Source organism: Pseudomonas sp. 9.2(2024) (assembly GCF_039695385.1).
GTDB lineage: Bacteria > Pseudomonadota > Gammaproteobacteria > Pseudomonadales > Pseudomonadaceae > Aquipseudomonas > Aquipseudomonas paraglycinae.
Genome location: NZ_CP155585.1, coordinates 3155463 through 3213133, shown reverse-complemented (window position 1 = coordinate 3213133; position 57671 = coordinate 3155463). Strand labels below are relative to the sequence as shown.

The 57671-nt window shown below is 61.7% G+C and carries 50 protein-coding genes (2 of these 50 cut by a window edge); 34 read left to right on the top strand and 16 right to left on the bottom strand.

Features of this window, described 5'->3' with window-relative positions:
• Positions 1-120, top strand: the 3' portion of a protein-coding gene (locus ABFB52_RS14385) for a hypothetical protein (protein WP_085603949.1). Its footprint begins 87 nt before the window's first position; the window shows 120 of its 207 coding nt (coding positions 88-207); the start codon falls outside the window, past its left edge; it ends in the stop codon at positions 118-120.
• 83 nt (positions 121-203) lie between these two features.
• On the opposite strand, the gene ABFB52_RS14380 is transcribed toward ABFB52_RS14385, so the two are convergent.
• From ABFB52_RS14380 to ABFB52_RS14350, 7 genes are all read right to left on the bottom strand, one after another.
• Positions 204-701, bottom strand: a complete 498-nt coding sequence (locus ABFB52_RS14380) for a GNAT family N-acetyltransferase (protein ID WP_085745791.1) — start codon at positions 699-701, stop codon at positions 204-206.
• 98 nt (positions 702-799) lie between these two features.
• Positions 800-1381 carry a DinB family protein gene (locus tag ABFB52_RS14375; RefSeq protein ID WP_129972770.1) on the bottom strand — a complete coding sequence of 194 codons (582 nt, stop codon included), beginning with the start codon at positions 1379-1381 and terminating at the stop codon, positions 800-802.
• 17 nt (positions 1382-1398) lie between these two features.
• Entirely contained in the window at positions 1399-2517 is a 1119-nt protein-coding gene (zapE, locus tag ABFB52_RS14370) for a cell division protein ZapE (RefSeq protein WP_129972771.1), read from the bottom strand.
• Between the two features lie 22 nt (positions 2518-2539).
• Positions 2540-2881 carry a nuclear transport factor 2 family protein gene (locus tag ABFB52_RS14365; protein WP_064596354.1) on the bottom strand — a complete coding sequence of 114 codons (342 nt, stop codon included), beginning with the start codon at positions 2879-2881 and terminating at the stop codon, positions 2540-2542.
• A 51-nt stretch (positions 2882-2932) separates the two neighbouring features.
• Positions 2933-3649 carry a YafY family protein gene (locus tag ABFB52_RS14360; protein ID WP_102718022.1) on the bottom strand — a complete coding sequence of 239 codons (717 nt, stop codon included), beginning with the start codon at positions 3647-3649 and terminating at the stop codon, positions 2933-2935.
• Between the two features lie 88 nt (positions 3650-3737).
• A complete protein-coding gene (speB, locus tag ABFB52_RS14355; RefSeq protein WP_064381781.1) occupies positions 3738-4697 on the bottom strand; it encodes an agmatinase in 960 nt (319 codons plus the stop codon).
• A gap of 26 nt (positions 4698-4723) precedes the next feature.
• Complete coding sequence (locus ABFB52_RS14350; protein WP_129972772.1) at positions 4724-5815, bottom strand: polyamine ABC transporter substrate-binding protein; 1092 nt, start codon at positions 5813-5815, stop codon at positions 4724-4726.
• A 99-nt stretch (positions 5816-5914) separates the two neighbouring features.
• On the opposite strand from ABFB52_RS14350, the gene ABFB52_RS14345 reads away from it, so the two are divergent.
• The 4 genes from ABFB52_RS14345 to ABFB52_RS14330 all read left to right on the top strand — a co-directional run bounded on the left by ABFB52_RS14345 (position 5915) and on the right by ABFB52_RS14330 (position 9577).
• Positions 5915-6814, top strand: coding sequence for a LysR family transcriptional regulator (locus tag ABFB52_RS14345; RefSeq protein ID WP_129972773.1), 900 nt, complete (start codon positions 5915-5917; stop codon positions 6812-6814).
• A 142-nt stretch (positions 6815-6956) separates the two neighbouring features.
• Entirely contained in the window at positions 6957-8423 is a 1467-nt protein-coding gene (locus ABFB52_RS14340) for a nucleobase:cation symporter-2 family protein (RefSeq protein WP_129972774.1), read from the top strand.
• Between the two features lie 70 nt (positions 8424-8493).
• Positions 8494-8967 (top strand): LEA type 2 family protein, encoded by a 474-nt coding sequence (locus tag ABFB52_RS14335; protein WP_129972775.1) that lies wholly within the window; start codon positions 8494-8496, stop codon positions 8965-8967.
• A 52-nt stretch (positions 8968-9019) separates the two neighbouring features.
• On the top strand, positions 9020-9577 hold the full coding sequence (locus ABFB52_RS14330; protein ID WP_129972776.1) for a GNAT family N-acetyltransferase: 558 nt from the start codon (positions 9020-9022) through the stop codon (positions 9575-9577).
• Here ABFB52_RS14330 and ABFB52_RS14325 read toward each other — a convergent pair.
• On the bottom strand, positions 9567-10490 hold the full coding sequence (locus ABFB52_RS14325; protein ID WP_129972777.1) for a carbon-nitrogen hydrolase family protein: 924 nt from the start codon (positions 10488-10490) through the stop codon (positions 9567-9569). The two genes, ABFB52_RS14330 and ABFB52_RS14325, sit on opposite strands and share 11 nt — an antisense overlap.
• Positions 10491-10574: 84 nt before the next feature.
• Here ABFB52_RS14325 and ABFB52_RS14320 point away from each other — a divergent pair, with 84 nt between their 5' ends.
• Positions 10575-11489, top strand: a complete 915-nt coding sequence (locus tag ABFB52_RS14320) for a LysR family transcriptional regulator (protein WP_129972778.1) — start codon at positions 10575-10577, stop codon at positions 11487-11489.
• On the opposite strand, the gene ABFB52_RS14315 is transcribed toward ABFB52_RS14320, so the two are convergent.
• Positions 11490-11744 (bottom strand): hypothetical protein, encoded by a 255-nt coding sequence (locus ABFB52_RS14315; RefSeq protein WP_007957535.1) that lies wholly within the window; start codon positions 11742-11744, stop codon positions 11490-11492. It lies immediately after the preceding gene.
• 153 nt (positions 11745-11897) lie between these two features.
• On the opposite strand from ABFB52_RS14315, the gene ABFB52_RS14310 reads away from it, so the two are divergent.
• A complete protein-coding gene (locus tag ABFB52_RS14310; protein WP_016982860.1) occupies positions 11898-12215 on the top strand; it encodes a DUF883 family protein in 318 nt (105 codons plus the stop codon).
• A 55-nt stretch (positions 12216-12270) separates the two neighbouring features.
• On the opposite strand, the gene ABFB52_RS14305 is transcribed toward ABFB52_RS14310, so the two are convergent.
• Positions 12271-13302 (bottom strand): Ldh family oxidoreductase, encoded by a 1032-nt coding sequence (locus ABFB52_RS14305; RefSeq protein ID WP_085745801.1) that lies wholly within the window; start codon positions 13300-13302, stop codon positions 12271-12273.
• A 189-nt stretch (positions 13303-13491) separates the two neighbouring features.
• On the opposite strand from ABFB52_RS14305, the gene ABFB52_RS14300 reads away from it, so the two are divergent.
• Positions 13492-18312: a DUF6543 domain-containing protein gene (locus ABFB52_RS14300; RefSeq protein WP_129972779.1), complete on the top strand. Its 4821-nt coding sequence runs from the start codon at positions 13492-13494 to the stop codon at positions 18310-18312.
• Between the two features lie 56 nt (positions 18313-18368).
• Here ABFB52_RS14300 and ABFB52_RS14295 read toward each other — a convergent pair whose 3' ends face one another.
• Positions 18369-18638, bottom strand: coding sequence for a PepSY domain-containing protein (locus ABFB52_RS14295; protein ID WP_085745803.1), 270 nt, complete (start codon positions 18636-18638; stop codon positions 18369-18371).
• Positions 18639-18791: 153 nt separating this feature from the next.
• Between ABFB52_RS14295 and ABFB52_RS14290 the strand changes: the two genes are divergently transcribed.
• On the top strand, positions 18792-19793 hold the full coding sequence (locus ABFB52_RS14290; protein WP_129972780.1) for a FecR family protein: 1002 nt from the start codon (positions 18792-18794) through the stop codon (positions 19791-19793).
• Between the two features lie 62 nt (positions 19794-19855).
• Here the strand turns inward: ABFB52_RS14290 and ABFB52_RS14285 are convergent, their stop codons facing one another.
• Positions 19856-22192, bottom strand: coding sequence for an acylase (locus ABFB52_RS14285; RefSeq protein ID WP_129972781.1), 2337 nt, complete (start codon positions 22190-22192; stop codon positions 19856-19858).
• A 294-nt stretch (positions 22193-22486) separates the two neighbouring features.
• Between ABFB52_RS14285 and ABFB52_RS14280 the strand changes: the two genes are divergently transcribed.
• On the top strand, positions 22487-22864 hold the full coding sequence (locus ABFB52_RS14280; protein ID WP_085745805.1) for a fe2+ zn2+ uptake regulation protein: 378 nt from the start codon (positions 22487-22489) through the stop codon (positions 22862-22864).
• Positions 22865-22882: 18 nt separating this feature from the next.
• On the opposite strand, the gene ABFB52_RS14275 is transcribed toward ABFB52_RS14280, so the two are convergent.
• Complete coding sequence (locus ABFB52_RS14275) at positions 22883-23071, bottom strand: hypothetical protein (RefSeq protein ID WP_007957552.1); 189 nt, start codon at positions 23069-23071, stop codon at positions 22883-22885.
• A gap of 157 nt (positions 23072-23228) precedes the next feature.
• Between ABFB52_RS14275 and ABFB52_RS14270 the strand changes: the two genes are divergently transcribed.
• The 6 genes from ABFB52_RS14270 to ABFB52_RS14245 all read left to right on the top strand — a co-directional run bounded on the left by ABFB52_RS14270 (position 23229) and on the right by ABFB52_RS14245 (position 30690).
• The gene (locus ABFB52_RS14270) at positions 23229-23366 is read left to right on the top strand and encodes a hypothetical protein (protein ID WP_007957554.1); all 138 of its coding nucleotides are present in this window, start codon (positions 23229-23231) and stop codon (positions 23364-23366) included.
• A gap of 261 nt (positions 23367-23627) precedes the next feature.
• Entirely contained in the window at positions 23628-24875 is a 1248-nt protein-coding gene (locus ABFB52_RS14265) for an MFS transporter (RefSeq protein ID WP_129972782.1), read from the top strand.
• A gap of 15 nt (positions 24876-24890) precedes the next feature.
• Entirely contained in the window at positions 24891-26021 is a 1131-nt protein-coding gene (locus ABFB52_RS14260; protein ID WP_129972783.1) for an acyl-protein synthase, read from the top strand.
• Position 26022: 1 nt separating this feature from the next.
• Positions 26023-28473 carry an aldehyde dehydrogenase family protein gene (locus ABFB52_RS14255; protein ID WP_129972784.1) on the top strand — a complete coding sequence of 817 codons (2451 nt, stop codon included), beginning with the start codon at positions 26023-26025 and terminating at the stop codon, positions 28471-28473.
• Complete coding sequence (locus ABFB52_RS14250; RefSeq protein WP_129972785.1) at positions 28457-29746, top strand: AMP-binding protein; 1290 nt, start codon at positions 28457-28459, stop codon at positions 29744-29746. Before ABFB52_RS14255 ends, ABFB52_RS14250 begins: the two co-directional genes overlap by 17 nt.
• Positions 29746-30690: a GNAT family N-acetyltransferase gene (locus ABFB52_RS14245; protein ID WP_129972786.1), complete on the top strand. Its 945-nt coding sequence runs from the start codon at positions 29746-29748 to the stop codon at positions 30688-30690. The genes ABFB52_RS14250 and ABFB52_RS14245 overlap by 1 nt, the downstream gene beginning before the upstream one ends.
• 40 nt (positions 30691-30730) lie before the next feature.
• Here ABFB52_RS14245 and ABFB52_RS14240 read toward each other — a convergent pair whose 3' ends face one another.
• The gene (locus ABFB52_RS14240; protein ID WP_085745811.1) at positions 30731-31264 is read right to left on the bottom strand and encodes a hypothetical protein; all 534 of its coding nucleotides are present in this window, start codon (positions 31262-31264) and stop codon (positions 30731-30733) included.
• A 384-nt stretch (positions 31265-31648) separates the two neighbouring features.
• On the opposite strand from ABFB52_RS14240, the gene ABFB52_RS14235 reads away from it, so the two are divergent.
• The 18 genes from ABFB52_RS14235 (at position 31649) to ABFB52_RS14150 (ending at position 54588) form a co-directional block, all read left to right on the top strand.
• Complete coding sequence (locus ABFB52_RS14235; protein WP_085745812.1) at positions 31649-33640, top strand: methyl-accepting chemotaxis protein; 1992 nt, start codon at positions 31649-31651, stop codon at positions 33638-33640.
• 164 nt (positions 33641-33804) lie between these two features.
• Positions 33805-34251 (top strand): DUF411 domain-containing protein, encoded by a 447-nt coding sequence (locus ABFB52_RS14230; protein ID WP_007957572.1) that lies wholly within the window; start codon positions 33805-33807, stop codon positions 34249-34251.
• Entirely contained in the window at positions 34251-34685 is a 435-nt protein-coding gene (locus tag ABFB52_RS14225; RefSeq protein ID WP_129972787.1) for a YqaA family protein, read from the top strand. The genes ABFB52_RS14230 and ABFB52_RS14225 overlap by 1 nt, the downstream gene beginning before the upstream one ends.
• An 85-nt stretch (positions 34686-34770) precedes the next feature.
• Positions 34771-35796, top strand: a complete 1026-nt coding sequence (locus ABFB52_RS14220) for an alpha/beta hydrolase (protein ID WP_102686261.1) — start codon at positions 34771-34773, stop codon at positions 35794-35796.
• Between the two features lie 13 nt (positions 35797-35809).
• Positions 35810-36763, top strand: coding sequence for a D-2-hydroxyacid dehydrogenase family protein (locus ABFB52_RS14215; RefSeq protein WP_129972788.1), 954 nt, complete (start codon positions 35810-35812; stop codon positions 36761-36763).
• Positions 36764-37292: 529 nt separating this feature from the next.
• On the top strand, positions 37293-38879 hold the full coding sequence (gene glgA / locus ABFB52_RS14210) for a glycogen synthase GlgA (RefSeq protein ID WP_085745816.1): 1587 nt from the start codon (positions 37293-37295) through the stop codon (positions 38877-38879).
• An 18-nt stretch (positions 38880-38897) separates the two neighbouring features.
• A complete protein-coding gene (gene treZ / locus ABFB52_RS14205) occupies positions 38898-40700 on the top strand; it encodes a malto-oligosyltrehalose trehalohydrolase (RefSeq protein ID WP_129972789.1) in 1803 nt (600 codons plus the stop codon).
• A complete protein-coding gene (gene malQ, locus ABFB52_RS14200) occupies positions 40697-42775 on the top strand; it encodes a 4-alpha-glucanotransferase (protein WP_129972790.1) in 2079 nt (692 codons plus the stop codon). Before treZ ends, malQ begins: the two co-directional genes overlap by 4 nt.
• The gene (locus ABFB52_RS14195) at positions 42772-45549 is read left to right on the top strand and encodes a malto-oligosyltrehalose synthase (RefSeq protein ID WP_129972791.1); all 2778 of its coding nucleotides are present in this window, start codon (positions 42772-42774) and stop codon (positions 45547-45549) included. The genes malQ and ABFB52_RS14195 overlap by 4 nt, the downstream gene beginning before the upstream one ends.
• Positions 45550-45578: 29 nt before the next feature.
• A complete protein-coding gene (locus ABFB52_RS14190) occupies positions 45579-45911 on the top strand; it encodes a DUF2934 domain-containing protein (protein WP_085745820.1) in 333 nt (110 codons plus the stop codon).
• Between the two features lie 221 nt (positions 45912-46132).
• Positions 46133-48292, top strand: a complete 2160-nt coding sequence (glgX, locus tag ABFB52_RS14185; protein WP_129972792.1) for a glycogen debranching protein GlgX — start codon at positions 46133-46135, stop codon at positions 48290-48292.
• Between the two features lies 1 nt (position 48293).
• Positions 48294-49292 carry an acyl-CoA dehydrogenase gene (locus ABFB52_RS14180; protein WP_085745822.1) on the top strand — a complete coding sequence of 333 codons (999 nt, stop codon included), beginning with the start codon at positions 48294-48296 and terminating at the stop codon, positions 49290-49292.
• On the top strand, positions 49289-50047 hold the full coding sequence (locus ABFB52_RS14175) for a PIG-L family deacetylase (protein WP_102686267.1): 759 nt from the start codon (positions 49289-49291) through the stop codon (positions 50045-50047). The genes ABFB52_RS14180 and ABFB52_RS14175 overlap by 4 nt, the downstream gene beginning before the upstream one ends.
• Positions 50044-50643 carry an SAM-dependent methyltransferase gene (locus ABFB52_RS14170; RefSeq protein ID WP_085745824.1) on the top strand — a complete coding sequence of 200 codons (600 nt, stop codon included), beginning with the start codon at positions 50044-50046 and terminating at the stop codon, positions 50641-50643. Before ABFB52_RS14175 ends, ABFB52_RS14170 begins: the two co-directional genes overlap by 4 nt.
• Complete coding sequence (locus ABFB52_RS14165; RefSeq protein WP_085745825.1) at positions 50640-51299, top strand: glycosyltransferase; 660 nt, start codon at positions 50640-50642, stop codon at positions 51297-51299. Before ABFB52_RS14170 ends, ABFB52_RS14165 begins: the two co-directional genes overlap by 4 nt.
• A 177-nt stretch (positions 51300-51476) precedes the next feature.
• Positions 51477-52238 carry a PIG-L family deacetylase gene (locus ABFB52_RS14160; protein ID WP_085745826.1) on the top strand — a complete coding sequence of 254 codons (762 nt, stop codon included), beginning with the start codon at positions 51477-51479 and terminating at the stop codon, positions 52236-52238.
• Between the two features lie 91 nt (positions 52239-52329).
• A complete protein-coding gene (locus tag ABFB52_RS14155) occupies positions 52330-53127 on the top strand; it encodes an endonuclease/exonuclease/phosphatase family protein (RefSeq protein WP_085605158.1) in 798 nt (265 codons plus the stop codon).
• A 390-nt stretch (positions 53128-53517) separates the two neighbouring features.
• Positions 53518-54588, top strand: coding sequence for an autotransporter outer membrane beta-barrel domain-containing protein (locus tag ABFB52_RS14150; RefSeq protein WP_346836080.1), 1071 nt, complete (start codon positions 53518-53520; stop codon positions 54586-54588).
• A 52-nt stretch (positions 54589-54640) separates the two neighbouring features.
• On the opposite strand, the gene glgB is transcribed toward ABFB52_RS14150, so the two are convergent.
• Together glgB and treS are read right to left on the bottom strand one after the other, a co-directional pair.
• Positions 54641-56872 carry a 1,4-alpha-glucan branching protein GlgB gene (glgB, locus tag ABFB52_RS14145; protein ID WP_102686269.1) on the bottom strand — a complete coding sequence of 744 codons (2232 nt, stop codon included), beginning with the start codon at positions 56870-56872 and terminating at the stop codon, positions 54641-54643.
• A gap of 2 nt (positions 56873-56874) precedes the next feature.
• Positions 56875-57671 carry the 3' end of a maltose alpha-D-glucosyltransferase gene (gene treS / locus ABFB52_RS14140; RefSeq protein WP_129974288.1) on the bottom strand. The gene runs 2545 nt beyond the window's last position, so the window shows 797 of its 3342 coding nt (coding positions 2546-3342); its start codon lies off the right edge, out of view; the stop codon is at positions 56875-56877.

The window sequence follows — 57671 nt, the reverse complement described above, 5'->3', positions numbered from 1 at the left end:
CATTACTGGGCCAATTTCCCGGTTCATTCCGCACAGAGCCAGCAGGCTGAGGCGAAGACCAATGAACTCAAGGTTCCGGACGACCAGACGGCCCAGGTCACCGAGTCCTATCGCCCTTGAGCGAACGCTTTACCGATGGACCTGCGATGGCTCCGCTCTGGCCCCGCAGATGACAGTTGGGCGCCCTCTCCGGGCGCCTTTTTTTATGCCTGCAGATCCTTGATCCAGAACAGCATGCGCCCGTGACTGGGGTCGAACATGCCCGGCGCGAAGCCGAACTTGGCGTAGGAGTTTTGCGCCACGGCATTGCCTTCAAGTACTTCCAGAGTGATCTTGCAGCAACCGCGCTGACGGGCTATTTCCTCGACCTTGCGCAGCATTTTCTGGCTCAACCCCAGACCGCGAAACTTGGTCACCACCGACACATCGTGCACGTTGACCAATGGTTTACAGGCAAACGTGGAAAACCCTTCAAAGCAGTTCACCAGCCCCGCCGGCTCGCCACCGACGAACGCCAGGACGCTGAACGCGTGGGGCCGCTTGGCCAGTTCGGCGGGCAGTTGCTGCAACAGTTCGGGGGCAATGGGATGGCCGCCGCCCATCGGGTCTTCGGCGTAATGATTGAGCACCACACCGATGGCCTCGGCATGCACCGGGTTGGTGTAACTGGCTTGAAGCACAAGAATTTCTGCGGAATCCATTTCCTTCCTCGATCGCACGGGGCCCCGGCGCGTTTGATACACACTGATAGGCTCGGCGACCTTAGCGCGAGGCAGGCCCCGGCCACAACCCGACGTAATCAGTGGCCCCAGATGAGTTCTTCAGTCCAGCCCAGCTCGGCGAAATCCTCGGCTCGCAGACCGGATTCGCCGGCACAGAAAAACTCGTCCAGTTGCGGCGGTTTCACCGAGGTGCCGCTGAGCATCGCGTGGACCTGGCCACGATGATGGATCTGATGCTCGAAAAGGTGGGAAATCATCCGCAGACGACTGTCGTGTTGCGGCGTGTCGCGGGCGATGGTGACGATGCGCCCCAGATCGGCATCGCGCAGTTGCTCGCAGTAGGCGATCAGCCGACGGTCGACATGCGCCTGCTCATGCCGCAAGGCCTGCGCATCGGTGAAGGGTTCGTCAGCGTTGAAGAACACGTAGCAATCGGGATGCGGTTCGTCACCGCGCAACTCGCGCTCCAGCGCATCGACGTAGAACCAGTCGCAGGTCAGGATGTGATTGAGGGTCAGGCGGATGCTCGGGAAGAAACTGACCCGTGGCGCCGCCAGCTCCGTGTCGTCGAGCTGGCTCCAGGCCTTGGCCAGTCGATGGTTGGCCCAGGCGTTCTGATAAGCCATGGTCAGCAAATGGTGGGACAGTGGCTGAGTCATGTCGCGCCCTCCGTGTTTCAGGTTTCGGCGAAGCGTTGCAGCTGCATCTCCTGCAAGCGGCTGAGGGTCCGGCGGAACGGGAATTCCAGGTAGCCCTCGGTGTACAGCGCGTCCATCGGCACTTCGGCCTCAATGTACAGCGGCACCTTGCGGTCGTAGCACTCGTCGACCAGCGCGATGAACCGGCGCACGCCGTCGTCGTGCACCGACAACTGCGGCAATTCGCGATCGCCGGCCACTACCCGTTCCGCGCCGTCCTCGGTGCCACGGGCAATCCGCCCTTCGCGCTTTTTCGCGCTGAGGTTCGGCACCTCGCTCAACAGGATAGCCCGGTAGGTGTCGCACAGCGCGATGAAGTCCATGGCGGCGAACGGTTGCTCGCACAGATCGGCATAGCGGCACCACAGCACCGAATCGCCGGCCTGTACCACGTTCAAAGCACGGTAACCGACCGGCACCGGTTCGGCACTGACGGTCTGCCCGGCGGCCAATGCGTCGAACACCTGACTTAGCTCGCTACCCTGCCCTGCAGAGGCGACCCAATAGCGTTGTTCGACAGCGCCGGGATGCAAGCGGTGATCGTCGGCGCCATTCACCGCGACCACTTGCATGTGCTGCTTGATCGCGGTGATTGCCGGCAGGAAGCGATCGCGGTTGAAGCCGTCGGCATACAGCTGATCCGGCGGCAGGTTGGAGGTGCAGACCACCACCACACCTTCATCGAACATCACCTGAAACAGTCGTCCGAGAATGATCGCGTCACCGATGTCATTGACGAACAGTTCATCGAAACACAACACCCGCACCTCGGCCGCCAACTCACGGGCCAGGGCCCGCAATGGGTCGGCGATCCCGGTCAACTGAAAGGAACGCTGGTGCACCCAGCCCATGAAGTGATGAAAGTGCTGCCGCCGCGCCGGCACCCGCAAGCTCTGATGAAACTGGTCCATCAGCCAGGTCTTGCCGCGTCCGACCGGGCCCCACAGGTAAACGCCGGTGACCGAACGGGCACCGGCGTGCAGGGCTTCATGGCATTTTTGCAAGGCCCAGACCGCGTGTTCCTGGGCTTCATCCTGGATGAAGCCCTTGTGGTCGACGGCGTATTGCCAGGCGCTCAAAGGGGAGTCGAAAGTCATGCGCGGCAGTATGCCACGATGGCTACAGGGAAATATCCAGCCGAGCGATTTTGCCCTGTTCGTTGAGCCGGAACGTGTAGCGCAGCTCCAGCGGACTGCCGGGGAACGTTCCGGAGATCAGCCCTTGCACCAGCACCTTGCCGGTGCGCTGCTGGACGCCGAGTACTTCGACCCGTGGCTGATAGCGCTGGGCGGTGTCTTGCATCCAGTCGGCGATGGCCTGCGGGCCGACCTGATGATGGCCTTCATCGAACACATGGGCATCCTCGGCAAAAAAACTGCCGACCCGGGACGTATCGCGAGCATTGGCGGCGTTGATGTATTCAACGATGGCCGGGGCGAGGATCGAGGTGGGGTGGAACATGATTACAGCTCCTTTTTTCGGGTTCTGTCGCCATCCTAGAACAGCCCTGCGTCAATTCCTGTCAGGAGTGAAACGGCCATTTTCGTCCAGTTGCATCTGCCGCTGCCAGGTGCGCAACAGGTCGCTGCGCCGCCCCGGATAGCGCTCGCCCTGCAGGCTCGCCGCGGCAATCCGGTCGGTGCGAAAGGTGCGATAGGCGCCGCGCAATTCACACCACGCCACGATGATCCGCACCTCATTGAGAAAACCCAGCGCCAGTGGCCAGATCAAGCGCTGGCTCTGCACCTGCTGCGCATCGGCGTAATCGATGTGCAGCTTGGACTGATCGCGGATCGCGTGACGGAAAACGTTCAACGGCACCGCGTTTTGCGGAAAACCGTAACCCGGCGGCCCGGGCATGACGGTCGGGTTGCGCAGCGCTTCCTGGGCCTGCGGGTCCAGCACCGCAGCGATTTTCGCCAGCGCATCCGCCGCAGCCTTGCTCAGCACCTCGTCGCCACGCTGATCGACATAACGCAGGCCCAGCACGATGGCTTCGGTCTCGTCGGCGTTGAGCATCAGCGGCGGCAGAAACAGACCGCTGCGCAATACGTAACCGATGCCCGCCTCGCCATGGATCGGCGCGCCGAGTGCGGTCAGTTCGGCGATGTCGCGATAGAGCGTGCGTTCGGAGATTTCCAGCTCGCAGGCCAGCGTTGCCGCGGTCACCGGGCGCTTCTTGCCACGCAGCACTTGCAACAGGGTCAACAGGCGTGTGGTTCGCGACACGGTGTGAGGCTCCGGGCAAAAATTTGCCGGAGCTTAGCAGAGCCTAGTGTCAGAAATTGTCAGGAGCTTTCACCAGACTCGGAGGGGATCACGCGTCGACTTTGTGCCGGGCCGCATACAGGCAAAGCATCTCCATGGCCAGGGTTGCCGCCGCCAGCGACGTCACGTCCGCGTGGTCATAGGCCGGGGCCACTTCCACCACGTCCATGCCCACCAGATTGATCCCGCGCAGGCCGCCAAGGATCTCCAGCGCCTGCACCGTGCTCAGGCCGCCGCAAACCGGCGTACCGGTGCCCGGTGCAAAGGCCGGATCCAGGCAATCGATGTCGAACGTCAGGTACACCGGGTTATCCCCGACTCGCGCACGAATGGCCTCGACGATCGCCTCACAACCACGGCGATGCACCTGCCGCGCGTCCAGCACCTGAAAACCCTGATGATCGTCGTTGGTGGTGCGCAAACCGATCTGCACCGAACGCGCCGGATCCACCAGCCCTTCCCGCGCGGCGTGCCAGAACATGGTGCCGTGATCGACCCGCTTGCCACCCTCGTCCGGCCAGGTGTCGCTGTGTGCATCGAAGTGGATCAGCGACAGCGTGCCGTGCTTGCGCGCATGGGCCTTGAGCAGCGGGTAACTGATGAAGTGGTCGCCACCAAAGGTGAGCATGGCGCTGCCAGAGCTGAGGATGTGCTCGGCGTGGGCCTCGATGCTTTCCGGAATGGTGTGCGGCGAGCCGTAATCGAAGTCGCAATCGCCGTAATCGATCACCGCCAGATGATCGAACGGGTCGAACGCCCACGGCCAGTGCCGTTCCCAGGCAATCCCGGTGGAAGCCGCACGAATTCCGCGCGGCCCGAAACGCGCGCCGGGACGGTTGCTGGTGGCGGTGTCGAACGGCACACCGCTGACCGCCACGTCCACGCCGCGCAGGTCACGGCTGTAGCGCCGGCGCATGAAACTGGTGATCCCGGCGTAGGTGCTTTCGGCAGCAGTGCCGTAAAGGCTGTCACGGGTCAGGGCCTGATCGTTTTGCATGGGCACGTCCATCGGTGTGTTCCTGTTGTTATGAAGGGCTATTGGCGGCTACGGAAGGTGGTCCACAGGCGTGTGCGCTGGCGCATGTCCTTGAGGCTCATGCTGTGGTCGGCGTACAGCCGCTCGCGCACTTCGGGTTTCGGGAAAATGTCCGGATCGTTGCGCACCGCTTCGTCCACAAGCGGCGTGGCGGCCTGGTTGGCGGTGGCGAAGAACAGCGTATTGGTCAGCGCCGCCACGGATTCGGGGCGCAACATGAATTCGATGAAGGTGCGTGCGGCTTCGGGGTGCGGCGCGTCTTTGGGGATGGCGAGGTTGTCCTGCCACACCAGCGTGCCTTCCTTGGGAATCCGGTAAGCGACCTCAAACGGCTTGTTGGCCTTGCGCGCCTGATCGGCGGCCATGCTCGCGTCACCGTTGTAGGTCAGCGCCAGGCAGACGCTGCCGTTGGCCAGATCGTTGATCTGCCGGCCGGTGGCGACGTACAGCACCGAGGGCTGCAACTTCTGCAACAAGGCTTCGGCGGCGGCCAGATCGGTCTTGTCGGTGCTGTAGGGATCTTTACCGAGATAGTGCAGCGCCAGGCCGATCACTTCCTGAGGCGAGTCGAGAATCGCAATCCCGCAATCCTTGAGTTTGCTGGCATATTCCGGCTTGAACAGCAGATCGAGGCTGTTGAGCGGCACGTCCGGCAGCCGCTGTTGGACTGCCTCGACGTTCATGCCCAGGCCGAGGGTGCCCCAGGTGTAAGGCACGCCGTAGCGGTTGCCGGGATCGACCGCCGCCAGTTTTTCCAGCAGATCCGGATCGAGATTGGCGTAACCCTTAAGCCCTTCGTGAGGGATTTCCTTCAGCGCGCCGGCGGCCAAACCACGGGCCAACACGCTGGACGATGGCACCACCACGTCATAGCCACTGCCGCCCGTAAGCAGCTTGGTTTCCAGCACCTCGGAGGTATCAAAAGTGTCGTAGCGCACGTGGATGCCGGTTTCCTTTTCGAAGCGCTGCAAGGTTTCAGGCGCCACGTAATCGGCCCAGCTGTAGAGATTGAGGGTTTTCTCTTCGGCCTGGGCGGCGATGGAGACGGTAAGCAACAAAGCGGGCAAACACAGCTTGAAGACGGGAGCCATGACGAACACCTGACCGAAGGAAGTGGTGGCAGGATGCGCCGTCGGATACATTCGAGAAATATCAAGTTTGTTAACCTGACTTTATCCCGGAGTAATGTGATGCTCGGTCAGCTCCACGATGTCGATCTTCAGCTTCTGCGGCTGTTTCTCGGCGTGGTCGAATCCAATGGTTTCAGTGCTGCTCAAGGTGAACTGGGCCTGAGCCAGTCGAGCATCAGCCAGCAAATGGCCAAGCTTGAAACCCGTCTCGGCTATCGGGTGTGCAACCGTGGCAAGGCCGGTTTCAGCCTGACGCCCAAGGGCGAACAGCTGTTGATTGCCGCCCGGGCGCTGTTCGATTCGATCGAAACCTTCCGCCATCAATCCAACGGCGTCGCCGGACGATTGATCGGTGAAGTGCGGCTGGGTCTGTCGGAAGCGGTCGATCAGTCGGTGCTGCAACGAGTGGCGGATGCGATCCGGCGGTTTCGCGAGCGGGACGAATCAGTGCGTATCGAGCTGATCAGCGCCATGCCCGGCGAAATGGAGCGCCTGCTGCTGCAACAGCGGCTGGATTTGGCCATCGGTTACTTCTCCCAGGTGCAGAGCGCGTTCGACTACCGTGAACTGTTCAGCGAAACCCAGCATCTGTACTGCGCGCCCGGCCATCCGCTGTTTACCGACGAGGCGCCCGATGACGCCGCGTTGCAGGCCTGCGACCGGGTCGATCATCCCTACCGGTTCCTGCGCAGTGACGAGCCGTTTCAGGGCAAGGTCTGCTCGGCGCGCTCGGAACAGGTCGAAGGCACCCTCGCCTTCATTCTCTCCGGCAAGCACGTCGGTTATCTGCCCAACCATTACGCCCGCCAATGGCAGGACAAGGGCCTGCTGCGACCGGTGCGCGAAGGCGAGTTGAGCTTTGACGTGGCGTTCCACTTGGCCCGCCATCGGGCGCAGGTGCCCGGCGATGCACAGAAGGCTTTTGAAGAAGATCTGCTGTCAGCCTTTGGTCGAACCTGATCATTTTTTGGAACGCGGAGCGTCCCCGGCTGCATTCCCACGCAGAGCGTGGGAACGATCATGCGTTGCCCTCGCCTCCCGCTTACGGCATCCTGCGCACCCATTTTCCGACCCGGCCCCGCATTGCGGCACGCAAACCACCATGACCGTCTCTGAAAAAGCCCCGCGCAACAACGATCTGATCTACGGCCTCAACGACCGTCCGCACTTCACCGCAACGGTGTTTGCCGCCCTGCAACACGTGCTGGCCAGCTTCGTCGGCATCATCACCCCGACCCTGATCATGGGCGGTGCCCTCGGCCTGCAAAGTGAAATCCCGTACCTGATCAGCATGGCGCTGTTCGTCTCGGGCCTCGGCACCTTCGTTCAGGCCAAGCGCTTCGGCCCGGTCGGTTCGGGGCTGCTGTGCCTGCAAGGCACCAGTTTTTCCTTTATCAGCGTGATTCTCAGCGCCGGTTTCATGGTCAAGGCCCGGGGCGGCGGCACCGATGAAATCCTCTCGACGATCTTCGGCGTGTGCTTCTTCGCCGCATTCATCGAAGTGGTGCTGAGCCAGTTTATCGGCAAGTTGCGCATGCTGATCACCCCGGTGGTTACCGGCACCATCATCACCCTGATGGGCCTGTCGCTGATCAAAGTGGCGATGACCGACATTGCCGGCGGCTTCGGCGCGGCGGACCTGGGCGCGGCCAGCCATGTATTCCTGGCAGCGCTGGTGCTGGGCACCATCGTGGTGTTGAACCGGGTTGATGTGCCATTCCTGCGCCTGGGGGCGATTGTCATCGGCCTGACCCTCGGCTACGTGGTGGCGTGGCTGATGGGCACCGTGGATTTCGCCAATCTGCCGCAAGTGCCGGTGGTCAGCGTGCCGGTGCCGTTCAAATACGGTTTCAACTTCGACTGGGTGGCGTTCGTGCCGGTGGCGGTGATTTTCCTGGTGTCGCCGCTGGAAGCGGCCGGTGACCTGACTGCCAACTCGATGATTTCCCGGCAACCGGTCAAGGGCCCGCTGTACATCCGCCGAATCAAGTCCGGGCTGCTCGCCGATGGCCTCAACTCGGCCATGGCGGCGGTTTTCAACAGCATGCCGATGGTGACTTTCGCCCAGAACAACGGGGTGATCCAGCTCACCGGCGTCGCCAGCCGTTACGTGGCGTTCTTCATCGCCGGCCTGCTGGTGTTGCTGGGGCTATTCCCGATGATCGGCGCGGTGCTGCAACTGATGCCGAAACCGGTGCTCGGCGGCGCAGAGCTGGTGATGTTCGGCACCGTAGCCGTGGCCGGGATCAAGATCCTCGCCGAGGCCGGCCTGCATCGGCGCAACATGCTGATCGTGGCGATTTCAGTCGGCATGGGCCTGGGCATCGCCGCCGTGCCGGAAGTGCTGCGCGAACTGCCGCAGGCGCTGCGCAACATCTTCGAATCGCCGATTACCGTCGGTGCACTGTGTGCCATCGTGCTGAATATCTTCCTGCCGGAAGAATTCATCGAACTGGAAGAAGATGACTTCGACCCGGAAGCCTCTATCCTTCAGGTCATGGAAAACCCCGACCTGCCGGCCAAAGCTGAACCCGCATCAACGGTCGCTGTCGCACAGTTGAACCGTTGATCCTGTCCGCTCGATGAAAAAAGGGCTGATACCGGCGACGGTTCAGCCCTTTTTCAATGAGAGAGCATCAATGCGCCGCCTCCATGCCGTCATCCTGTCCCTGCTTCTGCTCTCCCTCAGCGCCTGCGCGCTGTTTCCCAACCGCGACCCGGTGAACATCAACGTGGTCGGCCTCGAACCGCTGCCGAGCCAGGATCTGGAAGTGCGCTTCGCGATCAAGCTGCGGGTGCAGAACCCCAACGAAACGCCCATCGACTACAACGGCATCGCGCTGGATCTGGAGGTCAACGGCCACTCCCTGGCGTCGGGGGTTAGCGATCAGAGCGGCTCGATTCCACGGTTCTCCGAAACCATCGTCAGCGTCCCGGTGAGCATTTCCGCGTTCTCGGTGCTGCGCCAGACCTTGGGCCTGAGCCAGACGCAAACCCTCGACAACCTGCCCTATGTGCTGCGCGGCAAACTTGCGGGCGGGTTGTTTGGCACGATGCGTTTTGTCGACACCGGCAAGCTGCGTCTGCCTCGAGCCAGTGCCGCAACCTGGTAAAGATGCGGTAGCCTGCAGCGTTTACTATCAGAAACATGGAAGCCGCAGGTTTATGGAAGACATCCCCACGCTGTACACCGAACGACTGATCTTGCGTCCACTTGAACTGGCGGACGCCGAGGCCATCCAGCAGCAATTCCCCCACTGGGAAGTGGTGCGTTATCTGAACGTCTTCGTGCCCTGGCCTTATCCGGACGACGGCGCCCTCACCTACCTGCGTGACATTGCGCTGCCTGCCATTGCAGCGGGCAAAGAGTGGCACTGGACGATTCGCCTAAAATCGGCGCCAGAGCAATTGATCGGCAACATCAGCCTGATGGACGAGCCGGACAACCACCGTGGGTTCTGGCTCGCCCCGGCCTGGCAGGGTCAGGGCTTCATGACCGAAGCCAGCGAAGCCGTGACCCGGTACTGGTTCGAAACCCTCGATCAACCGTTGATGCGCGTGCCGAAAGCCGCACCGAACCTTGGTTCGCGAAAGCTCTCGGAACGCGCTGGCATGCGCTTGATTCGCACCGATGAGGACGACTTCGTCGGCGGCCGCTTCCCACGGGAAATCTGGGAAATCACCCGCGAAGAATGGCGGCGCCGACAATCCGTCAAACCGTGAAACGCACGCCTGGCTTGGCCCGCTCATCGACGCTCAACTCGAACACATCCGGCCGCGCGTAGTGGCCGACCACGTCGTAGTCGTAGCGGGCGCGCACCAGTTCTGCGGTATCGATTTCGGCGGTGAGCAGCCCGGCCTCGCCGCGCAACGGCCCGGCCAGCACGTCGCCCATCGGCCCGACGATCACGCTGCCACCGGCAATCAGCGGCCGGTCCGCCGGCCAATTGGCGATCTCTACGCCCAGTTCATTCGGTGAGGCCTGCACCTGACAGGCGCTGACCACAAAGCAGCGCCCTTCGTGGGCGATGTGGCGCATGCTCACCTGCCACATCTCGCGCTCGTCCACGGTCGGCGCGCACCAGACCTCGATGCCTTTGGCGTACATCGCCGTGCGCAGCAGCGGCATCATGTTTTCCCAGCAGATCACGGCGCCGAGTTTGCCGACCTGAGTGTCGAGCACCGGCAGTGTCGAACCGTCGCCCTTGCCCCAGATCAGCCGTTCGGTGCCGGTAGGCATCAGCTTGCGGTGTTTGGCCACGAGTCCTGCCTGCGGGTCGAAATACAGCGCGGTGCAGTGCAAGGTGCTGCCGGCCCGTTCGATCACGCCTATCACCAGATTGGCCCCGGTGCGTGCCGACAGACCGGCCAGCGCTTCGGTTTCCGCACCGGGCACATCGATAGCGTTGGCGAAGTAACGGGCGTAGGCCTCGCGGCCTTCCGGCAAGCGGTAACCCAATTGCGTGCCGAAGCCCTCGCCCTTCGGGTAACCGCCGAGCAACGCTTCGGGCATCACCACCAACGCGGCGCCGGATTCGATGATCGCGGTTTCCCAGCTCAGGATCTGTTCCAGGGTCTCAGCCTTGCCACCGGGCAAGGCGCCGATCTGCAGGGCGGCAACGATTGATTTGGGCATGGCGGTCACTCCGTGAAGTTCAGGTGTTGCTCATTCTCCGGCGCCACGGGATCATGAATAAAGACCGATCCACTGCTGAATGATATGAGCCAGATGAATATCGCAACCGTCGACCTCAACCTGCTGAAAGTCTTTGAAGCCCTGCATGAAGAGTCCAGCGCCAGCCGCGCGGCGTTGCGCCTGGGCGTGACCCAGTCAGCGGTCAGCGCGGCCTTACGGCGGTTGCGCGAGGTGTATGGCGATCAATTGTTCGTGCGCACCGGCCGGGGACTGGCGCCGACGCTCAAGGCCAATCAGTTGAAACCGGTGGTCAGCGATGCGCTGAACAAGTGTCGGCAAAGCCTGGCCATGGTCGACCCGACGGCCAATCACTACGAAGGACGCTCGGTCACCGTGGGCCTCTCGGACGATTTCGAAATCGCCTATGGCCGCCGGCTGATCGAGGAAATCGCCCGCCGCGCACCGAAGCTGCGGTTGATTTTCCGCCAGACCCACAGCCAGATCGTCGCCCGGGCGCTGATGGAGCGCAGCATCGACCTGGCGATCACCGCCGGCGGGTTCGCCGAACGGCTGCTCAGCCGTCAGGTGTTGGGTGAAGGGGGTTACGCGTGTCTGGTGGATCCGGCGAGCCTGGCGCCGGGTCAGCAGCAGATCGATCTGGAGGAGTTCGTCACCCGCGAGCACCTTCTGGTGTCGTCGGGCGGTTTTATCGGGATCACCGATGAAGGGCTGGCGGCGCTGGGCCGCAGTCGCCGGGTCTGCGCCTCGACCACGCATTTTGCGGCGTTGCCCCATCTGCTCAAGGGCAGCGATGCGGTGGCGACCATTCCGACCCACGCCGCGCAGGCCATTGCTTCAATGAGCGGGCTGGCCCTGCTGCCCTGCCCGCTGGCGCTGCCGCGCTACCCGATCGAACTGGGCTGGCGCACCAGCACCCAGATCGATCCGGTGGTGCTGACGGTGCGCGAAGCGATTGGCGCCAGTTTCAGGGCCAAGTGATTACTTGTTGGCCGCCATCAGGCGATTGACTTCACTGCGTACCATGTTGGCGAACTCCGGTGGCGACATGCCGTCCAGTTCGGCGCGCACGAACTCGGCCCATTTGCCCTTGCGCTTGGAGCGCTCGCCGAACAACCGCGCGGCTTCGCCCTTGGCTTTGCCCAGATTGTTCTGCCAGAGTTCGAACAGTCGGGATTTTTCATCTTCCAGCGCGGCGCGCTCTGCGAGGGATTTGTCGGCCAGATTGAAACTCATCGGGAATTACCTGCTGCATGAAATGGCGACATCTTACACTCTGGACGGAAACCTCTGACGCTGGTTTTTGCTCCGGATGGAAAATCGCTGCAACTTTTCAAGTCGCGCCACACTCCATTGTTCACTGTCCATTCACCTGCAAGGAGTCACCCAATGGCCCGCAAAAGCGCCGTTCAAGCCGCTGAAGACCAAATCAAGGATCAAGCGTTCAGCGAACTTCAGGCTCTGATCGAAGAGTCGGACAAACTGCTCAAGAGCAGTGCTTCACTGGTCGGCGAGGAAGCGGAAACCCTGCGCGGACAAATCGCCCTGAAATTGCAGCAGGCACTGGATTCGGTATCCAGCGTGCGCGACCGCACCAAACCGGCGGTGGACGCCACCGAGAGCTACATCGGCGGTCATCCGTGGCAGACCGTGGCGATTTCCGCCGGGTTCGGTCTGGTGGTCGGATTGCTGCTCGGTCGCCGCTGAGCGCGAACAAAAAAGGCGAGCCCTCGGGCTCGCCTTTTTCATGCCCGGCACACACTCATTCGCCGGCCAGTTCACGCAACTGCGACAGGGTCTGTTGATCCAGTTCGATTCCTTTGGCCAGTGACTTGGCCCGCTGCAAATGCCGCCGATCACCCGGCAAGCGCTTGAGCCCCACGCTGTGCATCTGCCGCACAAGTTCCTGACTGCGTTCGGCAAAGCTTTGCCCGGCAGTCTTGCTTGGGTCGATCACGATCAGCAACTGACCGGTCCACGGGGTCTTGGCCCCCGGATGGTTCTTCCAGTCGAACTCGAACGAGAAATTGCCGCCGGTCAGCGCGGCGGCCAGCAGCTCGACCATCATCGACAGCGCCGAGCCTTTGTGCCCGCCAAACGGCAGCAATGCGCCGCCTTCCAGAATCGCTTTCGGGTCGCAGGTCGGCTGGCCGAGGCTGTCGACACCCATGCCCGCCGGCAGCTTCTCGCCCTTGCGCGCGGCGATCTGCACGTCGCCATGGGCGATGGCGCTGGTGGCCAGGTCGAACACGATCGGCGCACCGTCAGCCCGTGGCGCGGCAAAGGCAATCGGGTTGGTGCCGAACAATGGCCGGTCGGCACCGTGGGGCACCACGCAGGTCATGCTGTTGACGACGCTCAACGCTACCAGGCCTTCATCGGCGAAAGGCTCGACGTCCGGCCACAGCGCGGCAAAGTGATGGGAATTGCGGATCGCCAACACCGCGATCCCGGCACTGCGGGCCTTTTCCACCAGCAGCGCACGTGCCGCCGCCAGCGCAGGCTGGGCAAAACCGTTGCCGGCATCGACGCTGACGAATCCTGAAGCCACATCCTCGACTTTCGGAACAGCCTTGCCGTTGACCCAGCCGCTGTTGAGCGTCGAGACATAACCGGGGATCCGGAATACGCCGTGACTGTGCGCACCGTCCCGCTCGGCATTCGCGCAATTGGCGGCCAGCGTTCTGGCGACTTCGGCGGAGGTGCCGTGACGGGTGAAAATCCTTTCCAGCAATTGAGTCAGCTCGTCCAGAGATACCGTGGACGAGACCGCATGATCGTGTGGCGCAGACATCTGAAGCTCCAGAGTAATTATTGGAGGGAACAACAGCGAACGAACAACCCGCCTGAGGATTAACCATGGCCGGCCGGTTACCTGTCAACCCCGCAATATTTATCTACCACCTTCGGCCTCTTCAGCCGCCCTAGCCTTGCGTCTCGACCCACCCGCGTGCGCCAGCGCACGCTCCCGAGAGACTCGACAATGTCTGCCCCCATCAAACCCTTGTTGTTCCCCGAAGTCCTTGACTCCCCCGGTCTCTGGACCGAGCTGGGCAAGGCCCATGGCCTGTCGGAGCACGAATTCAGATGGCTCGCCCATGCAAAGCTGTCCACCCATGCCTTGCGCAGCCAGCAGACCCCGGCCATGCGCGCCGAGCACATCCTGCTCAATGTTGGCAAGGGAATGCCGCTGCCGTTGCCGGGTGCGTTCGTTCTCGGCGAGACGCCCGTCAATAAAGCCCAGATCCTGTACACCGTGTATGACGGCCTCAAGAAGTACCCTGACCGCGCCGACTTGAAACAACAGTTGGAGCGGCGACTGAACAATCCTGACGACCAGGCCAATCTGTTTGCGTTCCTGTCGTTGCCGCAACGCAAGCGGCTGTTCGATGCCGAAAACATAACGGTGTCGTTCAGCCTCATCGAAGGTGATGTATTCGATGAAAACACCGCGGCCATCCAACAGGGGCAAGTTCTGAATGCGCAGGCCATGCGTGCGGAGCTGGAGCAGTTGCCGACGCTCAATCACCTGCTGGAAAGCATTCTGGATGAATTGCTCAAGTCGCATTTCGGCAGCTTGCAGCAAAACCGTACTCGTGTCGGTTTCTACACCCTGGACGATGCCACCGGCGCCGATGCCGCGACGCCGACCAGACACTGGCTCGACTCCATGAGCCTGAGCGATGCGGTGCTGTTGCATTACCGGCATCAACAGTGGCCGACCGCCGCACTGCGGGAGTTCAGCAACCCAGGCAGATCGGTCACCAAAGGCGATCAAGCGCAATGGGAAGAGGCTGTCAAAAGCGCGTCCGGCATGTTGCCAGCGCTGCTTTTCCGGCAACTGGAACACTATTGGAATGCGGCATCTGCAGACGGCGCGCCGCGCCGCACGTTCTTCGCCGACGTGCTGCAAGACCAGGCACGCAGCGAATGGATGATCAAACGCGAAAGCGGCATTCTCGATGCAACACAGTTCAACGCACTGCATCAGCTGATAACGCACGACGCGCAAGGCCCGCAACGCCCTCTCACCGAAACCGTGCGGCTCTGGGAGCACGAAGCCAACTACGTCGAACTGGCGGGGTCGCTGATGATCAGCGCCAGCCAGGCATTTCTTTACACGCCGGTGCAGGGCCTGCAAGTTCTCACCGACTACAAAGACCTGAAACAGACGTTGCAGAGCAAGTTCATTGCCAAGGGCCACGAAGACGAACTCTACGGCCTGCTCAGCCTTGACGAGCGCAACCGGTTTCTGGGTTTCGACCAGCCGCAGGTGTCGGGAGACCGGATCATCGGAGAAATCTTCAAGATCCTCTTCGAATTGATCATCACCAAGCAGCGGCAAAACATCGAATACGCCTTGCAAGTGTTTCGCCACAGCGATGGCGCGGTGAATCTGCACGCCCTGTTCGACAAGAGCCTGGACATCCGCTCGATGATTCATGAGCGTTTGCTGGCGCTGGACAGTGCAGGTCGATGGAGCACGCATCCGGTGCTGGCAGGCAACCAGCAACCCTCTCAGGTACTGGCAGACAAGGCGCGCGCGGCGATCAAGACATTCAGCAGCGTCGAGGGCCCGCTTGTCGCGATGCTCGAAACACAACCCATGGCGCATCAGGAGGCCCAACGGCCGTTTCTCGAAAGCCTGAAGTCAACGCTTGCTCATGCATGGTTTATCGGTGTCACCGGCGAAGCCCGGTTGCGGGTGCTGGGCGACAGCCTGTCGGCCTCCGTACAGGCAATTGTCAACACCGTGATCAACGCTGATCAGCCGACCCGTGCGTTGCGGCACTCCCTCGAGGGCTTTCGCCCCGATGCCTATACACTCAGCCTTGAGTCTTCCGGTCAGCAGGATCTGCTGCCGCTCGCCCACTGCCTGCTGATGACCGAGCGCGGCGGCCTGGACGCCAGTCACTCCGGGCGGGCAGTGATCTGGACGCCCGCGCTGGGCATTGAAGTGTTCGACACTGTCGCCGCTGCACGGCGCATGCTCGATCAGCGGCTGCTGCACAGCGTGCAACGTCTGTCGTTACTGGAAAACCTGCTGCCCGCGCAGTTTCAGCCCCACCAGCGCTACACCCTTGGGGCATTTCAAATCATCGAACACAACGTGCTGCACAATCGCGTGCAATCGGCCATCGAGCATTTTCTCGGGCGCTGCGAGCAGGTGCGCACCCGCGTGAAAGATCCCGTCAGGCGCAACAATGCTCTGACGAAACTGCGCAATCAGGCTTTTCACACCAACCTCAAACTGGCGACCGCCCATGCCCGGGCCATTGCCACACAACAGACCTACCCGGCGTGGCTGGGCATGGCAGCGAACGCGGAACAGAAACTGCACGTCGAACTCATGGAGCAGTGGCGCCAGAGTGTCGTCGACGACAAGGACTACCTGACAGGCGTGCCGACGCTGGTCAGCCATGTCGAGCAGACCTTGAAATCACTGCTCGACAGTCGATTCCCCAAGAGCGGGCTCAATCCCCGGCACATTCAGATAACGCCCAATCTGGCGCTGGCCGGGCCCGCCAGAAACCTGGTCGAGTTTGCCCTCAATCACATCAACATCGCCCAGGGCACCGGTTTCAAGGTCACCTCGAGAACCACCCAGGCGCTTCCAGACGGGCTGAACCAAAGCGCCGTGACACAACTACTGCTGTCCCTGGCGATACCGACCACCTACAGCGACAAGGTCCGTGACGCGCTATCGACGACATCAGTGGCGGGTATGGGCCGACAGCAGGTTTTTTTCCGCCAGGCGCCCTGGCAATTGCTGCAACACGCTCATGCACTGAAACTTCAGCAGCATTTGTCCGAGAAAGCCTTCAGTTACATCCGCCAGGTACTGGACATGCCGGATGCCATCGCCCGCGCCGCCGTCGCCGGGACACACGCGATCGTGTGTCCGCTGTCATTGATCAAGACGGAAAAGGCCAACGCCGTCGAAACATGTGGACTGTATGTGCTGGCTCCCGGTACCGGGCACAAAGGCCCGTTAGTGCTTTATACCCCGTATGCGGAGCAGGCCTTTCACGAATTCCCCGATGAACAGGGTCTGATCGCCGCCCTGAATATTCCGGGGCTGCTGCAGAACCTGTTGTTCCGTCGTCTGCCACCCACACAACGCGCAACATTTCGCAGCCTGTTCGCCGACACCCTCGGCCAGACCAGTGAAATAACGCTCGATTACCGCCCGATCGGGGGCAACCTGCTGGAGCGGCTGTTTCAGGACAACCTCGATGTGTTGAAACAAATGCTCGGGTCGCAGAAAGACAGCGACGGGCAATCCGACTGGGACAACGCCAAAGTCCTGTTCAGTGACGAGATCAAACAGGTTACGGACATGTTGCAAGGCAAACTCGCCTATGGGCGCTTTCTCTGGCAAGCCTACGACGAATTCAAGGACTCGGCCGAAGCCCTGCAGAATCATCATTGGAAAAGAGCACTGAAATCTTTTATCGACGGCGCGGAGCAGATGGTGCTTGTCGGCCTTTTGCCGGAAATGTCGGCTGAACGCACGAGCGCCGAGGTCGGCGAACAGACGCTCGCAACCGGCACTGGAAAAGTCGAAAAACCGATTGCACCGACCTTGGCCGAGATCGAAACCACCTCGCCACAACGCACACGCCTGCAGCCTTTCGAGGCGACGGATGTCGCGCTCAAGGACCTCACGTACAGCGCGGCTCAGGGCGTCTATCAGAACGCCGCGAACAACCGCAGCTATGCGGCCGTTGATGGCAAGGTCTACCGGGTCGTCAAGCAGGGTTCGGCTTGGCAATTGGCCAAAGCTGAGGAACGCGGCCCGTTGCTGTTGAAAAACGGTTCGCGGATGGTACAGATCGCGCACGGCCAGACCGTTCATTTCGGCAAAGCCTTCTCCAGAATGCTGGAGCACAACAAATACACGCGCCTGCGCCGCACGATGCTCAACATCGAAGCGCACGGCATGGAAGAAATTACTCGACGCTACCCTGAAAAAGCGCGGGTACTCGGGCACGCAGTGGGGCTGGCCCGGGATTATGCGTTCAACTGCCTGCACAACCTGGCGATTCTGGACATAACCGCTGTGCCCGGTGGACGGGTCAACCGGTTTCTAATGGAGTTTTTTGATGTCCCGCGTCTCACAACGCAGATCCTGGCCAGGATAAAAACCGCGATCTTGCCGATCTGCAACGCCCTGGTAGATCCCGCTGATGATTTGCTCAACACCGACCGGTTCATCGTCGGTTCGACCAACTGGTTCCACGACGTGATTGCGTTTGTCCTCGATGGCGATCTGCAGAACAAGGTCCATTTCACCCAGCACTTTTTTGACCAGGACCTGGGTGACTACGTCCCGGTCGTTGCTCAAGGGTTTGATATTGACGGTCATGCGCAAGCCGAAACCCTGATCCACGAACTCGCCCATCAACTGAGCAACGCCTGGGATATCGCAACCGTACGCGGGCGTGAGCCTTTCTGTGACCTGATATCGGCGGTGACACCCGACGGTGCGAAGTTGCTCCGGTCGTTGCAGGACGAACGGAGAATGGCGCTGTCACTGGCCACACCCCGGGCACAACTGTTCGCGGAATGGAATCCGGATCGCGCGATCTGGATCGACTTTGACAGGATTCCCGAAAAAGAGACCACGGCTGCGGAAATTTTCAAGCAAACGAACAGTACGACAATGAACGAGGCGCGCAATGCGTTCATGGATCAGCAGTCATCGGATGCCCGGGTGGGTGTCATCCTGCACAACGCGGACTCGATCGCCCTGCTGATCTGCGAAGTCGGCCGCCAGCTGGATCCTGTCCCGACCGTCTGACCCCAAAAAAAAATGCGCAGGTTCGACACCTGCGCATTGCTCGACAACCGTGAGACTCAGTCCTTCTGGTCACGCAGGACGTTGCCCGAAGCGCCGTCGATGCGGAATTCGTACACCACACCGTCAGCCTTGCGCCCTTCCCCTTTCCAATAGCCGTCATTGTCGGCCTCGATCTCGTAGACCTCGACATAACCGGCCTTGGTCTTGACGATCTCGATGGCCTTCTCGATGGTGATCCATCCTGCGCCAGGACGGTCAGCCAGTGCCGCGCCTGCACTCAGAAGACTGGCGGTGGCGACGAAAGCGGCCAAGGTTCTTTTGATCATTTTTTCACTCCATTTGTGGTTAATGTTCACGAAACGTCCTGGTTTTTGGGGCGTCTGAGCGAAAAAAGTTCCACGTTTGATGGGTAATTGCCATGACGGTTGTTCTCGGCACCTCCCCCCCGAGGTTAGAATGCGGGAAATCAGGATGAGTCAATGACCCAGAACACCCTCTCGGAAGCCGAATACGATGCGATCACCGATGCCGCCGCGCATTGGTGCATGCGTCTGCACGCCGTCGATTGCACCGCTGAAGAGCGGCAGGCGTTCGACCAGTGGTGCGATGCGCACCCGCTTCACGCGTTCGAATATGAGGCGATGCTGGAGATCTGGGATGTCGCCGAACATTTGCCACGCCCGGAACCTGCGGTAGTCATACCGATCACTCCGCCGGCCCGGACGTGGCGCCAATACGCGGTGGCCGCCTCCGTTTGCGCGCTGGCGCTCCCGCTGGCGGCCTGGACCGGGTGGAATCTGGGGTGGCTGCCCAACAGCTATCAGCACTTCGCCGCCACCGACAATGTGCGCCACGTCACTTTGGGCGACGGCAGTCAGGTCGAGCTGAACCTCAACACCGAACTGACCTACAGCAATTACAAGGACGAGCGTCGCGTCACCCTGAAAAAGGGTGAGGCCTTCTTTGAAGTCAGCCATGACCTGAGCCACCCTTTCGTCGTCAGGGCTGCAGAAGGCAGGATTCGCGTCACTGGCACCCGTTTCAACGTCTGGATGTATGAGGATCAGGTGAAGGTCAACTTGATCGAAGGTTCGGTACTGGTCACCAGCAACGCTCAGCTGCCAGGCGATGGCTTGCGCCTCGGCCCTTCGATGCAGGCTCGCTACCGACACGGCGACTTCATGCCGCAAATCAGCCAGACCTATGCCAGCGACACTTCGCTGGCCTGGCGCAACGGCAAACTGGTACTCGACAACCTGGCTCTGAACGACGCGCTGCCGTTGATCAACCGTTACCTGGACAAACCTCTGATGCTTGCCGATAGCGCGACCGGATCGATCCGGGTTGGCGGCATCTACAACATCAAAGAGTTGAACAGCTTCGCAAGCTCACTGCCCAAAGTCCTGCCGGTGTTCCTGACCCGCAACAAGGACGGCAACCCGGTGATCAACCCGATGCCGCAGCAACCGCCAAAAAACTGAAGGCCGGTCCCGTGAGGGAGCGGCCTTCTGCTTTTGCGGTTATCGACGGGTTGAACAGCTGATTACTGCGCCGCGACTTTCCCCGCCTTTTCCAGATCATCACGCACGGTCTGCACCTGATACTGCGGATCTGCCTTGATCTGCTGCTCGGTGAATGGCAACACGCTCCACTGTTTCTTCGAGAACGCCTCGGTCTGGTCGCGGGAATACTTCGACGCCGGATCACTGGACAGCGAGAACGCCAGCAAACCCTGGGCATGCGGCCCCTTGTCGTCGAACGTCACGACTTGCAGGTAACTGGTGCCACTGACCACCTCCAGCTTGCCGTCTTCACGGGGCACGCTCTGGATCGCGTTGTAGATGCCCAGCGTGCCCGGGCCACCGTGAATCGGCGTTTGCTGTCCTCCACTGCTGACCACCTGCACATCGCCCCAACGGGTTTTCTCGGTCAGGCCCATTTTGGTGGCGGACTCGGCCGACGCCAGCATGGCCTCGCGCAGTGCCTTGGCCACTTCGGGCTTTTCAATGGCCAGTCCGCGCGGGGTGTGTTGCGCATCCTTCGGATCGAACGCCACACGCCAGGCCTGCGGCGATTCCTGCATCGCTTGCATGATGGTCTGGAAATGCACCAGCCCGATGCCCGACTCCAGATTCGCCCGGCCGTCCCACGCTTTCAGACTGCTGCACACCGATTTCAGCGCTGCCTCAGGCTGGGAAGCACAGAACTTCAACAGATCCGGCACCACCTGAGTCGCCAGGAACACCTGATCGTCCATCACCATGTGTTGCAGGTCCTGCACCGACACCGGGCCTTTCTTGCTCAGGGTCGCCAGACGATCCAGCGCAAAGCGCGAGCGCAGGCCCAGAGGCTGGCCGTCCTGACTGATCAGCGGCGAGAAGCCGGTCAGCGGTTGCGCCGGGTTGGCCAGCCACGCCGAGTCGTTGGAGTGCTGGACGAAGTCCTTGCGCAACAGTTGCGGCAGTTGGCTGGACGCGTAAATGCCCTTCTGTGCGGCTTGCGGGTCGATGTCCCAGGCGCAGGCGCTGTTGGAACCGTCGAGCACAATCATTTTCAAACCGGCGCGTGGGTCGCTGCATTTGGCCAGCTTGTCGGCACTGACATTCGGCACCACCGACAGGTTCATGTACAGCGTCTGGCCCTTGTCATCCACAGCCAGGGTGTTGACCCACGGGATGCCCTGGATGGTATGCACCGAATCCTGCAGATCCTTGAGATTGCCGGCGCGGTTCATGGCGTACCACTGTTTCAGCACCCGGTCGTTGTCGAGGTTGGCATCGCGCAGGCTATAGGCGTACTGATTGTTCCAGTCGAGCTTGCCAGGCCACTGCACGATCGGGCCGAACTGCGAACTGTAGACATCCCGCTGGACCGGCACGACCTGCCCGTCCGCCTGTTTGACCTGCACCGTGACCGTCTGCTTGTTCATCGGCAGGGACTGGCCGTCGAGCAGATAACGGGTCGGATCCTTCGGATCGAGTTGCAGACGATACAGGGTGAAATGCTTGGACGAGTCGACAGTGTGGGTCCAGGCCAGGTGCTGGTTGAAGCCGATATTGATCATCGGCAGGCCCGGCAGCGCCGCGCCCATCACATCCAGTTTGCCAGGAATGGTCAGGTGCATCTGATAGAAGCGCATGCCGCCGACCCACGGAAAATGCGGGTTGGCCAACAGCATCCCGCGGCCATTGAACGAGCGCTCACTGCCCACCGCCACGGCGTTGCTGCCACGATCCAGGGCGAAGCGTTGCTGGCGCGTTTCAGCCAGTTGATAAGCCCGGGCATCGTTTCCAATCTGCGCAGTGGCCTGCGGGGGTGTAGCACCTGCCAAGGCTTCGGCGAACTGGCCGACGCCGCCCTCGACCAGCAGGCGACGGGTCAGCTTCACCAGGTCTTCGGCAGCGATGTCGCGCACCCATTCGCCCTGGCACTGCTGGGGCAGTCCCTGCTGACGGCGCTCGGCCAGATAACGGTTGTAGCCGGCGGCATAACCTTCCACCAGATCACGCACTTCCACCGGTTGCGCCTGCCAGAAGGCATTCACGGCCTGCGGCGTGTTGAGCCACTGGAAGAACACGTCGCTGACGCGGTTCTCGCGCTCTTCGACTGTCAGCTGCTCCGGCCCGAAATACCGCGACCGCTCGCCATTGACCGTCACGATCTCGTTGGCCAGCAGACAGAGATTGTCGTGCGCATAGGCGTAACCGATGCCGAACCCGAGACCACGTTCGTTTTCCGCGCGGATGTGCGGTACGCCAAAACCTGTGCGACGGATATCGGCGCCGGTCTGGCCGGAAGGGCTGAACGCCTGCGCCGACAGACTCAGCCCGAGAAACAGGCCGGCAAGGGTCAGTCCGGTGAATTGCCTGGAAATAGTCACGCTCGCTCCTGATCGAAATGCCGAAGAGCGAACCGCCCGCCACCGTGAACACGTCGGGCCCGGCTCGCTCTGAAATCACCCACGCGTCACGCGCAATGAGCCTGTCCAGAAAACGAAGCCGCGGAAAAAAAATTTAGTCAGCCACACATCCGTCTCGAACCGTAATCACGGGGAAAAGACGAAACGACGACAAATTTTCTACATTTTTCGCTTCATGATTTGTCGAGCTGAAACGTCTTGTTTAGAGAGAGCACAAAAAACCTTTCCTGATCAGGCTCTGAAAGGAGTAATCGCATGTACAACCCACCCCTACCATCGGAAGGTAGCCAGACCCCACAAGGAGCGCCCATGGGTTCGCACGTCGACGTATTCGGGCAACGGGTCGAGCGTCACGGCAATGAGCGCATCCGTTTGCTGCTTAAAAGCTTCGGCCTGCGCACCAGTCTGATTCGCCTCAAAGTCATCGACACCCTGCTGGTCGCCGCCGAGGACGACCGTCGCCTGGGTGTGCGTGGCGTGCATAGCCAACTGCTGGATCTGGACATTCCGTTGTCCTTTCTCAGCGTGCGCGAAGTGCTCAAGCGCCTGTGCGCCGAAGGCGTGATCACGTTCAACGACGACAAGAGCTACAGCCTCCATCCCCAGGCTGCCGCGGTGCTCAACAACGATTGAAGCACCCGGCAGATGCCGTCAGGGCTTGACCTTGCGGCGCATCACGCCGTTGATCACCACGACCACCACCGCCACACCGATGGCGATGTACTGGAACGTTTGCTCGCTGAGCTTGCCGGCGTTTTGCAGCCAGGACAGGCCGAGCATGATCAGCAGTACGGCGACGGCGATCAGAATCGAATATATCAAGCGTTGCTTATGGGTCATTACAGGTTCCTGAACCGTTGGAATGTATCGGGTTTGTATCGGCATTGATGCCATGCGCATACCGTTTGACGGGGATGCGCCGCGGTAAACGGGGTCTCATGTTACAGCCGATGAAGAGCTTTGGCTTCAAACGGCGTTAACCATGAGGATCCTTGAAATGCTGCGTCGAATCACCTGGCTGATTCCTGTCCTTGCACTGCTCACCCTGAGCGGCTGCATTATCTTTCCCCACGGCGGCTGGCATGGCGATCATCGCCACTATGGGCCTGGCCCGGGCTATTACTACCATCGTTAAGTCATCTCACGGAAAGGATGCCAGCGTCCGTCCGTTCAAATGCAACAACGGATTTTAGCGTCAGGAAAAATGCCCACAGGAATGTGGGCTTTTTTTATCGATCGGCGATCAATGCTGTAGGGCGCTTCACCTGTGCAAGCAAGAAAGTGTCCCTCTGCAACATCACGCATAACGAAGTCACAGACCGTCACACCAACGACGTAGGAACAATGACTTCCCCTCCCTACCCTTTGCGCTCCCTCTCAACTGTCCAGGAAGCGCATGCAAAGAACTCTCATCAACCTCCCGCCGCGCCGGGCGCTCGGCTTCTGTCTGGCCATCACGCTGTTCGAATGGCTGACCTACATGGCCAGTGACATGGTCATGCCGGCCATGCTGACCGTCACCCGGGATCTCGAAGCCGATGCCGCTCACATCCCCAACGCGTTCAATCTTTACCTGATCGGCGGTGTCTGCCTGCAATGGCTGATCGGGCCGCTGTCCGACCGGTTCGGTCGGCGCCCGCTGCTGCTGGGCGGTTGTGCGCTGTTCGGCGTGACCTGTGCGACGGCTGTCGCCACGCCCGGCATCGAAGTGTTCAACGCCCTGCGCCTGTTGCAAGGCATGGGTTTGGGGTTTGTCGTAGCGGTCAGCTACCCCGCGCTTCAGGAAGTCTTCTGCGAGGCCGATGCGGTCCGCCTGATGGCGCTGCTGGGCAATGTCGCCCTGCTTTCGCCCCTGCTCGGCCCGCTGCTCGGCAGTCTGCTGCTGGAGTGGCTGAGCTGGCGCGAGTTGTTTCTCGGTCTGGGACTGATCGCGGCACTGACCTGGATCGGACTGCATGTCTGCATGCCGGAGACGATCGGCGTTGTCCGCCACGATGGTAGTCAACAAGCACCGATTCCTTTCTCATTTCGCCAGATCAGCAGTCGCTACCTTGCACTGCTGCGCAATCACCGGTTTGTCGGCATCTGCCTGGCGCTGGGCTTGATGAGCCTGCCGCTGATTGCCTGGATCGGACTGGCGCCGCTGCTGCTCGTCCAGTTACTGGGACTGACCACGCGCGAATATGCGCTGTGGCAGATTCCGGTGTTCTCGGCAGTCATTGTCGGCAATCTGATCCTTGATCGACTGCTGGCCTTGCGGGATCTGCCGCAACTGATTCGTCTGGCGCTCTGGCCGTTCTGCCTGGGTTTGCTGACCCTGATCGTCACTGCACTGAGCAGCCTGTCCCTTGCAGGCTTGATGACCGGCCTTGCGTTGTACGCCGTGGGGCTGGGCATGAGCAACGCCGCGCTGTACCGGCTGGCACTGTTTTCCAGCGATGACAGCAAAGGTCTGGTGTCTGCCGCGATCGGCATGATTTCGATTGCCGTGATGGGTGTCGGTGGTTCGTTGATCGCTGCCATCGGCGGCGGCACCCGTCTTGAATCCTTCGCCATCTTGGCAGCGCTGGGAGGTCTGCTCAGCCTGCCCCTGCTGTACCGGTTTCTGCCACACGTCCCGGCAGATTCCGCCTCTTCAACATAACGACAAGGACGCCTGATGATTCACTTCCCCCACAGCGACGCGCTCTGCGCGTTGACGCAACCCTATTGCCCGGATTCCGTGCCGGACGGACTGTTTAACCAGGCCATGGCCGAAATCAGCCGGTTTCACAGCCAGCACACTCCGGGATACGAACACTGGTTGAATGCCAACGGCCTGAACGCAGGTGACCTGGACCATCTGGATGACTGGTCACGCCTTCCGCCGATCTTCGCCAGTTATTTCAAGCGCCAGGTCCTGCTCAGCCCCACCGGGATGGACGCGCTGGAACTCACCTCCTCCGGCACCAGTGGCGAGAAAAGCCGCATGCGTTACGACGAACGCAGCCTGGGGGCGGCCCAGAACATGGTCGAGCGGATTTTCCAGCACTATGACTGGGACACCCCGCACACTCCGTGCAACTACCTGCTGCTGAGCTATGAACCCCAGGGCAGCATCAGCCTGGGAACGTCATTCACCGATCAGTTTCTATGCCGCTTCGCCCCCGTCAATCGTGTGGCCTACGCACTGCGCCGTACGGGCGGTGGTCATGAATTCGACGGCTTTGGCGTGATCGCTGCCTTGCAGTCCTTCGCCGAAGAAGGTTTGCCGGTGCGGATCTTCGGCTTCCCGGCGTTTCTCTGGCAGACCCTGCAACGCATGCAGGCGACCGGGATGGCTGATCTGCAACTGGCGCAAGGCTCGTTGACGCTGTTTGGCGGCGGCTGGAAAACCCACGCGGCGCAAGAGATTCCCCGCCAGCAACTGTACGAGCGCATTCACTGCCAATTGGGCATCGAGATGTCCCACTGCCGTGACGGCTACGGCGCCGTCGAGCATGCGGTGCCTTATCTAGAGTGTGCTCAGCACCGTTTCCATGTACCCGTCTACTCGAAGGTTTTCGTGCGCCATCCCGCTGACTTTACGGTTCAGCCTTACGGTCGTCAGGGCTTGCTGAGCTTTGTCTCGCCTTACATCTCATCGAGCCCCGCGCACGCGGTGGTCATGAGCGATCTTGCCACCCTGCATCCAGGCGCCAGTTGCGACTGCGGGCTGACCAGCGACTGGTTCGAACTGCATGGCCGCGCCGCCACCACGGCCGGTCGAAGCTGCGCCCTGGCCGCCTCTGAACTGCTGGGGAAGCATTGATATGTACCTGATCAACGGAAAGCTTCACAACGACTGCACTCTGGAATTCGCGCTGGAACAACTTTATCCGGATTTGCCACGACGGTTGGCCACGGCGCTCGACACGTCGACTGTGCTTGGCGCAGCAGCCACTTTTGCCGAACGTCTGCAAGACCCGCACAGGGCATTGCCCATCGATGCCGAGCAACGTCAGTCACTGATCGAGTTCTGCCAACCCGCTGGCCTTCGGTGCAAGCTTGAGCGCGAGCTCGGCGAGCAACCGGGCAGCCTGCGTCGCCTCGACTATCGCCAGTCACGCTTTGAACGCTGGAGCCCGCTGGGCCTGGTGGTCCACATCACCCCCGGCAATGCGCCGCTGCTGGCTTTCTGTGCGGTGATCGAAGGCCTGCTGGCCGGCAACGTCAACTGGTTGCGCCCCAGCAGCAGCGATCAGGGTGTGACGGCGCAATTACTTCATGAATTGGCGCAGTGCGATGCGACCGGCCAGATCGCCGCGCATGTCGCCGTCGTTCCGGCCAGCACGGCCCAGATCGGTCAACTGTGCCAACAGGCCAACGGCGTTTCAGCGTGGGGCGGTGAATCAGCACTGCAAGCCATCCGCCAGCAACTGGCGCCCGGCTGTCGCTGGATCGACTGGGGCCACCGCATCAGCTTCGTCTACCTGACACCGGCAGCGGTCACGCCGCAAGCCCTGGACGCCGTGGCCGATGAAGTCTGCCGCCTCGATCAGCAGGCCTGCTCCAGCCCGCAATGGCTGCTGGTGGACAGTGACGATGAAAACACTTTGCGTTCAATCGGCGAGGGCCTTGCCGAGGCGTTCGAACGCCGCGCCCGACACTGGCCAGCCCTGTTGCCGTCGATTCAGGAGGCCTCGGAAATCACCACCCGCACGGCGATGGCGCGACTGGCTCACAGCTTTGCCGGTGTCAGCGGTCAGGTCTGGCAAACACCGGACTGGCGCGTCATCTGGAGCCACGACCAGACACTCGGCCCCTCGCCGCTGTTTCGCAGCCTGTTGCTTAAACCCCTGCCGCGCGCGCAAGCCTGCGAGGTGCTCTTGCCTTGGCGAAACGTGCTGCAAAGCGCCGCGCTGATGTGTGCCGAACACGAAATGGCCGAACTGGCTCAAACGCTGATCGCTGCGGGCGTTACACGGGTTACCCCGGTGCAATTGATTCACGACGGCTACGAAGGAGAACCCCACGACGGTGTGTATGCCTTGCAACGCTTGAGCCGGCGCGTGTCGGTCAGCCTGCCGGCCACGGCGCTGATAACCCGCGCCACGCTTGATCTGCTGCCGACACCACCCTGCCTGGCCGATCTGCCGATCATGAGCAAGGACACCTTTGTCACCCGCCCGATCCATCCGGCGGCCCGCTTGTACTTCCGCTCCGGCGGCAGCAGCGGCACCCCGGCGTTGGCCGGCTACAGCTACCGCGATTTTGATCGACAGATGCGCGCCACCGCCGACGGTTTGTTCGCGGCGGGTCTCGACCCGAGCCGCGACCGGGTGATGAACCTGTTCTTCAGTGGCGGGCTGTATGGCGGTTTCTTCAGTTTTTCCAAAGTGCTGGAAATGTTGGGGACCACGCACCTGCCGATGGGCGCGCCGGCCGATGACGATTACCGCGAGATCGCGCAGATAATCATCGACCAACGCGTCACCGTGCTGGTCGGCATGCCCAGCACCCTGAACCGTCTGTTCCTCAATGAGCAAGCACGGCTGCGCGAATATAGCGGGATCGAAAAGGTCTTCCTCGGCGGCGAACACCCCGGTGAACAAAGCCTCGCGCTGATGCGCGACTGTGGCGTCGGGCTGATCCGATCGGCCGTTTACGGCAGTGTCGACGCCGGGCCGCTCGGCCATGCCTGCCCGGCCACCGGCGATGGCGTGTTTCATCTGATGAGCGATATCCAGCACCTGGAAATCGTCGAACTCGAGGCCGATCGGCCGGTGATCGGCGGTGAAACCGGGCGTCTGGTGTTCACCTCCATCGAACGTGAAGGGCAGGACGTGCAGCGCTACGACGTCGGAGACAGCGGCCGCTGGATTCCGGGCCTGTGTGACTGCGGGCTGCCCACGCCGCGTTTCGAACTGCTGCAACGTCACGGCAGGTTGATGCGCATCGGCACGGACTTCATCTGCCTGGCGCTACTGGCGGAGCACCTGCAGACCGAGTTCCAGCTGATCCTCGAACATGCCCCCGACGGACTCGAGCGCATGCGCTTTCGCAGTCCACGGCAACCCGATGATGTTCAGCGTCGCCTGCTGGAGTATCCGACGCTGGCCACGCTCATCCAGACGGGTCTTCTGACCGTGGACGTGGAGGTCTGCTGCAGCGACGGATTTACTCGTAACAAACACAGCGGCAAGACACCGCTGCTGATCGACAATCGGGGTGTCGGTCCCCGCGCAAACAGGCAAGGAGCCGCTCATGAACACAGGGTTTGAACTGCAAGAACTGGTCACGTTTGCACGAGAGCATTCGGGCTTTTATGCGAACCACTTCGCCGACGTTTCCCTGCCCGTCACATCTCTGGAACAATTGCCGGTGATTGACCCCGTTGCTTACTGGAAAGGCAGTCATGACCTCGACCACTGGCCCGTCATGACGGCGCCTTTGAATGACGCGCTGATCCTCAAAACGGGAGGAACTACCAGTGACGGCAAGTTTTCACTGTTCCGGCGCGAGGAATGGCAGACGCTGGTGGCGGACTTCGGTCGCAGTCTCGGCTCGCAGTTGAGCCCCGGCGACCGCGTCGCCAACCTGTTTTTCGTCGGCGACCTGTATGCCAGTTTCATCTTTACCCACGATGCGCTGGCGCATGTACAAACGGAGGTTATCGAGTTTCCCTTCACCGGCCATATCGACCCAAGTGTCCTGGCCGATGCGATTACCCGGCACCGGATCAACGTCCTGGCCGGTGTGCCTGCCCACCTGTTGACTTTCGCAGCATGGCTCGAACAACACGGCCGGGTTCTGAAGGAAGTCACCACCCTGCTCTACGCCGGTGAAAGCCTGTTTGATGCTCAGTTGCAGCGGCTGGCGCGAGTGTTTCCCCAGGCCCGGGTGGCCTCCATCGGCTACGCCAGTGTCGATGCCGGATTCATTGGCGCCAGCCATCGTGACTGTGCCCTGGGCGAGCATCGGATCCCCGAAAGTCACGGTGTGCTGGAAATTCTCGACGAGCACACCGGTGAAGTGATCGATGAATGCGACCGGGTCGGGCGCCTGGTGATGACCAATCTCACGCGCCGTTTGATGCCCCTGATCCGCTACCCGGTGGGCGATCGTGCTTGCTGGCGAGAGCCGTCGGGAACGCCCCGGCGCAAGTTCGCGTTGATGGGCCGCTGCGCCGACAGCCAGCGCGTGCGGGTGGGCATACTGAACCTGCTGCCGCAATCGATCGGCGACACCGTATGGCGCGTCACCGGCAGCGATGATTGGCAACTGGTGATCGAGCAGGACGGCGCCATGGATATCCTGAGCCTGCACTGGGCGCCGGACGCCCTGACACCTGCGAACGCTGAGGCCGACCAGACGCTGCACAGTGCCTTGATCGAAGACTATCCGTTGATCAAGCAACTGAGCGCCGATCACCTGCTGGTATTGCGGATTCGCTGCTGCAAGGTTCAGGAACTGGCACGCCATCCACGCTCCGGCAAGCGTCAACGTGTGCTCGATCGGCGCGTCTACAACGGCACTGGCCAGGAGCCTTGCTGATGGAAGCGATCACCCTGCGAGGCTACCGCACCAGTGACGCTCCGGCGGTCAGTCGCCTGTTCAGAAAGATCTACGGCGACCATTACGCCCAGCCGCATGTGTATCTGCCCCGGATGATCAGCCAGAACCATGCCGACGGCCGCTGGCACTCGTTGGTGGCGGTGGCGAACGGTCAAGTGGCTGGGCATTCCACATTGATTCTCGACAAAGAATCGTCCCTCGCCGAACTGGCACTGAGCGTGGTGGATCCGCAGATCCGTGGGCAAAACGTCGCCACGCAACTGAGTCGACAGTTGCTGATCCATGCGCAGGCGCTGGGATATCAGGGGGTCACGATCAAGCAAATGACCCATCATCCCTACACCCAGAAAATGGCTGCCGGCCTTGGTTTTCACAACACCGGCTTGTTGCCCGACCATGCACCGTCGCCCTTTGGCGGCGCGGTGACGGAATCGCTGGTAATGGGTTACGCCCCGGTCGATGGTTATCAGCGCCCGCTGCCGGCCTTGACCTGGCCGGACGAATGCCGTGAGTTCATGCAGCAGATGTGCGACGTGTTCGGAACGCGGTCGAACGTGTCGCCCTGGGTCGGCGCACCGGCGCAGCTGGAACAGCGATGGGGGCGATATGACGGGATTTTCAGTGAAGTGGACGACAGTTTGATCAAGCAGCTGCAACAACTGCCCGGACATTGGCTGATTTCGATCAGGCTCAGGCTGGCACAAGGGTTTGACAATGCCTGGCGCCGGTTATCGACGATGGGGTTCGTGTTCAGCGGGCTGGCGCCCGATGACAGAAGTGCAGGATGGCTGGCGCTTTTTCATCGCGGTTTCCAGCCAAAATCCTTGACGCTGCATTGCCCGCAGATGCAGCGGTTGCATGACGGGATGCAGCGGCAGGTCGCCTTGCGCCCAAAACTCCACGCTTGCGGCAATCGCCCATAAACGAAAGGGCCCGCCCCGTTACCGGGGCGGGCCCTGTCTATCATGCCTTGGCTTTGACACCTTGATCGGTAGGAGGCTTGCGCTCCCCGCCCTGACCGTAAGTCTGCAGGTTCTGCAGTACGTAAATGGCTTTCTTGTACTCGGGGATCAACGTATTCGCGTACTTGTTGCCCTTGAGATTGTTGTTCTGGATGGTATCCAGTTGTGTCGCGAAATATTCCAGCGCATTGAACTTGGCATCCGGATCCTTCTGGATGCCGAAGCGATCGAACTTGTCGCCGGCATTGAGCAAGGTCATGGACGTGATCTCGGAAATCAGGCCCCGGCTACGCAACATTGCACTGAGGCTGCCCAATTGCTTGGCTGAAACATTGGTGGGATCGAAACCCTTGATGTTCTTGTGCAGACCCTGCTTGTCCATCTCTGCGGTACTGATCGCGGTGGGGTCGTTGCCGACCAGGGCCAGCATCTGCTTGACCTTCACACTTTGAGAAACCGGTTTGCTCGAGCTTCCTGTATCTCGAACCAGCAAACCCGCCTTGGGTTGCCAGGCACCGGTATAGCCGATAGTCATGAGCAAGCTCCTTGCGAGGAAAACATGAAAAATTCCTTGTTGAACCACTTTTGAATTGCCCGGAGTATCGGCCGGCAAACTAATGGCACCAACTCCTTTCTGCACTTTTTTACAATTTTTGTACATTCACGATACAAACCGGCAACAGCCCCGGAAATACGGGACTAGAGCGTTCATGACAATGTGATGAAAGTGGATTTATTGCTCTAATGTTCGGGACGGTTAGTTATCGTGTATCAGACCCGATACGTTCCTTTGGTCGGGATCGCCTCTTTTAGGACGAAAGTACCTAAAGCTTCCCGAAGACCCGACGATACGTTAGGAAACCCGCGCTGTTTGTTTCCCCTGCCCACAATAAGAATCCCTGCTCAAGGACCGGTTTCCATGCCCGCATTCCGCACCATTCAGGCTCGTTACACGCTGTTTCTGGTTCTGTTCATTCTGTTGTTGTCGGTGCTCACCGTGGTTGGCATCAGCCAATTGGTCGCGCCCAAGTTGCGCCACACCGAAGAGCAAGTGGTGCTCAACCGCATTGCTGAAGTGGCCGAGCAAATCCAGGGCGAACTGAACAAGGTCCAGGCGCAACAGCGCAGCATCACCCAGACCATCCCGCTGCTCGACAGCGCGGCCATCGACACCGTGTTGCCGGGGCTGGTGGATCAATACGGCGAACTGAAAGTCTTCGGCGGCGGCATCTGGCCGCTGCCCGGTCAGCGTGAGGCCGGACGCAACAAGTTCAGTACGTTCTGGCACCGCGATGCCTCCGGCAAACTGGCGGTGAACACCTTCTGGAACAGCGACGCGGCCCCCAACTATTACGACCAGAGCTGGTACAAGGGCGGCATGCAGACCCCGCGCGGCCAATGCGCCTGGGCCGCTGCCTATAAAGATGACGCCAGCGCCGAACCGCGCACCAACTGCGCCATGGCCATCCAGAAAAACGGCAGCGCCTGGGGCGTCTCGACCATCGACGTGACATTGGGCTTCTTCAACGAGTTGGTGGCGCGCAAGGAAAAAGACCTCAACGCCGAAATGCTGATCGTCGAGGCCGACGGCAAGATCATCAGCAACAGCTCGCGCATCAGCGGGCCGATCGTGCTGAAGAACATCAGCGAACTGGCCGGCGGCTCGACCTTCGCCAGCCAGGTCAAGGCCGGACTGCAAAATCGCGAGCAGGCGCAGCGCGTCGAATTCGACAACCACGGTGAAGCCAGCACCTTCTTCATGCGCCCGATCGAAGGCACCCCGTGGTTCCTCGCCACCGCACTGCCGACCAAAATGCTCACCGCCCAGCGTGACGACGTGCTCAGCAGCCTGAGCCTGCTGCAGATTCCGCTGGTGATCCTGCTGGTGCTGTTGCAGGTCTACGCGATTCGCCAACTGGTTTCGCGCATGAAAGCGCTGAAAGCCAACATCGATTCGCTGTCCAGCGGTGATGCCGACCTGACCCGGCGCATCACCATCCGCGCTGAAGATGAGCTCGGCGCCATCGGGCATTCGGTCAACACCTTTATCGCCTATCTGCAGAACATGATCGGCGAAGTCACCCAGGCCACTGGTGCAATGGCTTCGAGCCTCGACAACCTGCAGCGTACCTCGGCGCACACCAGTCAGATTCTGCTGCGCCACGCTTCGGAAACCGACCAGACCGTCACCGCCATCAACGAGATGAGTTCGACCGCTGAAAGCGTCGCCCAGAATGCCGCTGAAACCGCAGCCTTCACCCAGCGCGCCAACGAAAACGCCGACCGTTCGCGAGTGGTGGTTGGCGAAGCGTCAAGCAGCGTGGTCGCACTGATCGACGAAGTGGCCAGCGCCACCCACAAGGTCGAAAGCATGCAGCAGGACGCCCAGCGCATCACCGAAATCCTCGGCGTGATCGGCGCCATCGCCGGCCAGACCAACCTGCTGGCGCTTAACGCGGCAATTGAAGCAGCGCGTGCCGGAGAACAGGGCCGTGGTTTTGCGGTGGTGGCAGACGAAGTGCGTGCCCTCGCCGCCCGTACCCAGGCCAGCACCTCGGAAATCAACGAAATGTTGAGCCGTCTGACCCAAGGTGTGAGCTCGTCGGTCAGCGCCATGGAAAACACCCAGGCCAGCTGCCAGTCGGCCGCCGACGCCACTGCGCGAGTCAACAGCGGCCTCGACGAGATGGCCGGCTCCGTCAGCCACATCAACAGCCTCAGCACCCAGATCGCCACCGCCGCCGAGCAGCAAAGCGCGGTCACCGAAGAGATCAACCGCAGCATGGTGCAGATCCGCCACATGGTTGACGAGCTGGTGGAAAGCGGCCAGGCCAGCGAACTCAACACCCGTCAGCTGCTGGAAGCCAACAGCCGGGTGAGCGCGATCATGGGGCGCTTCAAGGTTCGCTGACGGTTTTGTCATCTTGCGCTCAGTGGCCTGTCAGCTTTGATCTACGATCTTGTTGGCAGGCCTGCCCCGTATCACTTGGAAACACTCCGTTGATGCCCGGCAGGAAAAACAGGTCAAAATGCCTTCCTTTTTTGACCGTTCCTCCTTTGATCCGAGAGCCCTCCATGCGAAACCACCTGCGTCTGGCCGCCCTGAGCGCCCTGTTCATCTCCTCCCTGGCGCAAGCCGCCGACCTTATCCCGATCGAAGTCCACCGCGACGCCAACTGCGGCTGCTGCAAAAAGTGGATCAGCCACCTGGAAGCCAATGGCTTCAAGGTCGAAGACCACGTCGAATCCGACATGAGCAGCTTCAAGCAGCAACACGGCGTTCCGCCACGTCTGGCGTCCTGCCACACCGCAATCATCAACGGCAAATTCGTCGAAGGCCATGTTCCGGCGGAACAGGTGCTGGCCCTGAGCAAACGTGACGACCTGCTGGGCGTTGCCGCACCGGGCATGCCGATGGGCTCGCCGGGCATGGAAATGGACGGCATGAGCGATGCGTATCAGGTGATCGGCCTGAAGAAAGACGGTGCCGATGTGGTGGTGGCGGATTACCCGGCCCATTGATGACGGCGGGTTATCTCGGGCTGTTCCTGGCCGCATTCGGTGCGGCGACGTTATTGCCACTGCAATCAGAGGCCGTGCTGGTCGGGCTGCTGGTCAGCGACCGTTATTGGTTGTGGGGGCTGCTGGCCGTAGCCACGCTGGGCAACGTCCTGGGTTCGCTGGTGAATTGGAGGCTGGGGCGCGGGCTGGAACGGTTTCAGGACCGGCGCTGGTTTCCGGTCAGCCCGAAGCACATGGCGCGCGCCCGCGTTCACTATCAGCGCTATGGTCACTGGTCCCTGCTGCTCAGTTGGCTGCCGGTGATCGGCGATCCGCTGACGCTGATCGCCGGGGTCATGCGCGAACCTCTTGGGCGATTCCTGCTGATCGTCACTCTCGCCAAAGGCGCCCGCTACGGGGTGCTGGCGATGCTCACCCTTGGCTGGCTCGGTTGAACGATCCGGCCCGGGGATTGCCTGTGTTTAACGTCGCCCTAATCCGGCCGTTCCAGCATCGGCCGATTTCTTGTGGAGTTGTCCTATGTCTGTGTCGCTGACCCGCTGGCTGCCCGGCCTGGTGTTGACCGCCGCCCTGCCCCTGCTTGCTCACGCCGAAGGCCCGCAATACGGGCCGGAGCTGCAAGGTTTCGATTATCCCTACACCCTCAAGCACTTTGCCTTTCAGTCCCAGGGCAAGTCGCTGCAGATGGGTTACATGGACGTCGCCGCTGATGGCAAGGCCAACGGACGCACCGTGGTGCTGATGCACGGCAAGAATTTTTGCGGCGCGACCTGGGACAGTTCGATCAAGGCCCTGAGCGAGGCCGGCTACCGGGTGGTCGCCCCGGACCAGATCGGTTTCTGCACCTCCAGCAAACCCGATCACTACCAGTACACCTTCCAGCAACTGGCGGCCAACACCCAGAAACTGCTCAAGGCGCTGGGCATCCAGAAAGCCACCCTGCTCGGCCACTCCACCGGCGGCATGCTCGCCACCCGTTACGCGCTGCAATACCCGGATCAGGTCGAGCAACTGGCGCTGGTCAATCCGATCGGCCTGGAAGACTGGAAAGCCCTCGGCGTGCCGTATCGCAGCGTCGATCAGTGGTATCAGCGCGAATTGAAAGTCACCGCCCAGGGCATTCGCGACTATGAACGCACGACCTATTACGACGGCCGCTGGAAACCCGAATTCGACCGTTGGGTCGACATGCTCGCGGGCCTGAGCAACGGCCCGGGCAAGACTCAGGTCGCATGGAACTCGGCGCTGATCTACGACATGATCTTCACCCAGCCGGTGTACTACGAGTTCAAGGACCTGAAGATGCCGACCCTGCTGCTGATCGGCACTTCCGACACCACCGCCATCGGCAAGGACATTGCGCCGCCCGAAGTGAAAGCCAAAATCGGCCACTACGAGGTGCTGGGCAAGCAGGTGGCAAAACTGATTCCTCAGTCCACGCTGGTGGAATTCCCCGGCATGGGCCACGCGCCGCAGATGGAAGAGCCGGCGAAATTCCACGAGGCACTGCTCGGCTGGCTGGACAAAACCAATCCCGTTCGTTGAAGAGGTAACGCTGATGGCGGTGCAGATTGCGGTGATCGATGACTGGCAGGACGTCGCGCGGGGCGTAGTTGACTGGTCGGTGCTCGACAGTCTCGGCGAAGTCACCTTCGTCCATGAGTACCCGGCGGACAACGCCACGCTGGCCGAACGTCTGGGCCAGTTCGAAGTGATCTGCGTGATGCGCGAACGCACACGCTTCGATGAAAACCTGCTCAAACGCCTGCCGAATCTGAAGCTGCTGGTCACCGGTGGCATGCGCAACGCGGCGCTGGACATGCCGGCCGCTGCTCGCCTCGGGATCAAGGTCTGCGGCACCGACAGCTATAAACACGCGGCGCCGGAACTGACCTGGGCGCTGATCATGGCCGCCACCCGCAATCTGCTGAACGAAGCCAATGCCTTGCGCGCCGGCCAGTGGCAGCAAGGCCTCGGTGGCGACCTGCACGGCAAGACCCTCGGCATTCTCGGGCTCGGCAGCATCGGTCAACGGGTGGCGCAGTTCGGTCAGGTGTTCGGCATGCGCGTGATCGCCTGGAGCGAAAACCTCACCGCCGAGCGCGCCGAGCAGGCCGGCGTCACTTATGTCAGCAAGCAGCAATTGTTCGAACAGTCTGACGTGCTGTCGGTGCACCTGGTGCTCAGTGATCGCAGCCGGGGGCTGGTCGATGCCCAGGCGCTGGACTGGATGAAGCCGACCGCGCTGCTGGTCAACACCGCGCGCGGACCGATTGTCGACGAGGCGGCGCTGATCAAGGCCTTGCAGAAACAGCGCCTCGGCGGTGCAGCCCTCGACGTGTTCGATCAGGAGCCGTTGCCGACCCTGCACCCGTTTCGCACCCTCGACAACGTGCTGGCCACGCCCCATGTCGGCTACGTCAGCCGCCAGAACTATGAGCTGTTCTTTTCGCAGATGATCGACAACATTCAAGCCTGGTCAGCTGGAGAACCGATCCGCCTGCTCAACTGAGCCTCCTCGCCTTCGCGGGCAATTCCTGCCCGTGAAGCAGCATCCGCTGTCCGCCCGCCAACACAACTGTGCGCACCGCAACAGTGCGCTCGCACTTTCCCGACGCCCAAAATCGTGACCGGCCGGTCACCATTTTGCATCATCAACCCTGCCAAACATGCACTTCGTCGGGGCGCCCGCCTTCCCAAAGCCACGGATTTCGTGAGCCCGCAACAGATTGTCGAACAATTCATCCGATTGCCCTGGCCCGCTCTAGGATCTGGCCTAGACTGGTTTTCGCGGGGTAAAACCGGCCGGTCATAAAGTCAAAAATTCGTCGAAACTTTTGCAGATCGCGGCGGGTCATCTGATAGGCAGGGCCAAAGCGACTGGTTCAAGTCTTGCAATGGCCCCCTCACCCATTCTGCTTGCACGTGTTGGGTAGCGTTTGCTCACCGATGCGTGGCGCGTTTGCGCCCGGCCACAGGACCTGGCCATGGACATCGCTTGTTCAAGACAAGAATCAGATCAAAAAAGACGGGAGATTCATATGATCAGTGCGGCATTGGATATTCAGGGAGAACGGGCTCATCAGCCGATGGGTGACTCGAGCACCGTAAGCGTTCCCGGCAGCCGATCGATCAGCGTCCCGGGCACCAAGACGCTGACGCCAGTGGCCAGTCAGAACCCGAACAAGAAGAAAGTGTTGTTCGTGACCTCGGAAATCGCCGATCTGGTGAAGACCGGCGGTCTGGGAGACGTCTCTGCCGCCCTGCCCCGCGCCATGGCGCACCTGCATGACGTCCGGGTGTTGATCCCCGGTTACCCGCAAGTGATGAACAGCGAGAATCCGATCCACATCATCGGCGAACTGGGTGGGCACGCCGCGCTGCCGCCCTGCAAGATCGGGCGCATGGACATGCCCGACGGTCTGGTGATTTATGTGTTGATCTGCCCTGAACTCTACGCCCGTGACGGCGGCCCGTATGGCGCCAACAACGGTCGCGACTGGCCGGACAACCACATCCGCTTCGCCCGTCTGGGTCTGGCCGCCGCCGATATCGCCGCCAACCTCGCGCAAATCCACTGGTGCCCGGATCTGGTGCATGCCCACGACTGGCCGGCCGGGCTGGCGCCTGCCTATATGCACTGGCGCGGGCAACGCACGCCGACCCTGTTCACCATTCACAACCTCGCGTATCAAGGCGTGACCAGCCTGGGCTCGTGCCCGGAACTCGGGATTCCCGCCCATGCCCTGCAACAGGAAGGCATGGAGTTCTACGGCAAGATGTCGTTCCTCAAGGCTGGCATGGCCTATTCGAGCCACATCACCACGGTCAGTGCCACCTACGCGCAGGAAATCACCACTCCGGATTTCGGCTGCGGTCTGGACGGTTTTCTCGCCGCCAAGACCCAGCAAGGTTTGCTCAGCGGCATTCCCAACGGCATCGATGAAAGCTGGGATGCCGCCACCGATCCACATCTGTTTGCACCGTTTGCCATCGGCGACTGGGAAGGCAAAGCGGTGAACGCCGCCCATGTGCGCGAACTATTCGGTCTGCAAGATTCCGAAGGCCCGCTATTTGCCGTGGTCTCGCGTCTGGTCTATCAAAAAGGCCTGGACCTGACCGAAGCGGTATCGGAATACATCGTCCAGAACGGTGGCCAGATCGCGATCATCGGCCGTGGCGAACCGGAAGAAGAACAGGCCATGCGTGAACTGGCGCTGCGCTTCCCCGGCCAGATCGGCGTGCGCATCGGCTTCAATGAAACCGACGCCCGCCGCATGTTTGCCGGCAGCGATTTCCTGCTGATGCCATCGCGCTATGAACCGTGCGGCCTGAGCCAGATGTACGCCCAGCGCTTCGGCTCGCTGCCGGTAGCACGCAACACCGGCGGGCTGGCCGACACCATTGAAAACGGTGTTACCGGTTTCCTGTTCAACGAATCGACCGCGGACAGCTACCGCGAAGCCCTGAGCCGCGCGTTCAAGGTGTTTGCTTTCCCCGACCTGCTGCACGCCATGCGTTGCCGGGCGATGGCTGCGCCGTTCAACTGGTGCAAGGCTGTCGAACCCTACGCCGAACTCTACGAACAACTGGTGGCCAAGGCGCTGGGTAAAACGCACCACAAATAACCAGGGAGGTTTTCAACGATGCCGTCACGGACACCTGAAAGCTGGCCCCACGGCGCGATCATGCTGGATGCCGAGCACACCCAATTCGCGCTGTGGGCGCCGGATGGATTTTACGTCAGCGTCGAGCTGGACAACGGCCAGTCCCTGCCCATGCTGCCCCAGGGCGAGGGCTGGTTTGTCATCAAGACCCGCTGCCCTGCCGGCAGCCGCTACCGTTTCAATATCGATGGCGAACTGGAGGTGCCCGACCCGGCCTCCAGGGCGCAGGACGGTGATCTCGACCGCCACAGCGTGGTGGTCGATCCGCACCGTTATTCCTGGCGCAACACTACGTGGCAAGGGCGCCCCTGGAATGAAGCGGTCATTTATGAACTGCATGTCGGCGCGCTCGGCGGATTTGCCGAAGTCGAGCAGCATCTCTCACGCCTCGCGGAGCTCGGCATCACCGCCATCGAGTTGATGCCGATCGCGCAGTTTCCCGGCGATCGGAACTGGGGCTACGACGGCGTGCTGCACTACGCGCCGCAGGCCAGTTACGGCACGCCGGAACAACTCAAACATTTGATCGACAGTGCCCACGGTTATGGCCTGGCAGTGATTCTGGACGTGGTCTACAACCACTTCGGCCCCGATGGCAATTACCTGCATCGTTACGCCAAGGGCTTTTTCCGCGAAGACAAACACACACCGTGGGGCGCGGCCATCGACTTTCGTCGTCGCGAAGTGCGGGACTTCTTCGTCGAAAACGCCTTGATGTGGCTGCTGGAATACCGCTTCGACGGCCTGCGACTGGACGCGGTGCACGCCATACAAAGCCCCGATTTTCTGCCTGAACTGGCACATCGTATCCGTCAGCAGATCGACCCTGCCCGCTACGTTTGGCTGACCATCGAGAACGAACTCAACCAATCCAGCCTGCTGGAGGAGAACTACGACGCGCAGTGGAACGACGACGGCCATAACGCCCTGCACGTGTTGCTGACCGGTGAAACCGACGCCTATTACGCGGACTACGCGCTGCAACCCACCGAGCAATTGGCCCGCTGCCTGAGCCAGGGTTTCGTGTTTCAGGGGCATATCACCCGCCACGGCGAACCCCGCGGCGAGCCAAGCGAGCATCTGCCCTCCACCGCATTCGTGCTGTTCCTGCAGAATCACGACCAGATCGGCAACCGTGCCTTCGGCGAACGCTTGCATCAATTGTCCGACCCGCGCGCAGTGGATGCTGCGACAGCGCTGCTGTTACTGTCGCCGATGATTCCCCTGATGTTCATGGGCGACGAATACGCCGCCGAACAACCGTTCCTGTTTTTCACCAGCCACCATGGCGAACTGGCGAAACTGGTGCGCGAAGGTCGGCGCAATGAGTTCGCGGCATTCAGTGCCTTCTCGGATCCGCACAAGCGTGAACAGATTCCCGACCCCAACGCCGAGCAGACCTTTCACGCCTCACAACCTCGCCTGACGGGTAACGGCACGCCTCGGCAACGGGAGACGTTGGCGCTGTACCGCCAACTGCTGCAATTGCGCCATCAATACATCATTCCCAACCTGTCCGGAACGCAGGCACTCGGCGCCCAGGTGCTGGGGCCCGGGGCGGTCAGCGCGCGCTGGCGGCTGGGCGATGGCAGCGAGCTGCGAATCGACCTGAACCTCAGCGATACGCCAGTGGTCAACCTTCCACAGACTGATTCGGTGTGGCTGTTTCGCCAGCCACCCGACACAGGCCTGTCGGATGAGGGGCAACTGCCCCCGTATTGCGCGCTCGTCAGCCTCACGGCCGCAACCCCTTTGCCACCCTTGGATGGAGAGCGCCTATGAGCGATGCGCAACTGGAAATTCTCGCCAGCCGAGCCGGCCTTGCCGTCGACTGGATCGACGCCAACGGGCGAGCGCAAAAAGTCGCCCCGGCGGTGCTGCGCAATGTGCTGACCGGCCTCGGCCACCCGGCCGGAACGGCCCAGGAAATCGACGCCAGCCTGCTTGAACTGCAACAGGTACAGGAAAATCGCCATCTGCCGCCACTGCTCACTGCCGATGTTGGCGTGGGCGTGGACCTGGCCCGTTATTTCGAACCCGAAACCCCTTGCGAGATTCACCTTGAAGACGGCTCGCGCCTGAGCCTCAAACTGGATGCCGAGGCCGTGCTGCCCGGCGAAATTCCGGTCGGCTACCAGCAAGTGCATATCGCCGATCAACAATTCACCCTGGCCGTGGCACCGGAACGCTGCTTCAGCGTGGGTGACGCGGTGGACAGTCCGATCCCGCGCGCGTGGGGCCTGAGCGTGCAGCTTTATGGCTTGCGCCGTCCCGGCGATGGCGGTTTCGGCGACACTCAGGCCCTGGAAGAACTGGCCCGGGTGGCCGGCGAGCGCGGCGCCGATGCCTTGGCGATCAGCCCGCTGCACGCGATGTTCAGCGCCGACACCGGGCGCTACAGCCCTTACTCGCCGTCCAGTCGGCTGTTTCTCAATCCGCTGTACGCCGCACCGGGCGCGATCCTCGGCGAGCGCGCGCTGCGCGATGCGATTGACGCAACTGGCCTGAACGATCAGTTCGAACAACTGGAAAACCTGAAACTGATCGACTGGCCGAAAGCCGCCGAGGCCAAACTGAAACTGCTACAAGCCTTGTACGACGGCTTCATCAGCGGCGAACACCCGTTGCACGCCGACTTCTCCAGCTTTCGTGATGCCGGCGGCGAAGCGCTGGAGAACCACTGCCGCTTCGAAGCCATTCAGGAGATGCGCGCCGCCCGTGGCGAAAGCCTCGACTGGCGCCAATGGCCGGAGCACTGGCACGACCCGCGCGGCGCCGCCCTCGGCGCGTTTGCCGAAGAATACGCCGAGCGCATCAGCTACTTCGCGTTCTGCCAGTGGTTGATCCACCGCTGCCTGGAACGCGCCCAGACCGCCGCTCGCAGCGCCGGCATGGGCATCGGCCTGATCGCCGACCTGGCGGTGGGTGCCGACGGCGCCGGCAGTCAAGCCTGGAGCTTTCAGGACGAACTGCTGGCCTCGCTGACCGTCGGCGCACCACCGGACATCCTCAATCGCTCGGGCCAGGGCTGGGGCATTTCCGCGTTTTCCCCGGAAGGTCTTGTGCGTAACGGCTTTCGCGCATTCATCGACATGCTGCGCGCCAACTTCGCCCATGCCGGCGGGCTGCGCATCGACCATGTCATGGGCCTGCAACGGCTATGGGTAATCCCCAACGGCGCACTCCCGGCGGACGGCGCCTACCTGTATTACCCGGTGGACGACCTGCTGCGCTTGCTGACCCTCGAATCCCATCGCCATCAAGCGATCGTGCTCGGCGAAGACCTCGGCACCGTACCCGATGGCCTGCGGGAAAAACTGATCGCCCGGGCCATGCTCGGCATGCGCGTGCTGTTGTTCGAACAGGACAACACCCATTTCAAACCCATCCTCGACTGGCCGGACAACGCTCTGGCCACCACCAGCACTCACGATCTGCCAACACTCAACGGCTGGTGGCATGGCCGCGACATCGACTGGAATGCGCGTCTAGGGCTGATCGATGCCAACGGCGAAATCGACTGGCGCCGTTACCGCCAACGCGAGCGTGAAGGCCTGCGCGGTGCGTTGAGTCAGGACCCGCAAAACTTTCGCGAGGAATCCCACGAGGCTGATCAAGTGGTCGATGCCGCTGTCCGCTTCCTCGGTCACACCCGCGCGCCGCTGGTGCTGTTGCCACTGGAAGACGCGCTGGGCCTCGACGAACAGGCCAACCTGCCCGGCACCATCGACACCCACCCGAACTGGTCGCGCCGCTTGCCGGCTACCAGCGAGGCGCTGCTCGACGGTGTCGACGCAGCAAGACGTCTGGAACTATTGGCGTGTGCCCGCCTTCAGGCAGCCGAGCGTGACCAATGAGTGCATTGCCTATCCAGATATTGCGCGCCACGGTCCGCCTGCAATTTCATCGCGGTTTCACCCTCGATCAGGCGGTGCCGCTGGTGCCGTACTTCGCCCGACTCGGCATCAGCCACATTTATGCCTCACCGCTGCTCGCCGCCCGCGCCGGCTCCATGCATGGCTACGACGTGGTCGACCCGACCCGGGTGAATCCGGAACTTGGCGGCGAGCCGGCCCTGCGCCGTCTGGTCGCCAGCCTGCGCGAACACGGCATGGGGCTGATCCTCGACATCGTCTCCAATCACATGGCGGTCGGTGGCGGCGACAACCCGTGGTGGCTCGACCTGCTGGAATGGGGCCGGCTCAGCCCCTACGGCGAGTTCTTCGACATTCAGTGGCACTCCCCTGACCCGTTGATGGAAGGCCAGTTGCTGCTGCCGTTTCTCGGCAGCGATTACGGCGTCGCGCTCCAGGACGCGACCCTGCCGCTGGTTTTCAACGCCGAGAGCGGCACGTTCCACGTCGAGCATTACGAGCATCACTTCCCGATCTGCCCCGGCGATTACGGCGAACTGCTCAAATCCGATGACGCCCCGAACAAAGCGCTCAAGGCCCTCGCCGACCGCTTCAGCGCGCTCAGTTATCAGACCGATGCCCGTTCGCTGGCCATCCCGCTCAAGGAAGAACTTCAGCAACTGGCCAGGAACCCGCAGATCCTCCAGGCCATTCAGCGCAACCTGACGCATTACGATTCGAAGACCGAAGAAGGTTTTCAACGCCTGCACCAATTGCTGGAGCGGCAAAGCTATCGCCTCGCGAGTTGGCGCACGGCGGCGGATGACATCAACTGGCGGCGCTTCTTCGACATCAACGAACTCGGCGGTTTGCGCGTCGAGCGTCCGGCAGTGTTCGAAGCGACCCACCAAAAGATTTTCCAGTTGATCGGCGAGGGATTGATCGACGGGCTGCGCATCGACCACATCGACGGTCTAGCCGACCCGCGCGGCTACTGCCGCAAACTGCGCCGTCGGCTCGACCATCTGGCGCCGGGCCGGCACTTGCCGATCTATGTCGAGAAGATCCTCGGCGACGGCGAAACCCTGCCCACCGACTGGGCCGTGGACGGCAGCACCGGCTACGAATTCATGAATCAGCTGTCGCTGCTGCAACACGATCCGGACGGCGAACATGTGCTGGGCGATTTGTGGAAGCGCCGCACCGAGCGTCCCGCCGCGTTTATCGAAGAAGCGCAACTGGCGCGCCAGCAGATCCTCAACGGCTCGCTGGCCAGCGATTGCGAAAGCGTCGCCCAGGCCCTGCTGCAAGTGGCGCGCGATGACCTGATGACCCGCGACCTCACGCTCGGCTCGATTCGTCGGGTGTTGCAGGCGTTGATCGTGCACTTCCCGGTCTATCGCACCTACATCACCCCGATGGGCCGCTCGGCGCGGGACAAGGTGTTTTTCCAGCAGGCCATGGACGGTGCGCGGCAGACATTGAGCGAAGCCGATTGGCCGGTGCTGAACTCCGTAGCCGGTTGGCTTGGCGGCCAGCCGTGGAGGCGCAAACCCCGTGGCCGTTCGCGCAAGATTCTGAAGCATGCCTGCGTGCGTTTTCAGCAGCTCACTTCGCCGGCCGCGGCCAAAGCCGTGGAAGACACCGCGCTGTATCGCTCGGCAGTGCTGCTGTCGCGCAATGACGTCGGTTACAACACCGAGCAGTTCAGCGCGCCGGTCAGCGACTTTCACGCGGTGAACCAGCAACGTCTGGCGAGCTTCCCCGATAACCTGCTGGCCACCGCCACCCACGACCACAAACGCGGCGAAGACACTCGCGCGCGGCTGGCCGTGCTCAGCGAACGCAGCCATTGGTATCCCGAGCAGATAGAGCTGTGGCGCGCGCTCGCTCGGCCGCTGCGCGATGACGATGAACTGCCGTCGTCGGCGGACGAGTTGATCCTCTATCAGGCGCTGCTCGGCAGCTGGCCGCTGGACCTGCGCGACGACGATCAGGCCGGTTTCGCCGACTACGCCAAACGCGTCTGGCAGTGGCAGCAGAAAGCCCTGCGCGAAGCCAAGCTGCAAAGCAGCTGGAGTGCGCCGAACGAGGCTTACGAAAACGCGGCTCAGGCGTTCACCGAACAACTGCTGCTGGCCCCCGAAGGCGAACTGCTGCGCGGTGCGCTCGCCAAGACCGTCAACAGCATCGCTGCCGCCGGCGCTCTCAACGGTCTGGCCCAAACCTTGCTGCGCATGACCGTGCCGGGGGTGCCGGATCTGTATCAGGGCAACGAGTTCTGGGACTTCAGCATGGTCGACCCGGACAACCGCCGGCCAGTGGACTACGCCGCCCGGCAGCAGGCGCTGGAGGCTCCCGCTCCGGTTCAGGAACTGTTGGTCAACTGGCGCGACGGGCGAATCAAGCAAGCATTGATCGCCCAGGTGCTGCGCCTGCGCGCCGACGACACCGAGTTGTTTCGCCAGGGTTCGTACCAGGCCCTCGAGGTACTGGGCAGCCAGGCGCACAACGTGCTCGCGTTTGCCCGTGAGCATGGGGAGCGACGGATCATCGTGATCGTGCCGATCCGTTGCGCAACATTGCTGGAAAACAGTGCTGTGCCGATGGTTGACGCGCTGCGCTGGGGCGATACACGGGTCGTTCTACCGTTCGACGCCTCTGACGAAAATCTGAAGGGACTTTTTTCGAGCACCGCAGTCACAAAAAACAGGGAGCTGCAGGTCAGCACCGCGCTGGGGGATTTCCCGGTCAATCTGCTTATCCAACACGTCTAGCAGCATGAGTTCAGTTCAGGAGCATTGCGATGAGTACCGACGATAAACGCATCCGCGAATTTGCCTATCAGATCTGGGAATCCGAAGGTAAACCCGAAGGCCAGGAATCGCGCCACTGGGAGATGGCGCGCAAACTCGCCGAAGCCGAGGCGCTGGCACCGAAAAAATCGCCAAAGGCTGCCGGCAGTAAAACCGCCGGCAAGACCGCCACCAGCAAAGCCGTTGATGGCAAGACACCTGCTGCCAAACCCAAGGCCACGACGGCCAAGGCCAAGCCTGCCGGTGCCGCGAAAGTGATTCCCCCGGGCGAAAAAGCCACCGAGAAAAAGCCCCGCGCGCCGCGCAAGCCGCCTGCGGTCTGACGCCCCCGAACCATTGATTTGAATAACCGTGTGCCGGGTTCGCTCGCCACCGAGGGCTCGTTCGTCCTCGAAAACTCGCCATTCCCTTGTGGGAGCGAGCCTGCTCGCGATTGCGGCTGGACATCCACCGCGGGTGTCAACAGGTACAAAGCCATCGCGAGCAGGCTCGCTCCCACAGAAGATTGATGTTCACCCCGACTTACTGACTTGCAGGAGCACCTATGACCCGTCCAAAGAAAGCCGAGCCCACCGCGCACGCCGAACCCTCGCGCATCCGTGAAGGCCTGCCCTTCCCGCTCGGCGCGACCTGGGATGGTCTGGGGGTGAACTTCGCGCTGTTCTCCGCCAACGCCACCCGGGTCGAGCTGTGCATTTTCGACGATGCCGGCGAAGTCGAACTCGAACGCATCGAGCTGCCGGAATACACCGACGAGATCTACCACGGCTACCTGCCCGATGCACATCCGGGCCTGATTTACGGCTACCGGGTCTACGGCCCGTACGACCCGGCCAACGGCCACCGCTTCAACCACAACAAATTGCTGATCGACCCGTACGCCAAGCAACTGGTGGGCGAGTTGAAATGGTCCGAGGCGCTGTTCGGCTACACCATCGGCCACCCCGACGCCGACCTCAGTTTCGACGAGCGCGACAGCGCGCCTTTCGTTCCCAAGTGCAAGGTCATCGACCCGGCCCACACCTGGGGCCACGACCAGCGCGTCAGCGTGCCGTGGGACAAGACCATCATTTACGAGACCCACGTGCGCGGCATCAGCATGCGCCACCCTTCGGTGCCGGAGAATGTGCGCGGCACGTTTGCCGGGTTGATGGTCGACGATGTGCTGGAGCACATCCGCAAACTCGGGGTGTCGACCGTCGAACTGTTGCCGATCCATGCCTTCGTCAACGATCAGCACCTGCTGCACAAAGGCATGACCAATTACTGGGGCTACAACAGCATCGCGTTCTTCGCCCCGGACCCTCGTTATCTGGCCAGCGGCAAGATCGCCGAGTTCAAGGAGATGGTCGCGCACCTGCACGATGCCAATCTCGAAGTGATTCTCGACGTGGTCTACAACCACACCGCCGAAGGCAACGAGCAAGGCCCGACCCTGTCGATGCGCGGGATCGATAACGCCTCGTACTATCGCCTGATGCCGGACGACAAGCGCTTTTACATCAACGATTCCGGTACCGGTAACACCCTCGATCTGAGCCATCCGTGCGTGCTGCAAATGGTCACCGACTCGCTGCGCTACTGGGCCAGCGAAATGCACGTCGACGGCTTCCGTTTCGATCTGGCGACCATTCTCGGTCGCTATCACGACGGTTTCGATGAACGTCACAGTTTCCTCGTTGCTTGCCGCCAGGATCCGGTACTGCGTCAGGTGAAAATGATCGCCGAGCCTTGGGATTGCGGCCCCGGTGGCTATCAGGTCGGCAACTTCCCGCCGGGCTGGGTCGAGTGGAACGACAAGTTCCGCGACACCGTGCGCGCGTTCTGGAAAGGCGACGACGGCCAGCTCGCCGACTTCGCCAGCCGCATGACGGCCTCCGGGGAAATGTTCAACCAGCGCGGTCGCCGGCCTTATTCTTCGGTCAACTTCGTCACTGCTCACGACGGTTTCACCCTTAACGATCTTGTGTCGTACAACGACAAGCACAACGAGGCCAACGACGAAAACAATCAGGACGGCAGCAACAACAACCTGTCCTGGAACCACGGCGTCGAAGGCCCTACCGATGACCCGGAAATCAACGCGCTGCGCCACCGGCAGATGCGCAATTTCTTCGCCACCCTGCTGCTGTCCCAAGGCACGCCGATGCTGGTGGCCGGTGACGAATTCGCCCGCACCCAGGACGGCAACAACAACGCCTATTGCCAGGACAGCGAGATCGGCTGGGTCAACTGGGACCTGAGCGAGGACGGCAAGGCGCTGCTCAAATTCGTCAAGCGCCTGATCAAGTTGCGTCTGGCCTACCCGATCCTGCGACGCGGGCGTTTCCTGGTCGGCGAATACAACGAGGATATCGGCGTCAAGGACGTGACCTGGCTTGCGCCGGACGCCACGGAGATGACCACCGAACACTGGCATGACGCGCAGAACCGCTGCATGGGCATGCTGCTTGACGGTCGTGCCCAGGAAACCGGGATCCGCCGCAAGGGTGCCGACGCCACGTTGCTGCTGGTGGTCAACGCCCATCACGACATCGTCAACTTCACCTTGCCGGAAGTGCCTGAAGGCAGTTTCTGGACGTGCATGATCGATACCAACCAGCCATCGATCCGTGGCCAGGAGCGTTTTGAATTCGGTCATGAGTACTCGGTCACCGGGCGTTCTCTGCTGCTGTTCGAACTGCAACGCGAAGAAGAGGACTGACATGGACTTGCCCGTCTATCTCTCACGGCACGCGCCGGACTACCGCGACACTGCCGCCCTCGGCCTGTGTCTGCGGCAACTGGTCGAGGCCGGCCTCGATCGCCTGCCGTTACCCGGCAGCGGTCGTACGCTGGAGCGCTGGCAACGGCTGTCCGAGGTCGGTGGGCATGATCTGGGGCTGTGCAAACTTTACGAAGGTCATACCGATGCGCTGGCAATCATCGAACAACTCGGTGGCTCGCCGACGCCCGGCAGCACGTGGGGCATGTGGGCGGCCGAACCACCGCAGGCGCGGGTGCGGGTCGGCCGCTCGGGGCAACTGGTGCGGCTGAACGGACGCAAGGCCTGGTGCTCCGGGGCGGCGGTGCTCAGTCATGCCCTGCTGACGGCGTGGGATGAGGACGATCGCCAGCAACTGGTGGCCGTGGCCCTCGACCAACCGGGCGTGACCGTCACCGATCAAGGCTGGCAAGCGGTCGGCATGGCGGCCACCGGCAGCGTCGAGGTGCTGTTCGACGAAGTCGAGGCGCAGGCGATCGGCGATCCTGGCGACTACCTGCAACGTCCGGGGTTCTGGCACGGCGGGATCGGGATTGCCGCGTGCTGGTACGGCGCCGCGAGGGAAATCGGTGAACAGCTGCGCCAGCAATGTGCCCGACGTGAAGAACCCCATTCGCTGGCCAGTCTCGGCGCCGTCGACAGCGCCTTGCACGCCGCAGCTCAAGCGCTGCGCGTCAGTGCGCTGGACATCGACAGCAATCCCCACGCCAACGCCGAGTTGCTGGCCCGCCGTGTACGCGCCGTGGTCGAAGATGCCGCCGAACAGGTCATTCGCGAGACAGGTCGGGCGCTCGGTGCCGGGCCGTTCTGCAAGGATCCGCACTTTGCCCGCCTGGCGGCCGACTTGCCGGTTTACCTGCGCCAGAGCCACGCTGAACGCGATCTGGCAGCACTGGGCCGATTGATTGCGCAGCACCCACGCGAGGGTTGGGCCCTATGAAGCGCAATCCGATTGTCGGCGAAGGCACCTCCCTGCAGGAATGGCAGAGCTCACGTCATCTGGCAGCGGTAGACAGTATCGACACTCTTGATCTGGTACCGCCGGGATCGCGAGCGGTGGTGATTGCGCCGCACCCCGACGATGAAGTGCTCGGTTGCGGCGGGCTGTTGCAACAGCTCGCCGCCGCGGGTCGCACGCTGCAACTGATTTCGGTCACCGACGGCAGCGCCAGCCATCCTGGCTCGGAGCGCTGGCCGGTGGAGCGCTTGAGCGTGGTGCGCCCGCAGGAATCCGCCGAAGCCCTGCGTCGTCTTGGCCTGCCCATGCATCAGGTGCAATGGCTGCGTGGCGGCTTCCCCGACACCCAGGTCGCCGCGCGCGAATCGATGCTGTGTGAATACCTGACCCGCTACCTGCAACCCGACGACGTGATCTTCACCACCTGGCGCGAAGACGGCCACAGCGACCACGAAGCCGTCGGCCGCGCCAGCGTCGAGGCTGCGCGCCGGGTGGGTGCAATTTGCCACGAGCTGCCGGTCTGGACCTGGCACTGGGCAACGCCCGAAGACGCCATCGTGCCTTGGGAACGGGCGCGCAAAATCCTGCTCAGCCCCGAACAGGTCGCACGCAAACGCCATGCGGTGCACGCCTTCGCCAGCCAGCTGGAGGGTGATCCCGACGCAGGCCTGGCCCCGGTGCTCAAACCCTATGTCATCGATCGACTGCTGCAACCGTTCGAGGTGGTCTTTCTATGAGTGTCGAGGATCGCTACTTCGAAGGCCTGTTCGCCGGCAATAACGACCCCTGGGGATTTCGCCAGCGCTGGTACGAGCAGCGCAAACGCCTCGTGACCCTGGCGGCCCTGCCCCGCCCGCATTACCGGACGATTTTCGAACCCGGTTGCGCCAACGGCGAACTGAGCGCCGCGCTGGCCGAACGCTGTGATCGGCTGTTGTGCTGCGACACAAGCGCCGCCGCGGTCAATCTGGCGCGTACCCGGCTGAGCCTGTTCGACCACGCCGAAGTCCGTCAATGTCGGTTGCCTGGCGACTGGCCGGCGGAAAAATTCGACCTGATCGTATTCAGCGAAATCGGCTACTACCTCGACCGGCAGGATCTGACGGAGGTCATCCATCGCATCAGTGATTCATTGACGGCAGACGGGCAATTACTGGCCTGTCACTGGCGCCCGGTTATCGAAGGCTGCCCGCTTAATGCCCGACAGGTTCACGACCTGATTCACGAACAGTTGCACCTGCCGCGAGTGGTCCTGCATCAGGAAGCGGATTTTCTGCTGGAAGTCTGGAGTCGCGAACCGCGTTCGGTGGCCGCGCTGGAGGGGTTGCGATGATTGGCATCCTGATCCCGGCACACAACGAAGAAGAGTGGCTCGATGACTGCCTGCACGCCGCCTTGCGCGCCGCCGGGCATCCGATGCTGGCCGGTGAGCCGGTGGAGGTCCTGGTGGTACTCGACAGTTGTACCGACCGTTCGGCGCACATCGTCAGCCAGTATCCGGTGCAGGCGCTGAGCATTGATGCCCGCAATGTCGGCCAGGCCCGGGCCATCGGCGCGCAACAACTGCTTGATCGGGGTGCTCGCTGGATTTCCTGCTCCGACGCCGACAGCCGCGTCGCCGAAGACTGGCTGGTGGAACAACTGGGATTGGGCACCGATGCGGTATGCGGCACGGTGACGGTCGAGCGCTGGCATGAAACGTTCGATGAAGCCGCGCAGATTCGCTATCACGGTCATTACCAGGCCTGTGAAGGTCACCGGCACATCCATGGCGCCAATCTGGGTGTCAGCGCGCAAGCCTACGTGCGCGCCGGCGGCTTCGAACCGTTGTCCTGTGACGAAGATGTGCAGCTGGTGCGCCAACTGGAGCTTTGCGGGGCCAGCATCGCCTGGAGCCATCGCCCGCAAGTCATCACCAGCGCCCGTCTGGACAGTCGCGCACGCGGCGGTTTTGGCGACTATCTGCGACAGTTGGCACAGACTGAATAAAAAAAAGCGGATCAGGTTGATCTGTGACGCGACGAACTGTCCTTCTTGAGCAATACTCTGCAGCGCAGCAATCCAGGGTTCGGAGCGCTGCAGGGCTATCCACCAGCCTTCACGGGTCGTACACGCCTCTCATGGCGCGCACGACTGAGGGCGAGACACAACAAGGATGTATCACTCATGAAACCGTTATCCCTCAGCGAGAGCGGCCTGCCGGCGCAGATCTGGAACAGTGCCGCGCAGCTCGACAACATTCCCGTCATCAACACCCACACATTGGTTCCACCCGGTGCCCGCGCCGTGGTCATCGCCCCGCACCCCGGCGATGAAGTGGTGACCTGCGGCGGCCTGCTGCAACTGCTTTCCAGCCTCGGCCATCCCTTGCAACTGCTGTCGATCACCGATGGCAGCGCCAGTCATCCGGGCTCTCGCCAGTGGTCGGAAAAACGCCTGAGCGTGTTCCGTCCACAGGAAAGCGTCGAAGCGCTACGCCGCCTGGGTTTGCCGATGCACAGCCTGAAGTGGGTGCGCGGCGGTTTCACCGACAACGCCCTGCACGATCAGGAATCTCAACTGACCGAATTCATCGCCCGCTACCTGCGTCCTGGTGATGTGGTTTTCAGCACCTGGTGTAACGACGGCACCGCTGATCATGAAGTGGTCGGCCGGGCCAGCGCCAAAGCCGCACAACAGGTCGGCGCCACCTACCACGATGTGCCGGTCTGGGCCTGGCACTGGCCGGAACGGGATCAGGCGCAGATTCCTTGGCACCGCGCACGCAAGCTGCGCCTCGATACCTGGACCGTTGCGCGCAAGAGCCACGCCACCCATGCCTACGCCAGTCAGCTCAATGGCGAACCGGCGATCGGGATCGCGCCGCTGCTGCCCAAGTCGATTCTGGAGCGCATGCGCCTGCCCTACGAGATCGTCTTCGTCGATTGACGGTCCGTCGGGCGCGGGCAGCCACTCAAAGTGAACTGCCCGCGCCCGGATCAGTCGCATGAACAGGCAGTCATGATTCAGAGGAGTGAACGTGTCCAGCGATCCCAAGCGTCATGCCGTCGACGCACAGACCTCGACCCCGTCCGCCATCCATCGCCTGCGGGTGCTGACGGTCAATACGCACAAGGGTTTCACCGCGCTCAATCGACGCTTCATCCTTCCGGAACTGCGCGAAGCGGTGCGCAGTACCTCGGCCGATCTGGTGTTTCTGCAGGAAGTGGTGGGCGAACACGAACGGCATTCCAGCCGCTACAACGAATGGCCGCAAACTTCGCAGTACGAATTCCTCGCCGACAGCATGTGGAGCGATTTTGCCTACGGCCGCAATGCGGTCTATCCCGACGGCCATCATGGCAACGCCCTGTTGTCGAAATACCCGATCCGCGAATACCGCAACCTCGACGTCTCCATTACCGGCCCTGAACGGCGCGGGTTGTTGCACTGCGTCCTGGATGTGCCGGGGCATGCCGAAGTGCATGCCATCTGCGTGCACCTGAGCCTGCTCGAAAGCCATCGGCAATTGCAGTTGCAGCTGCTCTGCCAGTTGCTCGAATCGCTGCCAGACGATGCGCCGGTGATCATCGCCGGTGACTTCAATGACTGGCAGTTGCAAGGCAACGTCGCCCTCGCCCGCCGCGACTACCTGCACGAAGCCTTCGAACGCCATCACGGCCGCCCGGCGAAGACCTACCCCGCGCGTTTCCCGTTGCTGCGACTGGACCGGGTCTACCTGCGCAATGCCAGCAGCCACGACCCGCGGATCCTCGGCAACAAGCCGTGGACGCATCTCTCGGATCATTTGCCGCTGGCCGTTGAAGTGCATTTGTAGCGCGATACTGACAGCTGTCTTCACCCAAAAAGCCACGCGAAACCGGTTGCCGCATTCGGTTTCGCAGACCGGCTGTCGGCTATAAAACGTCTCTGCCTCGCGGCTTTCACAGCCATTGGCTCTACAAACAAGCACTTAGATAAATGCGCAAAAACATAAGCTTGCATCACCCGTTTTGACCCGACCACTCATCGTCCAATTTCTTGACGCAAGGGCTCCGGTCTTCTTAGCTCTACCTTACTACCCCCGGAAATACTACTCGGGGCGAACCTCAGGCCACTCGTCAAAACGGGCGGCCTCGGGCTCGCCACGCTCCATTCGGTCGCCCCTCGTTCGGGGTAGGAGAGACGCCAAGGCGAGATACCACATGCGCTAGCAAGGTAGAACTCCATGAAAACCTCACTCACCTCACAAGAGATCAAAGTCACGTTCTGCACCGTTTCAAGTTCTATCTTGCTGTGCTCGTCCATGGAGGCGCAGGCGGGTCCTGTGGCGGACGAGGCGACGCCCTGGTATCGCCAGGACATTCCCGTCATGACCCTCCCCGCCACGGTCGTGACCCCGGGGCCGCAACGGCTGAGCTCACAGCCGGATCTGCGCGGCACAAACCTGATCACCGAAGACCTCGCGCCCTCGGCCTGGGATCAACTCTACGGACAGACGTCCCGCCAGGCGCAAACCGACGTCCTCAGCCCGGGCTTCGCCACGCCCGGCGCTGGCGACTTCAAGGGCCCCGCCGTGCTGACCCTGAAAAGCAGCAGCGGCCACACCCAGCAGGTCGGCCTGATCGGCGGGGTCAATCAGATCAAGGCCAATGGCAGCGGACTGATCACCAGCCGCGCCCTCGCCGATCCGAACACCGACACCCTCAACCTGCAAGGTCAGAGCCTGGGCGCCTACTACAGCTTGAGTGGCCCACAGGGCTGGCACGTTGACTTGTCGGCCAGTGGCGGTCGGGTCAGCGGTTTCAGTCGTAACGAGCAAGGTGCACGCCTGGCCACCGAAGGCAGCGCGATGACGCTGTCGGTAGAAGGCGGATTCCCGATCGGTCTGGGTGAAAACTGGGTGGTTGAACCGCAAGCGCAATTGATCAACCAGCGCATCACTCTGGATACGCCGTACGCAGGCTCGGGCAACGCCTCTTCCAGTGACATTACATCGTGGAGCGGCCGGGTCGGTGCGCGCTTGAAAGGCAGCTACGATCTGAACGGGTTGCCCGTTGAACCCTACGTGCGCACGAACCTGTGGCACACGGTGTACACCGGCGACACGGTGACGCTGGATCAGGTGGACAAGATCAGCAGCAGCCGCAAGTCCTCGACGGTGGAAGTCGGACTGGGGTTGGTGGCGAGAATGACGCCGACGGTGAGTGTGTATGTCAGCGCCGATTACAGCAGCGACGTGGATGACAACGATCTGAACGGGTTGATTGGCAGCCTGGGGGTCCGGATGCGCTGGTGACTTCTTCTGCATGATCGTTCCCACGCTCTGCGTGGGAACGATCTCGCGTGGGTCAGCCCTCGGGCTTGAGGATCAAAACTGCCAACGGCGGCAAATTCAGTTCCAGCGACAAAGCCTGCCCATGACTGGCCACCTCTTCGGTAAACGCACCGCCGCCGTTGCCATAATTGGAACCGGCATAGGTGTCGGCATCACTGTTGAGCAATTCCTTCCAGCGCCCGGCAAACGGCACACCGACGCGATACGACTGACGCGGCACCGGGGTGAAGTTGGCCACCACCAGCACCGGCGTGCCGTCCTTGCTCCAGCGCAGCCATGCGTAAACGCTGTTGATCGCATCGTCACCGATCAACCACTGGAAGCCTTGCGGCGCATCGTCCTGCTCGTGCAGCGCCGGTTCTTCGCGGTAGAGCCGGTTGAGGTCAGCGACCAGTTTCTGCACGCCTTTGTGTTCCGAGTACTGCAGCAGATACCAGTCGAGCTGCTGGTCGTGATTCCACTCGCGCCACTGGCCGAACTCGCAGCCCATGAACAGCAGCTTCTTGCCCGGATGGGTCCACATGAAACTCAGATAGGCGCGCAGGTTGGCGAACTTCTGCCAGCGGTCGCCGGGCATCTTGTCGATCAGCGAATGCTTGCCGTGCACCACTTCGTCGTGGGAAATCGGCAGGATGAAGCGCTCGGACCAGGCGTACACCAGGCCGAAACTCAACTCGTTGTGGTGGTGGGCGCGGTACACCGGATCCTGCTGGATGTAGTGCAGCGAATCGTGCATCCAGCCCATGTTCCATTTGTAGGCAAAACCGAGGCCGCCTTGTTGGGTGCTCTGGCTGACGCCAGGCCACGCCGTGGATTCCTCGGCGATCACCAGCGCACCCGGTGCCTCCAGCGCTACCACATCGTTCAAATGCCGCAGGAAGTCGATGGCTTCAAGGTTCTCGCGACCGCCATGACGGTTCGGCACCCACTCGCCGGCCTTGCGCGAATAGTCGCGATAGAGCATCGACGCCACCGCATCGACCCGCAGACCGTCAATGTGGAAATGCTTCAACCAGTGCAGCGCCGACGCCAGCATGTAGCCATGCACTTCAGTGCGGCCCAGGTTGTAGATCAGCGTGTCCCAATCCTGGTGGAAGCCTTCCAGTGGATTACCGTATTCGTAGAGCGCGGTGCCGTCGAATTGCGCAAGGCCATGGGCATCGGTCGGGAAATGCGCCGGCACCCAGTCGAGAATCACACCGATGCCGGCCTGGTGACAGGCATTGACGAAATCGCCGAATTGCTCGGGCGTGCCGTAGCGCGCGCTCGGGGCGAATTGCGACAGCAACTGATAACCCCAGGAACCGCCGAACGGGTGCTCCATGATCGGCATCAGTTCGATATGAGTGAAACCCAGCTCCTTCACATACGGGATCAAACGTTCGGCCAGCTCCGGCCAAGTGTACTGGCGCGCCACTTCACCCAGATCGTCGAGTTCGCATTGCCAGGAACCGGCGTGCAACTCGTAGATCGACAGCGGCGCATTGTGCTGCTGGCGCTCGCGACGGCTGCTCATCCAGTCCTGATCCTGCCAGTCGATCTGCAACGGCGAGGCGACTTTCGAGGCGGTGTCCGGCGGCAGGCTGGTGGCCAGCGCCATCGGGTCGGCCTTCAGCGGCAGAATACCGTGGGCGCCGAGGATTTCGTACTTGTACAGTTCCCCTGCTTGCAGGCGCGGAATGAACAATTCCCACACGCCAGACGGATGCCGCAGGCGCATCGGATGCCGCCGACCATCCCACACGTTGAAATCACCGACCACCGACACCCGTCGGGCATTCGGTGCCCACACCGCGAAACGCACGCCATCAACGCCATCGACGGTTTTCAGCTGCGCACCGAGGCAACTGCTGAGGTCGCGGTGATTACCTTCGGCGAACAGGTACAGGTCCATTTCACCGAGCAACTGGCCAAAGCTGTAAGGATCTTCCGCGACCTGTTCACCACCGGCCCAGCGAGTGCGCAACAGGTACGGCCGTGCGCCCTCGAAATGGCCGACAAACAGCCCCGGTGTTTCGGTGGCCTCCAGCGGACCGAGCTCTTCGCCACTGTTTTTATCGACGACAGAAACGCTCAACGCGCCGGGCAGATACGCCCGGATAAATTGCCCGCCGGCACCATCGCCGTGGGGGCCAAGAATGGAAAACGGGTCGTGATGTTCTGCGCGCACCAAAGCATCAATGTCTTTTGCAGTGGGCAGCAATCTTTCTTTAGCGTGACCCTGTTCCCTGTTCGAGAAACTCATGACTACTCTCCACCAAGATCGGAAAAGGGTTTGAGCCCCGTCAATAACCCGTACAGACCGTGCAGCGGCACGGGCAGCCAGGTGGGGCGATTTTCGGCTTCATAGGCCACTTCGTAGGCCGCTTTCTCCAGACCGAACAACGCCAGTGCGGCGTCGGCACCTTCAGGATCTTGCCAAGCATGATCAAGACTAGCTGCCGCTAGGCGATATGCCTGGAGAAATGCTTCCCGGGCTTCACGCAGGTAACGCTCCGTGACCCGCCGACGCGCGGCTTCGGCCTCGGGGCTGTTGTCGACGTTGTGCACATTCAGGGCCATGGCCGCGGCGTAATCGAAGGAACGCAGCACACCACTGACGTCCTTGTACGGGCTGTGCTTGCCCCGGCGTTCGGCCAGTGGCCGCGCCGGTTCGCCCTCGAAGTCGATCAGGTAGGCGTCGCCCTTGATCACCAGCACCTGCCCCAAATGCAGGTCGCCGTGCACGCGGATCCGCAAGCCGCCAGCGGACTGTTTGGCCAACTCCTGCACGTGGGCAAGGATGGTTTTCTTGTTGTCGAGCAACCGACCGACCAGCTTCTGATCCGCCGCGTCGAGTTCGCCCTGATGCTGCTTGAGCAACTTCAACGCATGCTCGACCTGCGCCGCGACATCCTTGCCGGTCGCCTGCGCATCCTTGGCCGAACTGACTTGCGGCGCGAAGTCCTGGTTGTCGCTTGGCGCTGCCAGCACCTGATGCATTTCCCCAAGACGCTGGCCGAGCATGCCGGCAAAATCCTTCAGTTCACCCAGGGCGTTGTAGT

Bases quoted from the DNA above. Each gene is read 5' to 3' on its own strand.
- ABFB52_RS14380 (WP_085745791.1), bottom strand. From the start codon at position 701: ATGGATTCCGCAGAAATTCTTGTGCTTCAAGCCAGTTACACCAACCCG.
- ABFB52_RS14375 (WP_129972770.1), bottom strand. From the start codon at position 1,381: ATGACTCAGCCACTGTCCCACCATTTGCTGACCATGGCTTATCAGAAC.
- zapE (WP_129972771.1), bottom strand. From the start codon at position 2,517: ATGACTTTCGACTCCCCTTTGAGCGCCTGGCAATACGCCGTCGACCAC.
- ABFB52_RS14365 (WP_064596354.1), bottom strand. From the start codon at position 2,881: ATGTTCCACCCCACCTCGATCCTCGCCCCGGCCATCGTTGAATACATC.
- speB (WP_064381781.1), bottom strand. From the start codon at position 4,697: ATGGACGTGCCCATGCAAAACGATCAGGCCCTGACCCGTGACAGCCTT.
- ABFB52_RS14350 (WP_129972772.1), bottom strand. From the start codon at position 5,815: ATGGCTCCCGTCTTCAAGCTGTGTTTGCCCGCTTTGTTGCTTACCGTC.
- ABFB52_RS14345 (WP_129972773.1), top strand. From the start codon at position 5,915: ATGCTCGGTCAGCTCCACGATGTCGATCTTCAGCTTCTGCGGCTGTTT.
- ABFB52_RS14340 (WP_129972774.1), top strand. From the start codon at position 6,957: ATGACCGTCTCTGAAAAAGCCCCGCGCAACAACGATCTGATCTACGGC.
- ABFB52_RS14335 (WP_129972775.1), top strand. From the start codon at position 8,494: ATGCGCCGCCTCCATGCCGTCATCCTGTCCCTGCTTCTGCTCTCCCTC.
- ABFB52_RS14330 (WP_129972776.1), top strand. From the start codon at position 9,020: ATGGAAGACATCCCCACGCTGTACACCGAACGACTGATCTTGCGTCCA.
- ABFB52_RS14325 (WP_129972777.1), bottom strand. From the start codon at position 10,490: ATGCCCAAATCAATCGTTGCCGCCCTGCAGATCGGCGCCTTGCCCGGT.
- ABFB52_RS14320 (WP_129972778.1), top strand. From the start codon at position 10,575: ATGAGCCAGATGAATATCGCAACCGTCGACCTCAACCTGCTGAAAGTC.
- ABFB52_RS14315 (WP_007957535.1), bottom strand. From the start codon at position 11,744: ATGAGTTTCAATCTGGCCGACAAATCCCTCGCAGAGCGCGCCGCGCTG.
- ABFB52_RS14310 (WP_016982860.1), top strand. From the start codon at position 11,898: ATGGCCCGCAAAAGCGCCGTTCAAGCCGCTGAAGACCAAATCAAGGAT.
- ABFB52_RS14305 (WP_085745801.1), bottom strand. From the start codon at position 13,302: ATGTCTGCGCCACACGATCATGCGGTCTCGTCCACGGTATCTCTGGAC.
- ABFB52_RS14300 (WP_129972779.1), top strand. From the start codon at position 13,492: ATGTCTGCCCCCATCAAACCCTTGTTGTTCCCCGAAGTCCTTGACTCC.
- ABFB52_RS14295 (WP_085745803.1), bottom strand. From the start codon at position 18,638: ATGATCAAAAGAACCTTGGCCGCTTTCGTCGCCACCGCCAGTCTTCTG.
- ABFB52_RS14290 (WP_129972780.1), top strand. From the start codon at position 18,792: ATGACCCAGAACACCCTCTCGGAAGCCGAATACGATGCGATCACCGAT.
- ABFB52_RS14280 (WP_085745805.1), top strand. From the start codon at position 22,487: ATGTACAACCCACCCCTACCATCGGAAGGTAGCCAGACCCCACAAGGA.
- ABFB52_RS14275 (WP_007957552.1), bottom strand. From the start codon at position 23,071: ATGACCCATAAGCAACGCTTGATATATTCGATTCTGATCGCCGTCGCC.
- ABFB52_RS14270 (WP_007957554.1), top strand. From the start codon at position 23,229: ATGCTGCGTCGAATCACCTGGCTGATTCCTGTCCTTGCACTGCTCACC.
- ABFB52_RS14265 (WP_129972782.1), top strand. From the start codon at position 23,628: ATGCAAAGAACTCTCATCAACCTCCCGCCGCGCCGGGCGCTCGGCTTC.
- ABFB52_RS14260 (WP_129972783.1), top strand. From the start codon at position 24,891: ATGATTCACTTCCCCCACAGCGACGCGCTCTGCGCGTTGACGCAACCC.
- ABFB52_RS14255 (WP_129972784.1), top strand. From the start codon at position 26,023: ATGTACCTGATCAACGGAAAGCTTCACAACGACTGCACTCTGGAATTC.
- ABFB52_RS14250 (WP_129972785.1), top strand. From the start codon at position 28,457: ATGAACACAGGGTTTGAACTGCAAGAACTGGTCACGTTTGCACGAGAG.
- ABFB52_RS14245 (WP_129972786.1), top strand. From the start codon at position 29,746: ATGGAAGCGATCACCCTGCGAGGCTACCGCACCAGTGACGCTCCGGCG.
- ABFB52_RS14240 (WP_085745811.1), bottom strand. From the start codon at position 31,264: ATGACTATCGGCTATACCGGTGCCTGGCAACCCAAGGCGGGTTTGCTG.
- ABFB52_RS14235 (WP_085745812.1), top strand. From the start codon at position 31,649: ATGCCCGCATTCCGCACCATTCAGGCTCGTTACACGCTGTTTCTGGTT.
- ABFB52_RS14230 (WP_007957572.1), top strand. From the start codon at position 33,805: ATGCGAAACCACCTGCGTCTGGCCGCCCTGAGCGCCCTGTTCATCTCC.
- ABFB52_RS14225 (WP_129972787.1), top strand. From the start codon at position 34,251: ATGACGGCGGGTTATCTCGGGCTGTTCCTGGCCGCATTCGGTGCGGCG.
- ABFB52_RS14220 (WP_102686261.1), top strand. From the start codon at position 34,771: ATGTCTGTGTCGCTGACCCGCTGGCTGCCCGGCCTGGTGTTGACCGCC.
- ABFB52_RS14215 (WP_129972788.1), top strand. From the start codon at position 35,810: ATGGCGGTGCAGATTGCGGTGATCGATGACTGGCAGGACGTCGCGCGG.
- glgA (WP_085745816.1), top strand. From the start codon at position 37,293: ATGATCAGTGCGGCATTGGATATTCAGGGAGAACGGGCTCATCAGCCG.
- treZ (WP_129972789.1), top strand. From the start codon at position 38,898: ATGCCGTCACGGACACCTGAAAGCTGGCCCCACGGCGCGATCATGCTG.
- malQ (WP_129972790.1), top strand. From the start codon at position 40,697: ATGAGCGATGCGCAACTGGAAATTCTCGCCAGCCGAGCCGGCCTTGCC.
- ABFB52_RS14195 (WP_129972791.1), top strand. From the start codon at position 42,772: ATGAGTGCATTGCCTATCCAGATATTGCGCGCCACGGTCCGCCTGCAA.
- ABFB52_RS14190 (WP_085745820.1), top strand. From the start codon at position 45,579: ATGAGTACCGACGATAAACGCATCCGCGAATTTGCCTATCAGATCTGG.
- glgX (WP_129972792.1), top strand. From the start codon at position 46,133: ATGACCCGTCCAAAGAAAGCCGAGCCCACCGCGCACGCCGAACCCTCG.
- ABFB52_RS14180 (WP_085745822.1), top strand. From the start codon at position 48,294: ATGGACTTGCCCGTCTATCTCTCACGGCACGCGCCGGACTACCGCGAC.
- ABFB52_RS14175 (WP_102686267.1), top strand. From the start codon at position 49,289: ATGAAGCGCAATCCGATTGTCGGCGAAGGCACCTCCCTGCAGGAATGG.
- ABFB52_RS14170 (WP_085745824.1), top strand. From the start codon at position 50,044: ATGAGTGTCGAGGATCGCTACTTCGAAGGCCTGTTCGCCGGCAATAAC.
- ABFB52_RS14165 (WP_085745825.1), top strand. From the start codon at position 50,640: ATGATTGGCATCCTGATCCCGGCACACAACGAAGAAGAGTGGCTCGAT.
- ABFB52_RS14160 (WP_085745826.1), top strand. From the start codon at position 51,477: ATGAAACCGTTATCCCTCAGCGAGAGCGGCCTGCCGGCGCAGATCTGG.
- ABFB52_RS14150 (WP_346836080.1), top strand. From the start codon at position 53,518: ATGAAAACCTCACTCACCTCACAAGAGATCAAAGTCACGTTCTGCACC.
- glgB (WP_102686269.1), bottom strand. From the start codon at position 56,872: ATGAGTTTCTCGAACAGGGAACAGGGTCACGCTAAAGAAAGATTGCTG.